Genomic DNA, 57,671 nt, shown 5'->3' with positions numbered 1-57,671 from the left:
GGTTCGACTGGCGCAACCGGCTCTACCGGCGCCACAGGTGCAACCGGTAATACCGGAGCAACTGGCTCGACCGGATCGACAGGTTCGACCGGCTCTACTGGGGCAACAGGTTCGACCGGATCGACTGGAGCAACAGGCTCTACAGGTTCGACAGGTGCAACCGGTGATACCGGAGCAACTGGCTCGACCGGATCGACAGGTTCGACCGGCTCTACTGGGGCAACAGGTTCGACCGGAGCAACCGGCTCGACCGGCGCCACAGGAGCAACCGGTAATACCGGAGCAACTGGCTCGACCGGATCGACAGGTTCGACCGGCTCTACTGGGGCAACAGGTTCGACCGGATCGACTGGAGCAACAGGCTCTACAGGTTCGACAGGTGCAACCGGTAATACCGGAGCAACTGGCGCCACCGGATCGACAGGTTCGACCGGCTCTACTGGTGCGACCGGTTCGACTGGAGCAACCGGCTCGACCGGCGCCACAGGAGCAACCGGTGATACCGGAGCAACTGGCTCGACCGGATCGACAGGTTCGACCGGCTCTACTGGGGCAACAGGTTCGACCGGCGCCACAGGTGCAACCGGTGATACCGGAGCAACTGGCTCGACCGGATCGACAGGTTCGACCGGCTCTACAGGTTCGACCGGTTCGACTGGAGCAACAGGCTCTACAGGTTCGACTGGCTCAACCGGAGCCACCGGTTCGACAGGTCCGACAGGTGCGACTGGCTCGGGCGGCGGGACCGGTGACCGCGACCATGGCAACAACGGTGGCGGCAACGATCCTGATGGAAGCGACAGCAGCAACCCAGGCAAGGGGCATGGCAATGACGGGTCCGACAACGATGGTTCGCCAGGTAACGGCAACCACGTCAAGGTCTCGGCCGATACGATCGGACTCAAGGACTCCAAGCAGTTCTTGCAATCGGGCCCGGCCGCCAGCAGCGACACCGATAGCCAAGCCTCGTTCCGGCAGCTCGTTGGCCTGGCTGGGGGTTCGGTGACGAGCGATCTCTTGAACGTTCTCAATACGATCAAGGGCCTTAGTCCGAACCAGAACAAGACATCCGGTGCAACGTCCGACTTGACTTCTGACAAGGGCAAGCAAGGCGCCGGATACACTAACACCGACGACACGCTGAAGAAGGCAATGAAGGATATTCTGAAACCTAATGACTGAGTCCAGGTTGAAGAAAGAACGCGCGGCCCTTGCGGGAACGCAAGTGCCGCGCGTTCACCATTTCCAGGCGGGCAAAGGGCCCGTGCGGCTGGCCTATTTGGAATATAGTGGGTTTTGTCAGCAGTCCCGGCTGGGACGGCTTGCCCGGAGCATCCTTGAACCCTCGCTTGTGGGCCGGAGGGGAAGTGCATGGTGAGCATACCTCTGAACGCCGATGCACGGCCAACCTCGATCCGCGTGGACGCGGAGGCGACTGGCAAGGTTGGCAGCCAGAGCGAGGCGGGGAGGGCACCCGGCGGACCCGCCGAGTTCGACCGGATTGCCCCGCGCCTCAAGGCGGTGCTACGGGTCGCCCGCTACCATGGCGTCGAACTCGACCCGAACGAGTTCAAGGTGGCGAGCGCAAGCCCGGTTCCAAACGCGACCGATCTCTCGCAATGGGCCCAGAACGGCGGCATGTGGTCGCGTGCGCTTCGCATCCGCTGGTCGCATCTTCTGCGCTTCGAGCACACGGGACCGGTCGTCCTGCTGTTCAATGACGGTGGCGCAGGTCTCCTCACCGGGGCCAGTCCAGAGCGAAATGTCGTCTTCCTCAAAAGTGCGGATGCGCCCGAGGATGCCGAAGCCATCGCCATCGACGAGTTGCGGCTGTCGCAGGTGTGGGCGGGTGAGGCCGTGCTGTTGCGTCCAGCGCGATCCTATATCGCGGCCGATGCGCCTTTCACCCTCGGTTGGTTGATCGACCTGGTACGGTTCGAAAGCCGTTCTATGCGTGACATCGGTATCGCCTCGTTCACGCTCAGCCTCCTTACCGTTCTGCCGCCTCTCATGGTCATGACACTGGTCAACAAGGTGCTGCAGTTCAACAGCGTTTCAACCCTCGTGCTCCTGTCGGCCACAATTGCCGTCCTGTTCGTTTACGAGACGCTCCTCGGTCACGCCCGACGGCTGATCATCAACGTCGTCGGCGCCCGCCTGGATACCAAACTGAACTTGCATGTTTTCAGCAGGCTCCTGCGTCTGCCGCTTGATTATTTCGAGCGTCATCCGGCCGGCGAGACGATGTACCATCTCGCGCAGATCTATCGCATCCGCGAATTCCTCACCGGAAAACTCCTCAGCACGTTCCTGGATCTGATCACGCTCTGCGTGCTGATCCCGGTGATGTTCTATATCAACGCCACGCTGGGCTGGATGGTGCTTGCCTGCGCGGGCGTGATTATGTTGATCATCTTCGCCTTTCTCGCGCCGTTGCGCCGCCGCTACCAGCAAGTGGTCGATGCCGAGACCTGGAAGGCGGCGGCGCTCGGCGAAACCGTCGTCGGCATCAAGACGGTGAAGGCGCTCGGTCTCGAACCGCAACGCAGGGCGCTTTGGGACGAGCGGGTGGCGGAAGCGGGCAGGGCGCGCCTTGCCTTCGGGCAGCTTGCCAACTGGCCGCAGACGCTTGTCACGCCAATCGAGCGTGCGATGGTCCTCGGCACCATGCTGATCGGAGCTTATCTCGCGATGAGCGACACGTCTGGCTACATGGTCGGCAGCTTGTTCGCATTCATGATGATCGCCCAACGCGTCGCACAGCCTCTCGTCGGTCTTGCTCGACTGGTCGAGGACTTCGAGGAGGTAGGGGCGGCAATCAGCGAGGCAGGATCCGTCCTCAACCGGCCCCTGGAAAGCAGTTCGAATTCCACAGGTCTGAGACCGAAGCTCGTTGGCGAGATCAGTTTCCGTGATCTGACCTTCACCTACATCGGCACCAACACGCCAGCGCTTGACCGGGTCAACTTCGACATTCCAGCAGGGACGATGTTCGGCATCGTCGGGCGCAGCGGTTCGGGGAAATCGACAATTGCGCGGCTTCTGCAGGGGATCAATCGCGATTACAGCGGTTTTCTCAAGCTGGATGGCGTCGACCTCAAGGAGATCAACCTGCGTCACCTTCGCCAGGGGCTCGGCGTGGTCCTCCAGGACAATTTCCTTTTCCGCGGGTCGATTCGAGACAACATCATCGCCGGGCGCCCCGGCCTGACCCTTTCCGACGCCATGCGAGCCGCTCACCTTGCCGGCGCCGAAGAATTCATCGAACGCATGCCCAACGGCTATGACACCTATATTGAGGAAGGTTCGCCCAACCTGTCGGGTGGTCAAAAGCAGCGGCTGGCGATTGCGCGCGCGCTCATCCACGATCCGACCGTCATGATCCTTGACGAGGCGACCAGCGCGCTTGATCCGGAGAGCGAGGCGGTGGTCAGCGCCAATCTCATGCGCATCGCCAGGGGCCGCACGATGATTATTGTTTCGCACCGGCTTTCCTCGCTGACCGAATGCGACCAGATCCTGGTCATGGATCAGGGCCAGGTCCTCGATGTCGCGCCGCATGCGACCCTGCTCGAACGATGCGCGCTCTACCGCCAGCTTTGGATGCAGCAGAACCGGCATCTTGACAATCGCCAAGCTCGTCTGGCCGCTGTGCCGCCGAGACTTGTGTGAGCATCGGCTTCGGGGCGCCCATGAGCAGCATCACCCATTCCAGTCTTCCCGTCCGGCGCCGGACAGAGCCGAGCGATCCGACGATGCCCGTCATCCTGGAATTCCAATGGCCGTCGACGGCCATCGCCAATGCGCCCGTCCCACGAATGGCGCGCGGCATGGTCTGGATCATCTCAAGCATGGTCGTTGCCCTGATAACACTCTCAGGGCTCATACCGGTCGATCAGGTCGTCTCCACCAGAGGGCTCGTGGTGTCGCAATCGCCGAATATTCTGGTGCAGCCGCTCGAGACGGCGATCGTCCGCTCGATCGAGGTGCGCGAAGGACAGCGCGTGCGAGCCGGTCAAACGCTTGCTCGCCTCGACGCGACCTTCGCCTCCGCTGACCTTGCTGCGCTGACGACACAGGTCTCGACACTTGAAGCCGAAGTGGCCCGTTTGAAAGCGGAAGCCGACGGAAAGCCCTTCAGCTATGACGGTCTGGACCCGAGTTGGACCCTGCAGGCATCAATCTTCGATCGTCGAAAAGCCGTCTACGACGCCAAGCTGTCGAGTTTTGACCGGCAGAGCGATGAACTCAGTTCCGTGATCTCGCGTTCCCAGTCCGATGCTGACGGCTACCGCCAGCGACTGGCCGTCGCGGCTTCGATCGAACGGATGCGCAAGCAACTGGAAGCAAGACAGGTGGGCAGCCGCCTCAATACGCTTCTGGCCGAGGACAACTGGGCAGAGATGTCCCGGGCGCTCGGCAACGCCGAGCAGACATCGGAAGCTGCCAAGCGACAACAGGCGACGGTGGCCGCCGACCGCGATGGCTACATCCAGAGCTGGCGCGCGGAAGTCTCGCAAGGCCTGTCGGAGGCGGGCTCGCGTATGTCCGATGCCCGTGAGCTTCTCAACAAGGCAAAGCTGCGTAAGCAGTTGGTCGAGCTGAAAAGCGATGCAAACGCCATCGTTCAGTCAGTGGCGAAGGTTTCCGTCGGGTCTATCCTGCAATCGGGTGACCGGCTGATGACCCTGGTGCCGGACGACGCGGTGCTTGAAATCGAAACGAACATTGTCGGCCGTAGCAGTGGGTTCGTCCACGTCGGTGACCCCGTGGCCATCAAGTTCGACACCTTTCCATATTCGCAATATGGCCTCGCGCATGGCACTGTGCGCACGGTGAGCCCGGATTCCTTCTCGGCCCGGGAACAGGCGCGCGACCCGAACAGCTCGTTGGCCATGCTGCCCCCGGACGCTGACCTGTTTTACCGCACGCAGATTTCCATCGACGAGGTCGCCCTCCATGGCGTGCCCGCAAGTTTCACGATCGTCCCCGGCATGCCGGTAACCGCTGACGTCAAGGTCGGCCGCCGTACCGTGCTCAAGTATATTCTCGGCGCCATACTCCCCCTAGGCCAAGAAGCGATGAGGGAGCCATAGGCTCGGGCGCCGTGCGCGACAAACGGAGGTATGCGTTCTCGCATCGATGGCAATCCTTGACCGCCTGACTGCTTACGGTCCACCAGCGCTGGTATTGCGCCGGGCGATCCAGCTTTCTGACAGCGGCAAGCCTTTAGAAGCCTTTCCGCTGCTGGCAATTGCGGCACGCGCCGGGATTGTCGAGGCCGAATACCGCGTCGCTCGTTGCTATCTCGAAGGTTTGGGTGTGCCGCCAAGCCGGTCGGAAGGCGCGCGTTGGCTGCGGCGAGCGGCCGATCACGGCAGCCCCGATGCCCAGTCGCTCCTCGCCGCGCTTTACGTGGCTGGACTGGCGGCGCAGGAGCCCGACGGCAATGGCTTGGAATCGCAAAGCTTGTTCGAACGGGATTCCTCGCGGGAGCCGGAATTCGCGGCAGCGTTCGGGCTCGCGAAAAAGGCAGCCGAAGCTGGCTCCGCAACCGGGCAGGCAATTCTCGCCTATATCCTTAGCAGAGGCCCCGAAGCGATGCGGGACCTGGATGCGGCGCATGGCTGGTATGAGAAGTCTGCGGCAGCCGGCTGCCCTGAGGGATGCCTGGGCCTTGCTCTTTCCCTCGCCCGGCGCGGGCAGCCTGCGCAGACGGCCAAAGTTGCCGCCGAGGTTCGACGCGCTGCCGACGCCGGTCTGCCAACCGCAATCTACCTTCTTGGGGTCCTGACTGAGCATGGACGCGGCATGCCAGCTGATCGACCGGCAGCCGCGCGACTGTATCAGCTTGCCGCGGAGAAAGGCTTGCCCTCAGCCCAGTTCCGGTTGGGATTGGCGCTCATCGATGGTGGCCTTGCAGGGCAAGATATCGCCGCCGGCGAGGCGTGGATGCGGCGGGCCGCATTGGCAGGAAATATTGAGGCAGCCTATCGTCTGGGCGATCGGCATGTGAAGAGTTCGCCGCCAGACTATGCGGACGCCGCAACATGGTACCGACGGGCGGCAAATGCCGGCCATCAGGCTGCCGCCCGTGCGTTGGCATCGCTTTATCTTTCCGGAAACGGAGTCGTACAGGACGTCGAAGAGGGAGCGCGCTGGCTGCGTACGTCCGCAAATGCGGGAAATCAGCAAGCGCAGGTCGACTTTGCCAATCTGGTTATCGAAGGTGCAGGCGAGCCTGCCGACCGCGCCAGCATTGCTGGATGGTTCGAGGCGACCGCCTCATCGGGCGATCTGATTGCAGCGTTCAACCTCGGCCTCTGCTTTGCCGAGGGCGTCGGCGTGCGAAAGGACGAGGAGCAAGCTGCGCGATGGGTGAGGCGGGCGGCCGAAGGCGTGGCCGATGCGCAATATGCCTACGCGCGCATGCTTCAGGACGGGCGCGGCGTGGCTGCCGATCTGAAACAAGCCCGTTGCTGGTTTGAGCGGGCGGCCAATGCTGGCATGGTCGACGCGCAGGTGGCGTTTGCCGAAATGCTTCTCAACGGACGTGGCGGCGCCTGTTTGCCTCAGGCTGCCGCGCAGTGGTTCAAGCGGGCAGCCGCAGCCGGGCACGCCGGGGCTATGTTTGCGATCGGTGCCCAGTACGCGAATGGCCAAGGTCTGTCCTTCGACCCGGTCGCAGCGCAGAAATGGTTCGCCGCCGCCGCCGAGCGGGGACATGGCTATGCCCAGCTCATGCTCGGGGGCTATCTCTGCAATGGTCGTGCCGGGGAACACAACCCGGTAGCAGGCCGCCTTTGGCTCGAGCGAGCATTTGCGCAGGGTGTTCAGGAAGCCGCGAATGAACTCTCATATTTTGCCTCGAAGGCTGGCTCTGCGGGGGCCATAGGTCTGGTGGAAGAGCTACGCTCTGTTTAGGATCCGAGCAGCGAGCACCAATTCTCGCTCCTGATTGTGGTCCTCAAATTGGGCCGAGCGGACTCGCCGCTGCAGCGGAACGCCAAGGACGGTGTCGCTTAGGCAACCGCGAAGAGATCGCGCCAAGAAACCGAGATTGAATTGGCCGGCGCCTGGCCGGCGGACGCCAGTCGGGATAGGGAGCGGGCCAGACGGAACAGATCCGCCGCCGGAAAGTGGATGCTTGCCCGGGAAAGCCCGTCCTCGATCTTGCCCGATGGCCGCTACCGGGGAGCAAGATTGCTTGCCATCGCATGCCGGGACGTCTCAACCGTCGACATATTCCTGCTCGAATCCAGCAAACTTAGTCAGGCCCTGCTGATCGAGCACACGAACGTGGCCCTGCCGAAATTCGAGAAACTTGCGCTCGCGCAGTTCCCGCAGCATCCGATTGACATGAATGGGAGTGAGTCCCAGTGCGTCCGCCAGATCGTACTGGGTGAGAGGGCATTCATAGCTGTTGCGCGTGACAGAGCCGATTCGTTCCAGACGCGTCATCAGTTCGAGGAAGAGATGCGCCGTCCGCGCCAAGGCGCTGCGTCGTCCCACATTGGTGAGATGTTGAGCGACAACCGCTGCATTGTGCACGAGGGTTTCGAGAACAAGGGAGAACAGATGGGGCGACTGCATGGCCGCAGCGGTAAATGTCTTGGTCGAAGCCACCAGAACTGAAATTTCGGTTTGAGCCACAAACGTTTCAAGAGCCCTGCCCGAGTAGGACTGAGGTAGGACGATGTCGCCTTTCAGTGCAAAATCTAGGATCTGTCGCTGCCCGCCGGCAAGTTCATGAGAAAGGCACCCCCAGCCCGACTCGACAATGAACATGCGATCGCAATCCTCGCCCTGATTGACGATGACCGTCTCCGCCAGATAGCGCTTCGGCGTGAATCCCAGCCTTTTTATTAGCGCCGTATCGTCCTCATACGACAGGCTTTTTTCATTCACGCGCAAAAATGGATGTGGCATCATTCAGAAGCAACCCCGCCCAACTACTGCCCGAACTACCTCCCTCCCATACACCGTACATTAAAATTGATGTGAAGAGTATCCTCCAATGCACTATCGATGACGTGGCAATTTCGGTTGAAGATAACAGGTTTCCCGGTCGGCCGATGGGCGACCGGTTTAAGTCTTATTTCTCTTGAAATTTTCCCGCATGGAATCAACTATTTCGCTGGCGATGAGGCAGCTACGATTGTCCACTTGCTCGGCGGCATTTCGTAACGTCATCGACGCGTCCTTAAGTAGCCCTCTAATCTCTGCTGCTGACAACAGCTCGGATGCTTCGAGTTCCAGCAGCATGGATTCACTCACGTGCAGCGCGGCAAGCGCCACCGCTCTTGGCCTTGTGGCAAGCAGCTTCAGAAGGTCACTGCTGGGTCTGGCACGGACTTTTTTTTTGCCCATCGCTGGTCTCAACCGTTCGGACAAGATGGTTCATGTCTCAAGTTACATGCCTTGACGAATTAACCGCATTTCCATGATCGGGAGAGGTCGTTCAATGTCGCGACAGGCATCTTCCCAAAGCATACTATCCCGCTTTGCGGCAGCGACACAGAGGCAAGGGCTACCGAATTTGCCGTAGCTACCACGTCCCTATCACCTTGGGTACCTTGCTGATAAGCGGCGCAGGAAGAAGCATGTCTATGACCGAACCGTGGGGGGCATGATGGCAGGAATGCGCATGCGGGGGTTGTGTGCGGGCAATTTGCTTCGGTGGTAAGCCGGCCTGGCTACTCCCTAAGGCTGTATGGAGATTGGTGCACCCTCAGGTGATACTGCGACGATGAACCGGACGTTCTACGCCAAGCTCTATCACATTGACGGCCTCGCGCGCGCTATCGGCTGGAGGAAACTGGTCTCAGTATTGCTTCGCCGCGCACTCGGGATCGGCTCGGCGATGAAAGTTCGCTGTGGCGATCATGAATTGCTGATCAGGCCTACCGACAGCGACTTGTTTGTCATGTCACAAATTTTTGGGCACGGCGAATATGAAATTGGAAAGGGTGGGCAGAGCGCGCTCAACCGGCTCGCGGCAGGATGGAGACGGAGCGGGATCATACCCGTTATCGTGGATGCCGGCGCTAACGTTGGCTACTCGTCTATTTTCCTCAGAGACCAGTATCCTGATGCTGTGGTGATGGCCATCGAACCGGATCGCCAAACGCATGAAGTCTTACTCTCGAACTGCGCCGGTCTAGAGCGGATCATGTCTGTTTACGGCGCACTCTGGTGCCACGAGGGCGAAGTTGCACTCGTCAACAGCGAGCGCCCATCGTGGGCACGGGGCGTGTCAGACGGAGAAGGCGTGCCGTCGGTCACCTTACGGGGCCTTCTTGCCAGACTGCCCAAGGCGAAATTGCTGATGCTTAAGATGGACATTGAAGGCGCGGAGCTGGAGGCAACGCGAGACTGCGGCAAGGTCCTCAAGGATGTGCCGTGCATCATCGTGGAACCACACGACTTTATGTTTCCCGGCCGAGGCTGCCTCACTTTCGTCTACTCGCTTTTGAGCGGAAGGAAGATCGACAGCCTCGTCAACGGCGAGAACCTGATATTCATTGCCTCGGAACTCCTGGCAGCACCGGCAGCCTCACGGCGGCCAACGACCGAGGGAAAGCGAGCGTTGCCGGTGCGCGCGGCCAAGGCTGTGCCTTAGCGGCCACGCCACGAGCCGATATCTGCGGTCGTCAAGGTTCGGTGCAGACGACCTTCGCCAACCACGGTTCGGCACGAACACCGTATCTCAGGATCGTCGCGTCAGGAGCGACCCAGTACCTGCCTCAAACCCGTCTTGCTCACGTCCGAAGCAGGAAGCGGGAAAGGTTCGACTTGGCCTGCGGTCTTGTCCAGATACTGCATCAAGGCCGTCACCAGATGGTAGAAGATGCTCGCCGGCACCTCCGTTGCCAGTGACCTTCCGCGTTCGTCAATCCTGTCGATCCACAAGCCAAGCGGCGCGGGATCGATGTGCCATCTGAACAGGCGCGCGACACGGGCTTCGATCTCAGCTTTCAGGTCAGGCCCGCCAATGCCATCCAAGGCTACGGCTGCCTTGACGGCTTCGCATTGCGGCCAGCTGCGGGAGAGCCGGTCGAGAGGGATTCCCTGCCGCGATACGGCAGCAAAAGCCAGACCTGTTGCCCGGTTCAATCCACTGGCGACTGCCGATGAATAGAGCTTCCTTGCGTAGGCGACCAAGTCTTTCTGGCCGCTCGCTCGTGCGAAATCGACAAGGAGCGAAGCCCATTCGAAGTGATGCCCCGGTTCGGTCCACTGTCCTTCATCTCCCTGCAACGGCAACCAATCGGCGTCGAAATGTTCCCCAACCGTCCAGCTTTCCTGGTCGAAGAAATGGCTCCTGAAGAGATCGATGATGCGTGCTGCCCGACGCAGATATTCACGGTCGCCCGTGGCGCCATACCAGGCAAGAAATGATTCCAGCATGTGCATGTGTGGGTTCGAAGACCGCGCACCGTTCCAGCCGGGGCTCTCGAGGAACCCGGTCAGACTGTCGTGCTCGAGGTGGGCGTCGATGAAACGAAACGTCTGTTGTGCCAGTTCCAGGGCATCGTGGTGTCCGCATCGGTGAGCTTGAGCCAGCGCCAGGAGCACGCAGGCATGGTCGTAGGCGTCCTCGGTCGGGTCGGCCACGCTGCCGTTGGCATTGAGAGTTCGCACCCACCCGCCGCGGTTCGTGCGGCCGAATCTTGCGATGAAGTCGATACCGTGTTTGATGAGTTTGTCCGCCGGACCAGTCCAGCCACGTTCCTTGGCGACTGCGAAAGCGTAAATCTGGCGAGCCGCAGTGCGCATGCGCTTGGGTTTGCCCAATGGCCTCGCATCGAAGCCCAGGGCCTCATGGAAGCCGCCGTAAACATCGTCGACGCCAGCGGTGGACCACAGCGGCAGGGTTTCTTCGAAGAGCCAGTGCTCCACGCGCTTGCGCCATGAGCCACTGATGATGATCCGGTCTTCGGAGGCAGTAAATTTCGTTTCGAGGCGTCCGCTCTTCTCCAGCTGTTCGACGATTTTTTTCACGTTCTGGCTGTGGCTGACGGGTGCGACGAATACCGCATCTGGCGTCGCCACGATCGCAACATCCTTTATCCCGACGACGGTCAGCAGTCTGCCCTGGCTTCTGAAGTAAGAGCCCTGGCAATCGATGGCGACGATATCGCCCATTGTGACATTGCCGTTGCTGTCCGTGGGGCTGGCCTCCATTAGGGATTGCCATGAGCCAAGGTCGGTCCAGCGGAACGAGGCCGTAACCATTGCGATGTCGCGCGCATGCTCCATGACCGCGTAGTCGATCGAGGTCGAGGGGACAGCCAGGTAGAAGCCTTGTGTCAGGTATAGGCCCGAGACGTCGGTCCGCGCGCCCTTGTAGGCCCGTTCCGCGGTGTCCCAGATGTCGGGCTGGAAATCGAGAAAAGCCTCCCGCATGGTGTCGGCACGAAAGAGGAAGATGCCGGCGTTCCAGTAGAATTGTCCCGAAGACATGTATTTGCGCGCTGTCTTGGCGTTTGGCTTTTCGACAAAGCGCGAAACCGAGGCTACTCCGTCAGCATTTGCCGTGGCCTCGATGTAGCCGTATCCGGTTTCGGGATGCGTCGGCTTGATGCCGAACACGATGATCTTTCCTGAATCGGCGGCAGGCACGCCGGCCTTGACGGTTTCCCAGAATTGCGTTGTCGTCGATATCTGATGATCGGAGGGGACCACGAGCACAAGCGCGTCGGCCCCATATTCGGAGATCGTCTGCAGGGTGGCTAGGGCAACGGCGGCCGCGGTATTGCGGCCGACCGGCTCGAAGATCGGTCTGCCGCCGTTCAGGCCGAGCGGTACTATGTCCGAGATAACGCGCTCGGCATGCCGTTCGGAGGCTATCAGGTAGATCGGCGTCTCTCCGTCCGGCCGCGCCTTGAGGCGACGAACAGTGTTGGCAAGCATAGAACCATCACCCGAAAGATCGTGGAATTGCTTGGGGTTGTCTTCGCGCGAGAGCGGCCACAGCCGCGAGCCGACGCCCCCGCTCATGACAAAACTTACGATCCGGTCAGACATGGTCCAATTCCTCTCTGCGGAAATCATGGCCTGTGACGATGTCGGGGCCTACACCCATTCGTCGGATCAAGGTGCCGAGCCCCATACCGATCGCCTGAACGCCCATCAGATTGAGTTCTGGTTCTTTCTCCGAGTCTGGCTGCCCGAACCACCAGCGCGCGTCATATTCTCGAAAGCCTGTGGCTTGATCAGGGCACTTGTTTCGAAGGCGAATGTGTTTGGACTGGCTTGTCCGACTATGTTCACGGTCACGATTTCCGCTCCGCAGTTAGCGCCAACAGTCGTAACACGCGCCGCAGGCGGCCGCCTTCATGAATTCGAGTAGCCCTAACGCCCTGGTTCGCACCCCCTCATCCAATAGGAGCATGCCCGCCGACGGCCGAAAGGATGTCTCGTCCTGGCATGGGGGTCTTGTATTCTGGAATGTGCGTCCTGCTCGGGCGTTGACGAGAAAGGTGGGCTGCAACATGCCGCTGACCGCATTCAGGTTCCCGTTCCGCGAGGATGTCGACGAAAGGCGGTTCCGTCGCCTGGCTCGCCTTCTCAAGGTCATTCAAGTGGATATCGAGAGGGAATCTGCGGCACTCCGTCCGTCCGTGGAAAGGGTGACGGACTGCGCCGCGTTCGCTATGGAGGCGATGGAAAATGGCGAGAGCCCCGAACGCGTGTCGGCGCGGATCGATACCCTTGCGCGGAACCTGGCACTCAACCGCGGACGGCAGGTCTTGCTGGAACAGCAGATGTCTTTTGTCGACAGGACGAGAGCAGGGCTGCCGCGCATTCTCCCTTCCCATAGGGCGTAGGGCTCGTACGCCAATTGGCGGCGTTTACCTTCCGGGGCGCAGGCGTAACCTTTCGCGGCAGTCTGAGATCGCGGGGCCGCGGCTTTCAATGAAAACATCGGCCGAATGTCATCGACCGCCTGCATGGGGACGGCGTGCGCGCAGGATTTTCCCGCACGCCTGCAGGAGAAGCTGAATGAACCGTATGTTCCCCAATCAATGGCCTTCGGCAACGGACCAGCAGGCGTCCGCCGGCCAGGAGTTCATTGGCCTCTCTGACATAACTGCATTTCTGCGGCACTATATTGGAACCGTCATCGCCTGCCTTGCCGCGGCTCTCTTGGTGGTCGGGTTCTACATTTTGACCACCGACCCAACTTTCACCGCCAGCGCGCGGATCCTGATCGAGCCCAAATTGCCGCAACACCTGCAGGAGGGCGGCGAAGTAAATCTGTCGTTGGACACCGCCCAGGTGGAAAGCCAGATCGCAGTGATGCAGTCGGAAAAGATCGCTGCGATGGTCCTCGACCAGTTGAAACTTGCCGACGACCCCAAGTTCAACCGTTCGCAGGCTCCGATTTTGGCCGAGCGATTCAGGAGGATAGGAGCAGTCCTGCTTGACGCTTCCGGGCTCCGCAAAAGCGCCCGGTTCACCTCGCTTTGGGAGTATTTCGGCATAGGCGTGCCTGAAACGCCTGCGACGCTGACCGATTACCAAAAGGCCCGGCGCACCATATTGATCTTCAGCAACGGCCTCGACATCCGCAGAGTCGGCGTTTCCTACGCGATAGACATATCCTTCACCTCTCTCGATCCCGAGGGTGCAGCCAGGATCGCGAACGCCACGGCCGATGCCTTCGTGCGTGAGCAGATCGAAACCAAGGCCGAAGCGGCAAAGGAAGGCGGCGCGTGGCTCGAGATGCGCCTTCAGCAACTGCGCACCCAGATGAACGAAGCCATGGCGAAAGCGCAGGAATTCCGTTCACGGCACGACTACAGTGTCGGGGATGAAGCCAAAGGGGAAGATGGGGCGGGCGCTGTGCCAACGCTCGAAGAGCTTGAGGTGACTGCCGAAACCTACCAGAAGATGTACGAGAGCTTCCTGCAGGCATACACCAACTCGGTAAGCCAGCAGTCGTACCCGGTCGCCGACGCAAGAGTGATCACGGTTGCGACGGCACCGCTCTATCCGAGCGCTCCAAAGCCGAAGTTGATGCTGGCCTTCGGGGCGGTTGCCGGGCTCATTCTCGGCATTGGACTTTCGTTTGCGAGGCATACGTTCGACTGGACCATAAGGTCGCCAAGACACATCCGGGACAACCTGGGTGTCGAATGCGTCGGAGAACTGCCGCACACCAGCAGGAGAAGGGAATCCGGCCGCGTCGACGAAGTGGCAAAATATCCGCACTCCCGATACAGCGACAGCCTCAGGAAAGCGCGAACCGAAATCAGCCTTGCGGAAACCAGCCGCCCCATCAAGTTACTTGGGTTGACCGCTGTATCCAACGACAGTTCGAAGAGTTCGGTCGCCAGCAATCTTGCCACGCTTTACGCGAGGTCCGGCCTGAAGACGTTGGTGATTGACGCCGACGTCCGGCGACCGACCATGACCACGCGGCTGCTCGGCCCATCGGGCGCCCTCGACAAACCGTGCCAGGACCCTGTCCGGCTCAACATCGTCCGCGCTCCTGGGCGGCCGTTCGACGTGCTTCCAAGTTCGGTCGTGGACGCCAGGCGCCTGCTGTCACCAAGCAATATGGAGGCGTTCCTCTTGGAGCTGACCACTCGCGACCTTGCCGCTTCCGAACTTGCCGCCTACGACATCGTCATCCTGGACCTGCCGACGCTTGCCTCGGGAGCTGACGAACTGATTGTCGGATCCGTCCTGGACGGCGTCGTAGTCGTTGCCGAGTGGGGCAAGACACATGTCGAAACGCTGCGGGAACTTGTCAGGACGTTGCAGGCCGGCAGAACGCCCATCCTTGGCGTGCTGCTGACGAAGGCCCGCGCGATGAAGTCCAAGCACCGCAGAGCATGAAACTGGTGGCGAGATATTCCTCCTTCGGAAGTCGCAAAAGCGTGTAGGGGATCATTCCTTGGGATTAGGGGAATAGCCCCGGAGCGTCACGCTACCTCCTTTGCCTTTCTTGCCGACAAGCCCCGACCTTGGAAGAGTGTCGAGAACAATTCGAACAGCAATCGTCCCATGACAACAAACGCCTTCGAGTCGCATCAGGGAACGCCGATCTGGGTTCAGCCATCTCTACCCGTGGCGGCTGACAGCCGGACGGCAGTCCTGCACGTTGTTTCCGCGCCCGACCATAATAGTGCCGGGGCGGTGTTGACAGACCTGTCGCCCGCCATCAGGGCGGGAATGACGATCCCTCCTATCGGAGGTCTCCTGAAGCGGATCATGGATCTTGCCATAGCGGGCACGGCGCTTATCATGGCTGCGCCAGTGATGATCGTCGTTGCCCTGCTGATCAGGATGACGGCAGGAGGCCCGGCAGTGTTCTCGCACAGCCGTATCGGGTTCGGTGGAAAGCCGTTCGATTGCTACAAGTTCCGCTCGATGGTTGCCAATTCAGAAGAAGTTCTGAAAGCATATCTCGATGCCAACCCTCATGTCTGCAAGGAGTGGGAGGAAACCCACAAGATCAGGAACGACCCCCGCGTCACGCTCCTGGGAGGGATGCTTCGTAAGTCTAGCCTCGACGAACTCCCCCAGCTCTTCAACATCATCCGCGGCGACATGAGCTGCGTGGGCCCGAGGCCCATCGTAAAGGACGAACTCAAACGTTACGGCGACCACTTGGGGGAATACCTTCGGACAAGGCCGGGACTCACCGGTCTGTGGCAGGTGAGCGGAAGAAGCAGCATGGACTACGCCAACCGCGTGGCATTGGACAGCCAGTATGTGCGGAACTGGTCGGTCTGGCTCGACATCGTGATCTTGTTCAGGACCGTTTTCGCAGTGATGCGCTTCGACAGGGCTTCCTGAAGTCCCGACCGGTCACCCTGCCGTCCGCTTCCAGTGAATGGACAGGGACAGGCCGATGATGTAGGCGCAAGCCATTACGAATGCGAGGATCAGGAATTTGGTGACGGTCACATGGCCGGGCATCTCAAGGCCATTCCAGGCAAAGCTTCCGATCGCAAGCAGCGCAGTCGCCGCGATCAGGGCGGGAGCCTTGAACCGCAGTCCCATCAGAACGCCCGCCGCCGACACAGCCACTACACTCATGAGCACCGAAATCTCCAGTGATACCCGCAGGACTGATTGCCTCACTGCGGCAGGGAAGGTTTCGTCAGCGTGTGCTCACTGATATGCGGCCTCAAAGTGCATGGCAAGTGCCAGGGTATTGCGCAGATGATGCGGTTAAGCATCGCCCCCAGTTTTCTTGCGCCCTTGTGTTCTTCGTGCTTCCAGGCGACTTCCGGCCGCAATTCAGCTTCCAAAGCCCACGCCAATGGGTGCGGCGAGTTGCGGACCTCACTGAATCATCCAAGCTTGATCAATTGGTGCGCTGAATCGGGAGCGTCTCTGTCTGCACGCTGCCGCCTGTAGGTAGGGCAGCCAAGCCGGACGGCGGGGGGGGGATATCGATCTTCACGGTATCGCCTGGCTCGATCGGCGTCGTTTCCTCAGCCGTGAGTTCTTGCGAGCCGCTGTCCGTCGTCCTCACGATCTTGAAGATCGGCTTGGCCCTTTCGGCGCGCTCTCTAAGGGCGAGCAGAGCAGGGGCCGTGACCTCGGTATCGTGCAACAACTGCACCGCGGTGTTGGCCTTGCTGGTCACTTCATTGAGCTGCAGTTGCGTCTCGCGCAAGGCAGCAGCGACTTCGCTGGCTTGGCTATTGCCGAGGTTGAGGATCTCGATGTCGGTCTTGCTTATCTCCTGCCTGACTCGCAAGAGCGAGGTCTCGGCAACCAACCTGTCGCTCTGCATCTGTGCGACCGTTCCCTGTAGAGAGAGTTCCCGCGGTGCAACCGCCAGCCCCTTCTGGACAAGGGCCGAAACACCCGCGAGTTCCTTCTGGATAAGTTCGATCTGTTGGTCGTGGAAGGCCATCTGCTGGCCGAGCGAGGTCAGTTCCTTTTCGAGGAAATCCTTGAGTTCGCGCAAGGCACGGAGTTGCGTCGCCATGGCGTCCTTGCGGACGGCGAAGATCTTGCGCTCCTGCTCCATCGCCACCGCGACCGTCTCGTTCGAAGCTCTGTCCTTCAGTTGCGCAGGGAAGGCGATGTCGTCGCTGCCAGCTAGTTCTGATTCCAGCCGTGCTTTGCGGGCGAGCAGACTGACGTTGCTCAGCGCCAACAAACCCACATCGCCCTGACCCACGATGACTTCACGCTCGAGCCTCGACATGTCTTCCTCGCGTGTTCGCAGGCCGCCGGCGATTCCCAGCGCCTGCAGCACCGTCAGCCCGGGCCTGTAGGGGAACTCGCCTGGCTGCGTGACGTAGCCGACAATGTAGAACGGCCTGTACTGGACAATCTCGACAGCGACATCCGGCTGGCGGCCGAGGCCCATGTGCTGCATCAGGCGGTCGCCGATCGCGCGGGCGAGGTCGCCGGGGGCGGTGCCCTGCGCGCGTATCTGGCCGACAAATGGAAGGAAGAGCGTGCCGTCGGCACCGACGACGAAACTGTCGTTGAGAGCCGTCCATTCGAAGATCACGTCGCGTGATGCGCGCCATTCGTAGACCTTGAGCCTGACCTTGTCCTGAGGTCCGAAGAGGTACTCGGCAGCCACCGTCGGCAAGGGGCAGGCAGCCGCCGCCAATGAAGCCGCCGCCACTGTCACAAGCCATTTCCGCATTGTCTTCCCACCTTCAGATTTTCAGGATGTATTCGGGTTCGATTCGTCCCATGGCGATGTGCCGGATCGCCAGCATGTTACCCCTGAGCCTGCCCCTGCGATCGATATACGGCTCAGGCCGCAGGCTCTTTGCGAGATTCGCGGCGATATTCCTGAACATCAGCGGAAGAGCGAAAGAGGCCGGAACGGAGCCCTTCCTGATCAGATAGATCGCATTCGCAACCTGGGAGTAGCCGAACCGCTCGCCGCTGACCCGCCCTGTCTTGATACCGAGATGGACGCCCGTGATCGCGGTCACGCAGACCACGCGGCCTTTGGATCTCATTTGGCTGGTGAAGTCGATGTCTTCCTGCCAGCCGTACAAGACGAGGCGCTCGTCGAAGCGCAAATCGCCCACAAGCGAGGAACGCAAGGACATGTTGCATCCGTATGCTCCGACATGGTCGACCACCGGCGGTCCATCATGTTTTTTGCCCTCGTTTTCCCGCAAGGCGGCTTCGGCATTTTCCCAGGTGAGGCCAGCATTCGTGGCACCGTCCCTGACGACCGTGCCCATCACCACCGCCCATCCGTCATTTTCCACGAAAGCTTTCTCGACCTGCTGCAGATATTCGGCGGACGGAACGAAATCATCGTCGAAGAATGTGATGATGTCGAAGCGCCCCAGGGAAGGTACGAGAGCCCTGTTCCGCTGGGCAGCCAGTCCTTTCGGTCCGAAAACGAGTGACACCTGGAAAGGACAGCTTTCCGGCAGGTCGACATGCGAGGCGTCGGGCGCCGACACTATGACCTCATCAGGAAGCCTCGTCTGGCCGCCCAAATATCCAAGCAAACGCCCGACCTGTCCGCTGCGGCCAAGCGTCGGGATGATCACTATGAGTCTCATGCTCGATCCAGCTTCGGTTCCGCCGAAACCTAGACCGACGAGTGGACCGACACAGCCTGCATAAAAGGAGACGGGAGGAGCCTGGCCTACCGCCGGACACAGGCTTTCGGAGTATCCCGGTGACGGACCACATCCGCAAGTATTAGATGGCCATGCGCCCGTAGCGGTGTGTAGCCGATCGGACAGCTTGCCGGAGCAACGACATGGAATGGAGACTGCCAGCCTTATGAGGCTAGGGGGAACCATGCTCCACGAACGCTCTTCCGATTTGGCCGTCGCTGCCAAGATCGATGTATCCATCGAAGAATTGCCGGCCGCGCCGGGGCCCGGCTTCGACAGCAATGCCAGGATAGCGATCGTTCATGACTGGTGCCCGAATTTCCGGGGAGGGGAAAGGGTTCTTGCGCAAATCTGCAAGCAGTTCCCCAACGCCGAGGTCTTCACGCTTTTCGATTTCCTGCCACAAGAGGTGAAGGAGCAATATTTCCACGACGTGGAATTCCATACGTCTGCGGCCAACCGGATACCGATGGTCCATAAATTCTATCGATCCCTCTTCTTTTTCTGTCCCTTTCTGATCGAGCAATTCGACGTGACGGGCTACGACGCGGTGATCTCGTCGTCGGCCGCCTTCTCGCGCGGCGTCATCACCAGGCCGGACCAGCCGCATCTGTGTTATGTGCACAGTCCCGTCCGCTACGCCTGGGATGAACAATTTTCCTATCTTCAGCAGGGACGGCTTGGTTTCGGCCCCAAGGGAATGCTCTATCGCTACATGCTCCATCGCCTGAGGACATGGGATACGAGAACCGCGCACGGTCCGGACCTGATGCTGGCGAACTCGAATTATGTCCGCTCCCGTATCCAGCACATTTACGGGCGACAGGCGCGCGTCGTTTTCCCCCCGGTCACACTGGGCGAATTGCCTTGTGTGGAGGATAAGGACGATTACTACGTTTCAGCGTCCTTCCTCGCCCCCTACAAGCGCACCGACCTTGTCATCCGGGCCTTCAACGAAATGCCGTCGCGGCGACTGGTCATCGTTGGCGAAGGGCAGCAATCAGCCTGCTTGCGGGCGCTTGCCGGTCCCAACGTCACCTTCTCGGGCTACCTGCCCCGGAAAGACTATGTGGACACGCTGGCGCGGGCGAAGGCGATGGTGTTTGCGGGCTGCGAGGATTTCGGCATAGCGCTGGCCGAGGCACAGGCCTGCGGGACGCCGCTGGTCGCGTTCGGTCGCGGCGGCGCCGTCGACATCGTACAGCGGCTAGGATCATCCTCCGAGCCGACAGGAGTGCTGTTCAAGGCTCAAACGGTCGATCACCTCAAGCAGGCAGTGGAACGGTTCGAAGAGAATAGCCATGCCATTGCGCCGCGCGCTTGCGCCAGAAATGCAGGACGTTTTTCAGAAGAGAACTTCGACCGCGCGATCCTGGAATCGCTGGACGCCGTCCAGGCACTTCACGAGATCATGTGAATTCGGGAGCCCTGACGATCTTCGTTTCCGTATCGACGCCGTCTGCGGCCGCCATCGCCTGGAGATAACGCAGGCCCGTCGCCCTCCAGCTGTATTCCGCGGCTCTCGCCTTTCCCTTGCCCATCATCTGAGCGCGCAGGGCCTGAGAAGTGCGAAGCTGCACGAAACTGTCGAACCATGCGTCCTGGTCGTCTGGGGATGCAAACAGCGCTGCATTGCCGCAGACTTCAGGCAGGCTGGCGCGGTCTGAAACCACGACAGGACAGCCGACGGCCATCGCCTCGAGGGCTGGGAGACCGAAGCCCTCCGTGAGCGAGGGGAAAGCCAGGCATAGCGAGTCCCCGAGGAGGGCCGCCAACTCGCCATCCGAAATGCGGCCGAGCCAGTGGATGTTTCGCGCTTCGGTCCTGGCGGATCCTGACCTAAAGACGCGCGAATCCGACATGCCGACAATCGCGATTCTGAGTCCGGCTTCGCCAAGACGATCAGCCATGTTCAGGAGGAGATCCAGATTCTTGTGAGGTGCGGCACTGCCGATCAGGACAACGGTTTCCCGCGAGGCCGCCAGCCGCGTCTGTGCTGAGTGTTCAGGCTCCCACCGCAAGGCATGCTCATGGCCGTTCGGCGCCACGAAAGCCCGCTCTGCCGGGATGACGTCGCGGCGAACCAGTTCATCCAAGGAGTAGTTGGAAACGGTCGAAATACCGCACGCCGTCTTGCCGAGGGCGGGCAACAGATTCCTGTAAAGAAGTCTAAAGGCAAATGAATAGCTCTGCGGGGCATTCCAGACGTTTGCATCATGGACGCAGACGATATGCTTGCGGGAAAGCAGCGGCCCTGTGTTGCAGAGGCTGAGCAGTCCGCTGCCATCCAGGGATGAGGGGAGCTGCACCTGTTCCCAGGCATGCCCGTTCATGCCGCCGATCTCCCGACGCTCGATGCAAGCCAGGGGGAAGTCTCCGGACCCTGGAGGGTGGAGCAGTGCAAGCTCGAGGCCGCGGGTCAGCGGGTTCTGCTCGGCCAACAAGGTGTCGAGAGCGCGCACGACCTCGCGCGCGTAACGCTGAACGCCTGTTGTCGGCTGCGAAAGAAACCGCCCATTGATCGTCCAACGTCGCGCCATGTCGTCCCCCCTTGGAACTTTCAGTGTGGAACCGTCAAGACGCCAGGTCACCATGGCCATCGGGTCATTCGGCTAAGTGGCAATCATCCGGATTGGCGACGTCGGACAGCGTACCTACCTCGAACGGTTAAGGGCCTTGGTGTTCCTGGGAATGCTAGTCTGCCTAGGGTGCCGGAAGGTCGGGGAAGCTGGACATGGCCAAGCTCGGGTTCGATACGAGGGAGTCGCCGCAACCAAGATCGGCCTGGCCGGCGAACAGACACCGTGCCGACACGCCCTTGGCCAGATCCGCTGTCGCCGGCGCCGACTTCCTGATCGGCCATCCCGCTGCGGTGTGCGCGGACCGGGAAGCGCCGAGACGGCGCTGGACGATAAATGGAGACTTCACGACGCTTCGGCCAACCGGTGTGGCCCGTTACGCCCGCGAGGTCACCTTGGCTCTCGACGCCCTCATTTCAGAAGGGCATCCGCTCGGTCGCGACCTGGAGATTGATCTCGTGGTGCCGCGTCCGCTTTCGGAACCTTTGCGCCTCGATGCCATCCCCGTCCGGGTCGTTCCTGAATTCAGCAGGCCGCGACTGCCGCAATTTTGGGTGCAGGCGCAGTTGCCCTGGCATGTGCCTGGAGGATTGCTGAGCTTCTGCAATCTCGCTCCCGTCGCACTGAGGCGCCAGATCGCGTGTATCCATGACATGCACACAAGGCTCATGCCGTCGAGCTACGCGCGAGGATTCCGCTGGGCGCACCGCTTGATCCTGCCGGCACTTGGCAGGCAGGCCGCCCGCATCACGACCGTCTCGCAACTCTCACGCAGCCATCTGATCAAGTTCGGAATCGCGCCAGAAGAAAACATCGTCGTCACCTACAACGGCAGCGACCATGCGAACCGGTGGGATGCGGCGAGATCAACTCTGGCCGTCGACCGGAGCAGGCCGTATGTCCTCTGCTTGGGGAGGCGGGACCAGGAATATAAGAACATGGGGCTTCTCGCCAGGCTGGCCCCACACCTCGACGCGATGGGTCTTGACCTGTGGATGCCAGGCGATGTCGACGAGGCCACGCTCCTGAGGTACATCCCGCAAATGCCCGGAAACATCGTCCTTCCTGGCCGCATAGGGGACGACGACTTCAAGAAGGCGCTCGAAGGCGCCCTGTGCTTCCTGTTCCCGTCACGGATCGAGGGCTTCGGGCTGCCGGCGGTCGAGGCGATGGCTTCGGGCTGCCCGGTCGTGGCCTCGACCTCGCCATGTCTTCCCGAAATCTGCGAGGATTCGGCTCTCTATGCCGATCCCGACGACGTCCAGTCGTGGGCTGAAGCCGTCCGCCTGCTGATGCTCGCCCCAGACTTGCGGCAGCGGTTGGTTACTAAGGGGCACGCGAGGGCGAGCAGCTATTCCTGGCGGTGGATAGCGTGGAAATACCTCGAACTCATGATTCAGGTCGACGCCGATTTCGGGGAGTTCGACAGTTGAGCGGCAACCGGTCTGCGGCAGGAACCCTATGAAGGGACCGACCTTGCTCTTCGAAGCCGTCGCTGGAAGCTTCGACAAACCTGACTTAGGGAGGCCTCCCAAAGCGCTGCCTCAGCCAAAAAGGTGTGTTGTCCTGCCCATAAGGTGAAGCGAGGAAACGAGTACTGGGTTCTATACTAGGGGTCATTAGCATTCATTCAATGACGGGTGTGTTGGCACCTCATCCGAGAATGGGTGTGGATTTCTGTTCACTGAAATCGAGAGCGAACGGTTCGCTATGCAATCCCAAAATGCGCAAGTTGAAACCTTGCTTGGACGTCATGTCCAAGAGCAACGACGGACCAAGGGCTCCGACCTTGCGCGTGTGGCGCGGAGCACAAGGCGACTTCGGATTGGCCTGATAGGGCAGTTCGGCGTCGGTAACTTCGGCAATGACGGTTCGCTTGAGGCAATGATCGACACTCTGAGGCGCATCTGCCCAGAGGCCGAGCTTGCCGTGATTTGCACACGACCCGAGACCGTCGAGAGGGTCTTCGGCTTGAAGACCATCAAATTGACGCGGCCGGGCATCCAGTCGCATTGGCTTGACCGGGCGAACCGCATGCTCGGTCGTGTCCCATACAGGATATGGGGACTAATTCGGGCCTTCCTCAAACTTCGTGGTTTTCATGCTGTCGTAGTGCCCGGAACCGGCGCGTTCGATGATTTCAGCGACACACCATTGGGAATGCCTTACGGCTTTCTCAAATGGTTGGCGATGGCGAGGTTGCGCGGCTGCGTCGTCGCATTTGCGAGCGTCGGGGCTGGGCCTGCTTACCACCCCCTCTCTCGTCTGTTCTTCGCCTGGGCAGCCCGTTGCGCCTCATACCGTTCGTATCGTGACGGAATTTCGCGCGATTTCATCCGATCCCTCGGAGTCAATGTTGCCAGCGACCGGATTTTCCCCGACCTTGCTTTTGGTCTTCCAATTCCAACAGTCGAGCGTGAGATTTCGGAGGCCACCGTCGTTGGCGTGGGCGTCATGAACTACCGTGGCCGCACGGGTGGAAGTGAAGCAATTTATAACGCGTACATTTCCAAGCTCGCGGAGTTTGTCGCACGCATTGTGATGCGAGGCTTCGCCGTTCGACTGATCCTGGGCCAGGACAATGACGAGGCCGCGGTCGTCGATATCATCGAGCGGCTCCGCGGCATGGTTTCTGAGGCTGACTTGGCCCGGGTCATCTATAGTCGGTCTGCATCGCTCCACGACGTCATGGCCCAAATGCAGACCACTGACGTCGTCATCGCGACCCGATTTCACAATGTTGTTTGCGCCCTGCGGGTGGGTCTGCCTGTCATATCTCTTGGATACCTCGAAAAGCATGACGTGCTTGCCGCAGACATGGGCCTATCGGCCTTTTGCGCCAACGTCGAAACGTTCAGCGTCGAATGGCTTGAGTCGCGGCTCGACTCGCTCCTTGCAGAGCGGGAAGCGCGAGCGCAGCAAGTTCGCGAAAGCGTTCTGCAGTACAGGCGACAACTTATGAACCAAGAAGATCTCTTCCGAACGCAAGTTTTCGACGTGCGGTGTCTTGGCCGCTCTCGTTAAAGCGAAATCTGGGGAGGCTGACATGGACGACGAAAAGATCCGTGAAGGCAACACCCGAAGTTAGGATTGACAGACAAACAGAAATTCTTCCACTCTCAACAAATTTGGAGGGCTGATAAATGCCGATGGTCGACATTCTGATTCCAAACTACTGCTACGGGCGTTACTTGCCTCAGGCCGTCGAAAGCATCGTTCGGCAGCAGGTAGAAGATATCAGGATTTTGATCATAGATAATGCTTCAACAGACGATAGCGTCGATGTTGCAAAAAAACTGGCAAGGCAGGACAAGCGCATAACGCTTGTGGCGCGTGAAAAAAATCTCGGGCTGCACGCTTCGTGGAATGAGGGTCTAGACTGGGCCAGTTCCAAGTACGTTGTGATTCTTTGCGCCGACGATTTGCTCGTCGATGGCTGTTTTCACCGCGCCCTGTCGGTTCTTGAACGGGTACCCGATGTTTCTTTCGCATGCGGAGCCGAACTGGCATGGCATGAGGACCGGCCCTTTCCAATAGTGGAAAATTCGGACGTAGGGGATTGGCGATTTCTGTCAATGGAATCGTACGCTTTGGCGCGGTCGCTCCCGAGTAGGGTTATTTTTGGGTTCGGCGCGTCGCTGATCAGAACCTCCGACCTCAAACGGGTCGGCCATTTCCGGTCGGAGATATCCTACAACGAAGACGTGGAAATGTTTTTGCGGCTCTCGCTGCATCGCAGAGTGGCGGTGACGAACGCGATCCATGGAATAAGGCGGGAACACGGCGCGAATATATCTGCGGTATTCTGGCAAGATCCCAAGCGCGACATGGTCGAAAAGAAGATCGCCTTCGACAGTTTCTTTTCGAACGATGCAGCAGGCGTACCCGGGGTGGAACAACTGCGGCGGAATGTGTATCGAAACCTTGGAAAGCGTGCGTACTGGTCCGGCCTGTCACACATCGCCCGCGGCCAGCGGGCCGCCGGCTTTGATCTCCTCAGGTTTGCGGCTGAACTCTCGCCCAGCCTGGCCTACATTCCGCCGATTGACTACCTGGCCCATGTTCCCAACCCGCTAAGCCACATCCGCTCACGCCTGGCGGAGGCCTGGGGCCAGCATTGACAACGACGTCTGGCATGTGGCCGCCGATGTGGATCCGTTGTCTCGGATCGGATGCCGTCTTTCATCCGCGCAAAGGATAGCCCATGACCGAAAGGCGCATCGGTGTCGTTTATCTGACTGACGGCAGGCGCGATGACCTGACTTATGCTAGCGCCGTGGCGTTGGGATTGAGCCATTCGCGGGAAATAGACATCCATATCGTTCAATCCGGATTCCGCTCGGCGCCCCCGCCGGCGGTGCTCAGGGTCATCCAGGCAAAGGGCCATCGGCTGGCGACCCACACCCTGTCGACGGTCGACCGGGGCCTATCCGGGCACGGCCATATAACCTCGACGGCATATGAAAAAGCCGAGGCGATCGCCACGGTTTCGGGCGAACACGATGTCGTCTGTTACCTCGACAATGATACGCTTGCCATGTCGCCTCTTGATCTGGCGCTTGCTGCCCCGAAGACACAACCTCTCGCCGCCGTGCCCGACCTCTCCATATCCACAGGTTTCGACAATCCCGCATTCTTCGAAAACTGCGACAGACACGGCCTCGAACGGCGCTACTTCAATTCCGGCTTTATGGCCATCAATGTGTCTCGATGGATTGGGTCGGGAATTCCCGAACGGTACGATTTCGCCGTCAAGGAACATGCGGACTTTTGTCCCTATTGGGACGGGTCATGCATCCATATCGACCAATGCGCCTTCAACATCGCCGCCAATGGGGCATGGGAGACGCTTCCTTTGGAATTCAACGTGCAGAAGTCCGCATTCCAGACAGCCTATTGGGATCGGGCATTGATCCGCCACTATACGGGGCCGGAGAAGTTCCTGCCGGCGGTGGCACATCGCATCGACAGCAAGGAACGGTCTGTACTCGGCCGCATATCGTGCAACTGCGGAGAGCTCGGTCTGAATATTCCTCCTGCGTATCTGGGGTTGCCCTACAGGGTCAACAGATTGCGCAGGAGAGCGGATCGGACCAAAATTTCGAGACTATTGGACGGCTTTCTTGCGGTTTGAGGTCCTCCGTCTGAGCATGTCCTCCCGTTGATTTGCCGCGAGTTGGTGGTGCGGGATCTCGGACAAGTTTCGATATCAACCTACCGAAACCCGTGCCCGCCGGAGTGCCGGGAAAATCTTGATGATCTCATCAAGCAGGGGATGCCGGGTGATGATCAATCCGGCGGACCACCCCCCGAACGCCGACAATGCCGCTGCAGCGGCTTCCATGTTGGAGAGGCCGAAGCCGGAACTGGAGATCCCGATGGCTGCGAGGGGAGGAGCCGCGCTCGCGAAGGCGACGACAGCACTTTTCCATAGCGCTGCGGCGATGTCCCTGCGTTTCAGTCCCAGCCTGCGCCGGACGAAGCTCAGGGCAATACATGCCTGGAAGGGAACGGTCACCAGCATGCACCAGGCGGCTGCCTGCAAGCCGCCGAAGACGACGGCTACGGAGAGCAGAATACCGGAAAACGGGAAGACGATCAGTGCTCGGATGAACAAGTCGCGGATCGCTCCAAGTGCAACCATCACGGGGTAATTCAGTTCGAAGCTGAACGAAAAGAGCAGCGCGATTGCGACGACCTGCACCAGGGGTGCGGCTTCGGTCCACTGGTGACCGAGCACGATGTCCACGATCGGGTACGCCAGAACCGACAGCACGAGGAGCGCGGGCCAGTGGAGCGCGGTTATGAGGGAAAGGGCGGCTAGATAGGGACGCTTCAAATCCCTGCCTTGCCTGACCTCGGCTGAAAAGGCGGGCAGCACGACCGCCACGGCACCTCCGATGACCAGTTTGTCGGGTATCTGGCCGATCCAGAGCGTCCTGCTGAACAAGGCTGCCGCATTCGGCGACACGACACGGCCCAACAGGAGTAGGGGCAGGGCGTCAAAGATGCGGAAAAGCATGGTGATAACGCCGTTGTATCCACCGAATGAGATCATTCCGCGCCAATTGGCCAGGGACGGCCTGAACATCCAGAAATGGGGGCATAGGGCGAGGGCGAGGCCCGCGGCAAGACCACTGCCGATCAACCAGCCCCAGGCGAAGCTCATATAGCTGAAGCCCGCCAATGCCAGCGCAATTGTTGCTGCAGAGTTCGCCACAGCTCCCGTTATGTCGATGGCCGCGATCTTGCCGAAGGACATCTCCCTCCGCAGGAGAGCGTTTATCAAGGTGAAAGAGGTGTCAAGGAAGAGACACACCGAGATGACCCTGAAGTAGGGAACGAGGTTCGGCTCGCTGTAGAACGAAGCCAGCAAAGGGGAAGCGACGACGAGAGTGGCGGCGATGACCCCGGTGAGGATGAACATCACCGTAAAGGCACTGCGTATATCCTCGCGACTGAGTTCCTCGCGCTGGATGAGGAAGCTCGAACTGGAGAACTCCCTTAGAGACAGGGCAGTCGCCATGATAGCCATGCCGATCACTGACACCCCGATCTCCTGGGGTGTCAATATACGGGAGACCAAGGCCGCAGTGGCAAAATTCGTCACGAGCAGGACGTAGCGTTCACCCACGCTCATCAAGAGTGCGCGTTTTACCGAAAGCATGAGTGTCCTTTCCAGGTGGCCCGGCCGCCTGCGTGCCGACGGATAGTCCGACAAACCGGGTTGAAGGTCAGGACGTCCAATAGGCTAGGGAATGACCACCGACTAAAGCGGTAGCAGGGAGGCGACTACCCGCGTGATCGGACCACTTCCTGGCCAGTTCAGGATTGATCGGACTGGATAAGATAGGACGCAAAAAGCACCAACCCCATCCACCGGAGGGATGAATTGTATTACCGCAGGGGGCACTTAGGGTGGGCACCCCTCTTCTCATATGGTGGAATGGGATGAACCGGCAAAATCGCGATCTAAGTGGGCTTCAAATACTTCGCGCTATCGCCGCCTTTGGCGTCATAGTTCGCCATACCCTCGAGATGTCGAATGGATCGGAAGCTGGGCGGTTCAGTCCCGACTGGATAACAGCATCTGGCGCCGCAGGAGTAGATCTGTTCTTTGTAATTAGCGGGTTTATTATGGTGTACGTGAGTTTTCCGCCCGGTCAGGCCGCGGACACGCCGAAGCGTTTCATTATCAAGCGGGCAACGCGCATATTCCCATTGTACTGGATTTGCAGTGCAGCCATTGTTGCAATCTCTGCGATAGGTTTCTTAAAGAACAAAAATATAGATTTATATACCATATTGAACTCCGCCCTGATACTCCCTGGAGATAAATTAGTTTATGTCGCATGGACACTTTCTTATGAACTATATTTTTATATAATTTTTTCGATATGTCTTAATGTTGGAAAAATGTTTTCGACATCGATCTCTGTGATATTGCTGATGATCGGTGGAATTGTGTTAGGAAGAGAAATTCAGAATTCGACATACTCTGATTTCTTCTCTAGCCCCCTCGTTCTGGAGTTTTGTTTCGGCATCGCTTTGGCACTGTTTTTTTCCGCTGGCAAGAAATGGAAAGCCCCGTTGGCTCTCGGCGCGCTCGGGTTTCTTATAATAATCGTGTCCCCGATTTTCCTACCCCATCCCGCTGCTTTGCCCGGTTCGCGGGTCATCGTATGGGGCCTTCCAGCAACTTTGATAGTGGCTGCATTTCTCGAGGTTAAGCGACCGCAATCAATAGCCGGCCGCGCAACTGTCCTGCTCGGCGATGCATCTTATGCCCTCTACTTAACGCACGTCTTCGCCATGATGGCATATGGCTGGGTAATTAAGTCGACATTTGTGGGAGGAATGTCACAAGCTGTCTTCGCTCCTGTAATTATATTCTTATGCCTTATTGTTGGTGTGCTGACACACGTATTTGTGGAAAGGCCAGCTCTCGACCTCGTTCGGAGGGTCACAAGACGCCAGTCGGGACGGCGGCCACTGGAAGCCAGAAGCTAGAAGCCTATCCGAGGTGATCCGGCGCGCCAGCGTCATGAACTTGCAGAACCGAGGAGCGGCCCGAAGGGGTTGGTCCGGCTTTCGTCCCTCGGCTGCACAATGGTGCGTGCTCCGGGCCTGCCAGGGTAGACGCGGACCAGAGGTGTGCTTCCCAATGGTGGTAGCGCGACCGCCGAAAGGGGTAGCGCGAGCACTCCGTTCACCCGTATGGGCAGATTGCTTCCAGCGGCCGCAGTCCCGACTATCCAGCCTGAATCTGAAACCCGACAGGGAGGCTCGTCCATGTCCTTTCGTTTCGCAACCATCGCGGCCTGCCTGCTGGCGACAGTCGTGCCTACTTCCGCCGCCGATCTGCTCTGGGGCGTCAACGGCCATCCAATAACTGCCTATCCGGGCAGCCCGCTCGAAAGGCAGCTCGATTTCATTAGGGATCTCGGCCTGAAATCGTACCGGGTCAACGTTACAAGCGAGGACAACGCAGAAACGCTTGCCAACCTCGTCGACGCCGGGAAGGCGCGAGGAATCGAGATCCTGCCCGTCATCACGCCTGCGGCCATCGATCTGGACAAGGATAGTCCGGAAGAGCTCTACGAGAAGACCCGGAAACTGGCGGTCACCCTCGGCACCAGGTTCAAGAACGACATCCGCGTTTGGGAACTCGGCAACGAGATGGAGAACTACGCCATCATCAAGCCATGCGAGAAACGCGACGACGGCTCGCAATATCCATGTGGATGGGGGCCGGCAGGAGGAACGGGAGCACTCGACTACTACGGTCCGCGCTGGGTGAAGGTGAGCGCCGTCCTCAAGGGCCTGTCCGACGGCATGACCGAGGTCGATCCGGGCATCAGGAAGGCGATCGGCACCGCCGGATGGGGCCACACCGGAGCGTTCGCGCGGATGAAGCGGGACGGGATCGCCTGGGACATCTCTGTGTGGCACATGTACGGCGACGACCCGGAATGGGCTTTCCGCGAAATCGCGGGCTACGGCAAGCCGATCTGGGTCACCGAATTCAACAATCCTTATGGAAGTCAACGCAGCGAGCGGCAGCAGGCCGACGGCATCAAGCAGACAATGACGCGACTTCGCGAACTCACCCAGAAGTACAAGGTCGAGGCTGCGCACATCTACGAACTGATCGACGAGACCTACTGGGCTCCCGGCTTCGAAGCCAATATGGGATTGGTGAGGCTCGCCGCAGCATCTGATGGCAAATGGAGGATCGGCGAGCCGAAGCCTGCCTACAAGACGGTGCGTGACTTCACCCGCGGACCGCAGCCGCTGCCCAAGCCGCATCGGGACTGCGACCCCGAGACCACCGCCGCAGACAAGTCCATATATGTGCGGCAGGCAAGCTTCGCCTACTGCCTCGTGCTTGGCCACGAGGGCGACACGTCCAGCGTCGATCATTGGTCGGCGGCGCTTGAAAGCGGAGACAGCAAACTCGCCGGCACGATCATGGAAATGATGCGCACCGACGATTTCGAAACCAGATATGCCACGATCGGCCTGACGGACCGCAGCTATATCAGTTTCCTTTATTTGCTGCTTCTTGACCGTCCCGCGGACGATTACGGGATTGAAACCTATGCCCGGCAGCTGCGCGCGGGAACCATGACCCGCGAGGACGTGGCCTTCGGCATCGTCGATTCATCGGAGTTCAGATCCGGGCACGCTGCCACCCGCGAAGTTTCCGCGGTGCCGGCCCCCGGCTGAGCAGGAACGCTGGCAGCAGTGAGCCTCGCGTCTGTTTTCATGGCCGGCGCCCTTTTGGCGGCCATGTCGACGGGAACCCTGGCCTGCGAGCGCAACGGCGGGACAAAGTTCCCGCTGCGGATCGAATCCGGAAAGAATTATCCTGTCGACAGCGAGGGCCATCCGTTCTTCATGCACGGCGACTCGGCCTGGTCACTGATCGCCGACCTGAAGGACGAGGAAGCAGACCTCTACCTGGAGGACCGCAAGGCTCGCGGGTTCAACACCGTCCTGGTCAACCTTCTCGAGCACCGGTTCTCCCGAAACGCGCCGGCAAACGCTTATGGCGAGAGGCCATTCGCCGACAACGGAGATTTCGTCGTTCCGAACGAGGCGTATTTTGCCCATGCCGACCGCATCCTGCAGAAGGCTTGCGAGCTTGGTTTCCTTGTGCTGCTCGCCCCGGCATATCTCGGATATGGCGGTGGCGATGAAGGTTGGTATCAGGAAATGGCGGCAGCAGGAGCAGAAAGGCTCGACGCCTATGGTCGCTTTGTTGGACGCCGCTACCGGCGCTTCGACAACATCATCTGGGTCAACGGCGGCGATTACAATCCTGCGGATAAGGATCTGGTTAGGGCCGTCGCCAAGGGTATTCTGGAAGAGGATCCCGATGCTCTTGGCACCGTCCACGGCGCTCCCGAAACGGCACCGCTCGAATTCTGGGGTCACGAACCCTGGCTGAAGGTGAACAACGTCTACACACACGGCCCCGTCTATGCGAGCGCGCTCAGGGAGCACGATATCGGCAGGGGCATGCCCTTCTTCCTGATCGAGAGCGTCTACGAATTCGAACATGGTGCCGACGAGTACCGGGTCCGCATTCAGGCGTGCCAGGCGATCCTCTCGGGCGCTTTCGGGCATCTCTATGGCAACAACCCGATATGGCATTTCGGGGGGCCCGGTGTCCAGCGGCAGACTATGCAGTGGAAGGAGGCCCTCAACAGTCCCGGCGCAAAGAGCATGGAGGTGCTTATAGCCTTCATATCGTCGATAAAATGGTGGCTGCTCGAGCCCGACAGCAAGAACAGATTGCTTGTCGATGGCATGGGCAAGGAGATGGGGAGGGCGGTCGCCGCGATGGCCAAGGACGGCTCCTACGCCGTCGTCTACATGCCCGGCAACGATGGCGTCACCGTCGACCTCGCGCAGCTTTCGGCGACTTCCGTCCACGCCCGCTGGCGCGATCCCACAAGCGGGGAATTAACGGATGTTGAAGGTTCCCCTTTCAAGGCGGAGCGCACAGCCTTCAAGCCGCCAGAGCTCAACAGCCGGGGATACCCGGACTGGATTCTGGAACTCACGCCTCAAGACCCTGTGGAGCAAAGCCAATGAACGCCGCAGACTTGCTTCTGGACTGACGTTCTGACGACAAACGAACCGGTTCCGATTGGCTTGTGCGGCATCGACAATGTCTCTGCAAGTTGTTGTCCAGTGACAAGGCTAGTGTGGATTGCGCCGCCAACAGCCGCTGGGACAGACACGGACTCGGTTCCTCCCAGATGAACTGGCCCCCGTAGGCAAGAGCCACGCAGGTTTTGGCTTCCAACACCGACAGAGCCCGCCCAAGGCAGCCCGGAGCGAGGAGATCGTCGGCACAAAGGATCATGAAATACTCACTTTCCGCCCAATCGATCCCTGAATTGAATGAAGCGTGGGAACCCATGTTCCGTTCCCGCAGGAGCAACTCGACACGGCTATCCTCAGTTGCGATGCGGCGCGCGGTCTCTTCGCTTCCGTCCGTTGACGCGTTGTCGATGATGAGGACGCGCATCTCCGCTCCCTGGCCGAGCACATTGGCAACGCATTGCCGGAGGAATCGCCCGTGATTGTAGCAGGGGATGGCTATGTCGATCTTAGGCATTCGCGTAGTGACCGGTGCCCGACGGGACGATCTTGGTGTGCCTTGAATCAGGGGTAGCCGGAACCCGCCATTTTCGGATGACCGAACCCCCAAACGAGTTACGTCCGATCTCGTGCGCTTACTTCCTTCTGCCAGCTTTTGCCTGCCCGGGCGAAATGCGATCAATGGACGGACGATCAATGGACGGACAATGAAAAGAAGCCAGCTCCATGTTGATCCATGCGAACGCTGCTTCGCCAGGGCCGTCCCGGACAAGGATTGCTGCCGCCTACCTTTGCGATTCGAACTATCATGACATAACCCTCTATTCCCTGGCCTCCTTTGCCCGCAGCCACAGCCGCCCGCTGGATTTTCACTTCTTCCAGGTCGGCTACCGCAAAGACGTGCCCGCCCGTTTCAAGGATTTCCTGGCGTCGCGCAACCACACGATCCACGTGATAGACGCCCCCTTTGCGCGACCTGCCTTCGAGATCAGGGAACGGCCGGGCAAGCATCGGCACATCACCGAAACGGCCCTTCTCAAGGAGCGTGCGATCGGGGAGCTATCTGAAGCCTACGACTATGTGCTCTATCTGGACGGAGACATGCTCGCGTTCGGCGACGTTCATTGCGAACAGGTTGCCGGGTTCAATGAGATCGCCGCTGCCTGCCTCGACCTTTCGATCGGCACGGGCATCGACGACCCCCTGATTTTCGATCGGTGCAACGTATACGGCCTGTCCCCCCGCTACTTCAATTCCGGCCTGATGCTGATCAACTCCCGCAAGTGGCGGGAGACGGAAGCCGAAAGGCGATTTTCAGAAAACCTCGAACAACACCTCGATCACTGCCCGTACATGAGTGCGTGCCCGACGCACGACCAATGCGTCTTCAACATGACTTTCGATTCCGACACCCTTCTGCTGCCCATATCGCTCAACGTGCAGAAGTGCGCCCTCCACACGCACGCTTGGCGGACGGCCACGGTTAGGCACTACACCGGGCCTAGAAAATTCCTTCCCGTGCGCGCCCGCACTTGCGATCCAAGGGAACACGCGTTGCTGCGCGCGATCAGCAGAGAAACAGGCCTCCCCGGCCCCGGATGGGTTTACGACCACGGCATCTCCTATCTCGTCAACAAGGTGAGGCGGCGCAAGGAGATCGCGGTGTACGAGCACGCTCTGGCCCAGCAGCGAATTGCCGACGTGGGAACCCTGGAATTCGACGGCGGGACGGTCGATTCATTGCTGGGTGAAGCGCACCGCGCGCACAGAGGCTCAGGACGAATTCCTGCTCTCGACGGTTCTCTGAAGAAAGTCCTCCGAAAGGATTAGGCGCGGACCACCCGAAAGCGGTAGCGGGCGGCAAGGCTTCGTCCAACGGGGCACCCTGATCGCCTATTGGCGTTCTCCCTCACTGTTTTCAGCCCAAGTAGCCTCTGCGCGATCATATCCGCTGGGGAAAAGGTGTGCGATGAAAGTCATGGTAACCGGCCATCAAGGCTATATCGGCTCGGTGATGGTGCCGATGCTGCTGCGCGCAGGGCATTCGGTGACGGGTTACGACAGCGATCTCTACCGGCGCTGCACCTTTGCCTCGGGCGGAGAGCGGGCTTCCGTTCCGTCCATCCAAAAGGACGTCAGGGACGTGCATGCGCGCGACCTCGAAGGGTTCGATGCCGTCATCCACCTAGCGGCCCTTTCCAACGACCCGCTGTCCGATCTCGATCCGGACATCACCTACGAGATTAACCACAAGGGCAGCGTCCGTTTCGCGAAGGCGGCCAAGGAGGCCGGCGTGTCGCGCTTCCTCTTCGCCTCGTCGTGCAGCAATTACGGACAGGCGGGCGAGGGGATGGTCGACGAAACGGGCGAGTTGAACCCGGTCACGCCCTACGGCTGGTCCAAGGTGCTTTCGGAGCGGGACATTTCCGAACTGGCCGACAGCAGCTTCTCTCCCACCTATTTCCGGCCCGCCACGGCCTATGGCCTGTCGCCCCGGCTCCGCTTCGACATCGTGCTGAACAATCTGGTTGCCTGGGCCGTTACAAAAGGTGTGATCCTCCTGAAGTCGGATGGGACACCGTGGCGGCCGATCGTCCACATCGAGGACATTTCCAGGGCGTTCATCGCCGGACTGGAAGCGCCGCGCGAGATCATCCACAACGAAGCCTTCAATGTGGGACGGACGGATCACAACTACAGGATCCGCGACATCGCCGAGATTGTCGCCGAGGTCGTGCCGGGCTGCCGGCTTGAATTCGCGTCCGATGCCGGGCCCGACAAGCGGTCCTATCGCGTCAGCTTCGACAAGATCGCGCGCTCCCTTCCTGCCTTCAAGCCGCAATGGGATGCGCGCAGGGGCGCCGAGCAGCTTTACCAAGCCTACGGCAAGTCGAATGTCACTCTCGAGGAATTCGAGGGGCCACGCTTCCAGCGCATCGGCCACATCAGGTATCTTTTGGCCAACGGACTTCTAGACCAGCGGATGCGGGTCGCCGAAGCCTCGAGAACACTGGAGGCAGCGGCGGGATAACCGGTATGGAACACGTGAACCCCGGCGGACTCGGCTCGCCGCCGGCGTCCATCAGCGTCGGCCAAGAAATCTATGCCTTGGCCGAACGTCTCTTTCCGATCTGCAGGAGCATCACCGGAGACGGCGTGCGACGAACGCTGGATATCCTGTCGGGGCACATTGACCTGGAGCGGCATGAGGTGCCCACCGGCACGCAGGTGCTCGACTGGACTGTTCCCAGGGAATGGAACATCCGCTCGGCCAGCATCACAGGCCCGGACGGGCAAACGGTCGTGGATTTTGCCGACTCCAACCTGCACATCGTCAACTACAGCGTACCCTTCACGGGGATCCTGCCGCTCAACGAGTTGAAGGCGCATATCCACACCTTGCCTGAACAGCCGCAAGTGATCCCCTACCGCACCTGCTACTATGCCCCGACATGGGGCTTCTGCATGGCCTACGACCGTGTGGCCAAAATGCCTGACGGTCTCTATCGGGTGGAGATCGATGCCGAGCTCAAGGACGGCAGCCTCACTTACGGCGAATACCTGCACTGCGGCCGGACCGAGCGGGAATTCCTTCTTTCGGCGCACATCTGCCATCCGTCACTGGCCAACGACAACTGTTCAGGCCTGGCCCTGCTGGCAACCCTTGCCAAAAGCCTGAAGGCAAGAAAAACACGATACAGCTACCGCTTCCTGTTCGCTCCGGGCACGATCGGTTCGATCACGTGGCTGACTCGCAACGAGGATCGGACACATCTCATCGACCACGGTCTGGTGCTGTCATGCGTGGGGGACGCGGGAAGCCCTGCATACAAGCGCAGCCGCCGTGGCGAAGCCTTCATCGATCGCGCCATGGCTCACGTGCTGAGGCGTGAAGCCGGGGCAAAGTTGATGGATTTCTCCCCTTTCGGCTATGACGAGAGGCAATATTGTTCGCCGGGCTTCAATCTTCCGGTCGGCATGTTCCAGCGGAGCGTCCACGGCACCTTCCCCGAATACCACACGTCGGCTGACAATCTCGACTTCATCAAGCCTGAGTACCTGGAGGATTCCTTCCGCATCCTGACGGACGTGATCGACATCGTCGAAGACGACTGGACGCCTTTGAGCCTCTGTCCCAAGGGCGAACCACAACTCGGCAGGCGCGGCCTCTACCCCGCCCTGGGCGGGCAGGCGTCTTCGGGAGCAACCTCGATGTCCCTGCTTTGGGTGCTCAATCTCGCCGACGGCCAGCATTCGCTGCTCTCGATGGCAGAGCGCTCGGGTCTGCCATTCAGGGAACTGGCTGCCGCCGCGAGATTGCTGTCGGATCACGGTCTCCTGGCCGCGGCTTCATAAGGCTCCAGCGGCCGTTCGCTGCATGAGCAACGGCCACGTCCTGTCCCTTTCCGACATCGCCGTCGGCATCAAAGGCCAGGCTATCGAAAAGGCAGGGTCGTTGTAGCGGGCGCCCGTCGACGCATGGGGCGTATAGAACTGCGATATGAGATACGAGACCTCGGCATCGTCCGTAAGGGTCTGGAGCCCGTGGGCGAACCCGGCAGGGATGTAGACCTGCCTCATGTTCTCGGGCGTCAGTTCGAAGCCCAGCCAGCGGTGGCGTGTCGGCGAGTTCGGGCGCAGATCCACCACGACATCGAAAATCGCGCCGCGGACACAGGAGACGAGCTTCACCTCGGCGTACGGGTCGTCCTGGAAATGCAACCCCCGCAGTGTTCCCTTTTTGACCGAATGCGCGCGGCTGTGCTGGACAAAGCGCGTCGCCAGCCCGCAATCGGCCATCTCCTTTTCACAGAATAGGCGGGTGAAGGAACCGCGATCGTCAACCACCGGTGTCGGCTCGATCAGCCAGACACCCTTCAGCTCCGTTTCGGTAAACTGCATGTCTCCCTAAATCCCCAGCAGCCGGGCTAAGGACCGGCGGTCCGATTGTCGGCACCGCGCGCCCGGGCTGGAAGAGCTACCTAAGCCTTAAGTGGCCTCTCCGATCGCGGTAAGCTAGGCCGACCGCAGTACCCCGTTCGGAGGTCTTTGCTGAGTCATTGCCCCCGCCGTTTCCCTATAAGGATTAAGGCACCCGACGGATTGGCAAATCGAACTCGGGGGGCGTCCCGTCCTAACCTGCGTTGAAAAGGAAGAACTCCCTACGGAGCGCGGCGGGCACAGGTTCATCGTCAGGCCACCGCGTCTCCGTTTTTCCAAACCAGCGCGACAGGAGTACGGAATGAATATTCAGGCTGTCGAAATCGTTCGCGACCAGAACACGGCACGCCGGAATGTCAGCTGCAGGCTGTGCGGGTCGCGCCTGCGCCACACTCTGGTCGACCTTGGCATGTCGCCTCCTTGCGAGAGCTTCCTGCGGGCCGAGCAGCTTGACCAGATGGAACTCTATTATCCGCTCAATGTCCTGGTCTGTGACCGCTGCTACCTGGTTCAGCTCAAGGAGTATGTGAGCCCCGAGACCATCTTCAGCGAATACGCCTACTTCTCTTCCTTCTCGACAAGTTGGGTGGCCCACGCGAAAGCCTATTGCGGGGCGATCACGGAGCGACTTGGGCTTGGCGCCGACAGCTTCGCGGTAGAACTCGCAAGCAATGACGGTTACCTGCTGCAGCACTTCCTGCCGCTCGGCGTTCCCGTGCTTGGCGTCGAGCCGGCGGCCAACGTTGCGCGCGCTGCGGTCGAGAAGGGCGTGCCAACCCGGGTCGACTTCTTCGGGGTGCGGCTGGCACTTCAAATGGTGGCCGAAGGACTCCGCGCCGATCTCATCATTGGCAACAACGTCCTGGCGCAGGTGCCCGACCTCAACGACTTCGTCGCGGGAATAAAAATCCTGCTCAAGCCGGAGGGCGTGGTCACTCTTGAGTTCCCGCATGTCGAGCGGCTGATGACGGAGAACCAGTTCGACACCATCTACCACGAGCATTTTTCATATTTCTCGCTGCTGACGATCGACCTGATGGCGGCCCGCCACGGGCTGCGGTTGATCGACGTCGAGGAACTGCCCACCCATGGCGGCTCGCTGCGTGTCTATCTCGCCAACGAGGGCAGCAGCTGGGCTACGGATGACAGTATCGCCGAACTCCTCGACCGCGAAAAGCGGCATGGGCTTACGGAAATGACGACCTACACCTCTTTCGGCTACAAGGCGCAGCGCGCGAAGCGCGATCTCCTCGCGTTCCTGATTTCGGCCAAAGACGAGGGCAAGACGATTTGCGGTTACGGCGCGCCTGGCAAGGGCAACACGCTGCTCAATTACTGCGCCATCGGCACCGACTTCCTCGACTTCACGGTCGACCGCAATCCCTACAAGCACGGCCGCTTCACGCCGGGCATGCACATCCCGATCAAGTCCATCGAGGCGATCGAGCAGGCCAAGCCAGACTACATCCTGGTCCTTCCATGGAACCTGAAGGACGAGATCATCCAGCAGATGCACCATGTCGCCGCCTGGGGTGCGAAATTCGTGGTGCCAATTCCTTTCGTGACAGTGATCGATCCATCGGAGTTACGGAGATGAAAGTCGTCCTTTTCTGCGGCGGTCGCGGGACCCGCATCCGCGACTATTCCGACAGCATACCGAAGCCGATGATTCCGCTCGGCCACCAGCCGATCCTGCGCCACGTCATGCAGTGGTACAGCGACTACGGGCACGACGAATTCGTCTTGTGTCTGGGCTACAAGGCCAACGTCATCAAGGATTTCTTCCTGAACACCCGGCCGCAGACCTTTTCCGATTGCGTCGTCACGCAAGGAGGCCAGGACGTGAAGCTGCTCGGCGACACGGTCAAGGACTGGAGCATCACCCTGCTCGATACGGGCATCTGGCGCAACATCGGAGAACGCCTCTGGGCTGCGAAGGACCACGTCAGGAACGAGAAGATGTTTCTGGCCAACTACTCCGATGGCCTGACCAACGTCGACCTCGACGATGTGATCGCGAAGTTCGAGGCCAGCGACAAGATCGGCTGCTTCCTCGCCGTGCGCGCGCCGCTGACATACCATTTGGCCGACATCGCCGAAGATGGTCGCGTGCGCGAGTTCCGCACGACGGAGACGTCCGAGATCTGGATCAACGGCGGGTACTTCGTGTTCCGTCCCGAAATCTTCGACTACATGCGTGACGGCGAGGAACTCGTTGTCGAACCTTTCAAGCGATTGATCGATGACAACATGCTGATGGCGTACAAGCACGAGGGGTTCTGGCGTTCGATGGACACGCTGCGTGATTGGCAATCGCTCGAAGACATGGTCGAAAAGGGTGACATGCCCTGGAATAGAAGGGTCACCGCAGAGAAAATCAGGCGCAGCATGGTAATGGCTGCATCATGAGGGGACTTGGCCTCGCACGTCGCGGCGAGGAACTCTCGATCCTCTGCCTTGGTGCCCATTCCGACGACATAGAGATCGGTGCGGGAGGTACGATACTCGGACTGATTGCGTCGGGGGTCAAACTGCATGTCGACTGGTGCGTACTGAGCGCCGGCGGCCAGCGGTCGGCCGAGGCCAGGGCTTCGGCCGAGGCCTTCCTCGAAGGATCGCGCTCGTCCACGGTCGACGTTGCGGATTTCGAAGACAGCTACTTTCCGGCTCATAGCCGATCTATAAAGAAGTGGCTGATGGATTTAAGATCGCGGGTTCATCCCGATGTGGTGCTAACCCACGCCAGGTTCGATGCCCATCAAGACCACCGGGAGGTCAACCAACTGACCTGGAACGTCTTCCGCGATCATCTTGTGCTCGAATACGAGATTCCGAAATGGGACGGCGATCTCTGCCAACCCAATACCTACGTGCCGCTTACGGCCGAGGTGCTGGAACGCAAGATCGAACTCCTTCACGAGCACTTCGGGACGCAGCGCTCAAAGGACTGGTTCGACCGCGAGACATTCGCCGGGCTTGCGCGGTTGCGCGGGATGGAATGCCGGGCGCCCGAGCATTTTGCCGAGGCGTTCACGCTTCGAAAGGCCAAGATTCTGTAGCGGTTTGCACACATTTTCTGGCGAAGAAACGAGCGGTGGATGACCGAATGAATCGGGTGAAAGGGGGGGTGAACTGACCCGGCGATCTGTTACTAAATTCGCTGTCGCGGGGTGAAAACACCGACAGAGCGGGCCATCAATCCTAAGGTTTTCCTTTCTGCCTTTTCTGCCATCCATTTTGAAGTTGAAGGGATTTTTTGTCAAAATGGGCAATGAAACATTGCGCCTGGATATTCTTTCAGCGAAGCTCGGATCGGAACGGTCGAGGGCGGAGAATCCGGGGTTCTTGTGTGGAAATCCGACCAACTGGTCGCCGTCCTTACCCAGATCGACGAGGAAGCCTACTGCACGAAAGGCAAATGGTTCCTCGAGACAGGCTTCGGGCTGCTGAGCGGGCTGCACAAGAACTTCGATACGATCGAAGAAGCCGTAAGATGGGTGGGCAACCACACTTTCCCCGAGCCTGTTGCCACTGCAGATTGATCAGCGGATTCCGCGGCAGCAAGGCGCCTGTGCAAGCCAGCGATGCCTTTCGGCTCGCGTCCTGTATCTCCCTCGCCTGAGGGGCCTTGACAGCCTGCACCTTGCTGTTTCCGCAACCGAAGTGAGATCCTGTCCCATGGCCTCATGCGGAAACAATGCGGGATTGCCGTATACGGTCCTTCTTGGGTCCATGAGACCGAGAAAGCAACGCTTTCGTGGCGTCAAGAAGTCGCCGCGAGCTGGGTTTCAGATTGCCCCATGGTCGCAATATTCGCAGCTTGAGGGTTCTCTGGAGTCGTCATTATTTCAGCTCGGCCATCACCATTGTTAAAACGGCGGAAGACAACCTGCGTGGGGCGGCCTACCAAGAAACGGCTCGTTCCCGATTCCAGGGCCTGCGCATACACCGCCAGTGCACCGTCGACGGCCTCTATCGTCTTCATGACGGCCGCGTCGTCGTGGGTGTAGCTGACGACGAGAGACGGTATAAGCACTCCACGCCTGATCGTCTCCTGCAGGAACAGCGAGCGGTATGCCTGCGACGCCTTGCCGTTGGGGTCGAGCGTGGCATATGCCAGACAGCAGGAACGGCCGACAACCTTGAAGTGCCCATCCACCCCATGCCGTCTGGCAGCCTCTGCGATCCCCTTCCTCAGTTTCGTCCCTTGACGGTGCAGGTGTTCGATCACGGACTCGTTCTGGTAAGTCCGCATGGTCGCGATCGCCGCCGCAAGCGCATGGGTCTCCGCGCCGTGCGTGGTCGACAGCAGAAACACCCTTGGGCGGTCCGTATGCTCGAGGCCGCCGAGCCGCATGTATTCGCGTTTGCCCGCGAGGGCCGAGACCGAAAACCCGTTACCGAGCGCCTTGCCGAATGTCGACAAGTCCGGTTCTATGCCATAGAGCTTCTGCGCCCCGGCCGCATGCCATCTGAACCCGGTGATCATCTCGTCGAGAATGAGCAGTGCGCCCTTTTCCCTGCAGAGACGCTGGACTTCATGCAGGAACCCGTCCACCGGATCGTCGCCGCGGGAAGGCTCGAGGATCAGGGCTGCCAGCTTGCCGGGGTGCCTGTCGAACAAATCCTTTACGCTGGCGATGTCGTTGTACCGGAAAGTGACGGTGAGCTTTCGGACCGCCTCCGGAATTCCGGCATTCATCGGTGTGGTCCCGATGAACCAATCGTCTGTCGAAAAGAAAGGATGGTCGGCGCAGCAGGCAACGAGATCGCGACCCGTGTAGGCGCGGGCAAGGCGAACGGCCCCCGAAGTCGCATCCGATCCGTCCTTGCAGAACTTCACCATCTGCGCGCCGATGAGCTCCAGGAACGTCTCGGCGCAGTCGACCTCGATCCTGGCTGGCCTCGTGAAATTGGACCCACCTTGGAGGGCCGTCTCCACCGCTCTGACCACGGTCGGGTAGGCGTGCCCCAGCCCGACGGAGCGGTTGCCCATGCCGTATTCGATGTACTCGTTCCCGTCGACGTCCCAGACATGGCATCCCAAACCACGCTCGATGAAGCCGGGCGCCAGGACGGGATACTGGTCCTCGCCTTTCGCGTAGGTGTGGCTACCGCCCGGGATCAGTTCACGACCGCGTTCCTGCAGGCGGACGGATTTGCGAAAACGAAGGCTTTGCTTAGACATGCCAACCACTCCATTCCGGCAGCAAGTCTACATGCTCGGCTCAGGATTTCGCGTTCTCCATAAGGTCATCGGTTAGCACTTATGGTGGATACCCAGGCGGGCACCGACTTTGATACCGCGCAATGGAACAGCTTTTCAGGGAACTACAGGACCAGATCATCGCGACGAATCCGGGCGTTTCGGAGCACTCCGAAAATATCCACCTGCAGCACACTGTCAGGAGTTCGGCGCAACGAACCGCATCGGAGCGGGGTCATCTATCTCGGGCGGCTTCCGGTGCCATTCGCGGCAACGGAGATCCATCGACCTTCACTGAATGAGTCTGTAGTACGATACAAATACGACCCGCCAGGATTCACCCAGGGCGGGCCGTCTTATTGTTTGCGATTACTCTTCGGCAAGAGCTCCCTCTGCGAAGAGATCGTTGACCTTGTAGGCGACTTCCGTCCGGTTGGTCGCCTTCAGCTTCTTCATGATGTTTCGGATGTGGACCTTCACGGTGCTTTCGCGCAGGTTCAGTTCGTAGGCGATGATCTTGTTCGCCTTGCCACGCCGCAGCGCCTGGGCGACCTCAGCCTGCCTGAGCGTGAACATGCCCGTCAAAGGCCGTGTGTCGCAACTGCCTGAATTTATCAGGTGCCGCATGGAAAGGACACTGCTCGCCGGAACGAAGATGCCTCCCGCTGCCGCCAGGTTGATCGCCTCGACACACACATCGATCCCGACCGAAGTCGGAATGTAGCCGCGTGCGCCGCATTCGAGAGCCGTCAGTATCTGTGCAAGGTCTTCCGTGTCGGCCAGGATGACCACAGGGGCTGCCTTGAACTCGGACGAAATATGCCTGATCTCGTCTGCGATGCCATGATCGGTGACCTTCCGGCCACCAAGGTTGAAGAGTATGGCTGCAAGGGGAGGGGCCGAACCCTTCCTCAGGCGCCATTCTTCGATCGAACCCATGGCGACGACCGCCATGCCCAGTTCATGATCCTCAAGGGCCGATGCGAGACACTCGCGGTCTAAGGCCCTTCCATCCAGCATGAGGAGGTATTGCTTGCCTGCTTGTTCGTGGACATTTTCAGTTCCGCTGGACGGAACTCCTGATTGACTTGTCGAAACGTGATTATGCAGTCCTACTGTGGAACCCATACTTATACCCACCCTTCCCCAACAAGGGCCGCCTTGCGGCGCCCAACAGAGCCCCTCATTCTCTAGAATTGAAAGTTTGATACCCAACCCATTTCAAAGCTCAAAGCTGGATTGCCCCAACCTGGAGCCTTGAGCAGTTCTTGGCTGCTGACATGTAGAGCAGCACTGGCAGTGTATGGCCTATTTATAAGCGGTTTCTAACTTAAGTTAATTTTCGGTAAATTTTTAAGTCGCTATAAGGACCGCACACAAATGGCCCCAAGCGCTGCGAGACGCAGGAACGGCAAGGCTCGGCCATCCGGCGTCTGCTCAAGGCTTACGCGGCCTGTCCGCGGAGAAAACGTGGAGACAGGATAGGGGAGTCACTGCCCGCCCAACCCGCCGTCAGGCCAGTTCCCAAAGAAGTTGATTTTGGAGCGGCAAGCAGGATCCGCCTGCAGGGCAAGGCTAACGTCGGCAGAAATGAAGCCGTTCACCGTAAGGCTTTCGCAGACGCCAGATGAAGGCATGGTCTCAGGCGGTTCCCTGGGGATTTGCCTCGCTTAGCCACTGCACATCCAGAACCGTCCCGTCAGCCTGGATCACGGCTTCGAAGGCCTCTATCAGCCTTTTGGCGGCTTTGCTGGCAATGTGGGACTCGGGATAATTTGCCTCCACTACCCGGGCACGCTCGTAAACTTCCTTGAGTTGCCTAACCCGCCTGGGACCGAATACGCCATGTACAACCTGAGTGGTCATACCGCTTCTCCTCCTGGTGCTGGAACTCAAACAACCCCCCCCGTTGCCCAGCGCTCCCACGATTTCAACATTAACACAGGGTTCTGCAATTGAAAGCCAAAACAAGCCTGCACCCGTACTATAAGATTACTATTTTCCTTGGTCGAGGCGTTCTTTAGTAGGCGTTCGCGGATTGAGGGTTAGCCGTTTGCAGGAGGGCCGGCTTGCGAAAAGACCGCCATCGCGAAACGGCTCAAGAAGCCCACCGGCCCGCAGGTCACCCCTCGCTCGCAAACGAAAAGGCTTCATATCCTCTGATCATTCCGCCGTGCATTTTACAACGCAACGGCCGTGACCGGGTCCTGCGGATGTGGGTGTCAGGCTACGTCCTTTGGCTCTCTTGCCCGGGATATCCATCTGCCGAAAGATGAGCCGTCGGACAGCTTCCTGCGTCCGCACAGTCCGGGGCCAAACCAAGCGGGAGGCTCGATCAACAATGCAGGTCTCTTTGGCGGGGCTGCTGGTGTGCGCGGCTATTTTGGTCGTTGCCCGCTATTCCAGGGGAATGCTGATCATCGGCCTGATCGCTTCCCAGGCGTTCGGTGCGACGGCCATCGTGACGCTGACCTTTTTAGGTGGGTCGTCTCCGCTGATCTACACCATGTTTGCGGCCTTGCTCGTCATGGCCGTCACAGTCAGGCGTCGCATCTGGCTCGACCTTGGAAGTGTGTTCGGGAGCATCCGCCCCGTCTGGGTTCTCACAAGCCTCATGGCTTACGCAATCATCGGGGCATGGCTATTTCCAAGACTGTTCGCAGGACAGACCGCCGTCTTCGTGCAGTCGAAAACCCGAGGCGCCGTCGTAGAAGCGTCCTTGGCCCCGGTTTCGGCCAACACTTCACAGACGGGCTACTTCATTCTTGGCGGGCTCACCGCCATCGCGCTTTGTGTGCTGCTGCTGCACTCCAACAGGATCGACCAGGTCCGCCGCGGCTTCTTCTTGTCGTGCGGTCTGCATGCGGGCATGGGGCTGGTCGATTTTATCGGCAAGAATGCAGGAGCGGGAGACTTGCTGGGCCCGATCAAAACCGCCAATTACGCACTCATAACGGAAGCGGTCGAGGCAGGATTCGTACGGATCACGGGACCTTTTTCGGAAGCCTCTTCGTTCGCCAGCGCTTCCCTCGCCTGCCTGGCATTCTGCTACACGTATTGGAGAAAGACCAAGTCACGCCTTGCCCAGTGGCTGGCGGGCATCCTGCTCTTCCTGACCATTCTGTCGACTTCATCGACGGCTTACGTCGGGCTGACACTGCTATGCATCCCCGTTGCTTTGTCCATGCTATACTCGGTCATCAGGGGAAAAGTTGCGCGCGAAGAGATACTGATAATAGCTCTCATGGTGGTGGGCGGGACCGCCATACTGGGCGTTAGTCTTTACAAAGCCGAGGCGTTGGACCCGTTCGTCAGACTGATCAACAGCACCATCATTAACAAAGCGGATTCCGGGTCGGGCCATGAGCGCACTTATTGGAATGTAAAGAGCCTGCAGTCGTTTCTCGATACGAGCGGACTGGGCGTTGGTTTCGGCAGTTCAAGGGCATCGAGTTGGCCGATCGCTGTCCTGTCGCAGTTGGGTTTCTTTGGATCGCTGATGATAGCTGTCCTGCTCTATGTCGTGACCAGAGGCCTGGGCGCGGTTCGGGTATGGGTGGATCCAGAGACAGATGCAGTCGTAGCGAGCGTCAGGAATGCTGCCCTTGCAAGCATAATTGCAATGTCGGTGTCGGGTGGCAGCGCTGATCCAGGCCTCCTCTTCTTCATCGCACTTGCAGTTGTTTGCGCCACGAGAGCCCGTGCTCGGCGCGGCGTAGCCGCCTTGGAACGAAGCACTCCGGCGTCGGGCCACGCCACCGTCAACGTCGTTTAATCCAGTTCCGCCGAATTGGCTTCGCGGTGGCAAAGGTTCCTAGCGATGTGCCAGGCGCCCCTGTCCTGTTCAATATCGGCAGCGATGTCGAATAACGGACGGTCGTCGCGATCGAGCGTACGACGGGTATCGCGGCGAACGCTTGCGAACGAGTAGAAGGGCTGCCGGCAAAGTGCATTCGAAGCTTGCATGGCCGTATCGAGGAGGTGCATCAGCATAGTGTGACCATCTTCGCTTACGATGGTCTCTCTTTGCCAAAGAAAGGCGGGGTATAAAAGTGATCACAGGCCGCTGCCGTAAGCAAAGTGCGGACAAGACAGCTGCACAAAACTTGCGGCCATCCCGACGGAGCCAACTAGGTCCAGGGCTATCGGGAATTTTTCAAAAGACTTTTATGCTGCAATCGATATTTGCTTCCATAACGGGCCGACGGCTTTCGTCAGAAACAGTCACCGAAAGGTTGCTTTGTAACCCGCCTTGAACTTCATCCTGTGCCATGGCGACCAGCATTTTAACCGCGTCTACCCGGGCCTCGAGCGCACCAACGTAGTGGGTGCCCTCTGTATCGGGAGAATGGGATTTGCCGTCTCGGATATCGAAAAAAAACAGCGGCATTTTTACGTCCGTGCTTAAAACTGTGCGTTCATCAGAGCAGAAGATTTGCATCTTGCTCGCGGCTGCTTATGGCATTCTCCTGGGGGATTCTAGCAACCGCAGATGGTCAATCGGACGCGGCTGTGGAGAACTCGAATGGCGGCGATCACAAAATATTACAAGGGTTATTGGCCGCCAGAAAAACGCACCTTATGGATGGTCCGTGGGGGGTTAGCAATCCAGCCTTCAGATCGCGGCAACGCGAAATTCAACCGCAATGTCGGCGTCTTCGCGGGCGTCAAGGCTTGCAGGGCACTGCGGAAATAGCCCGACAACGATGCTCGCCGGTTCTCCCTGTCGTGAAAGGGATCAACCAAACTGATAGATAGGCCAGAAGAACGGTTCTGGTAAGCTACCGCCTCGACAACCGCATTTGTGTCGTTCGGAGTGTCCTGTCTTGTCGCTGAATTTCGTTGACGAAGCCCGGCCCAACACGTTCGAGTTTGAAACCTCGGCGCTGATAAAGGCGTCCGGGTTTAGGGAATATGATGCGCGCTGGTGGTTTGGCCAGGTCGCGCCCGAACTTAACCTGATCGGCGTCCAGGCGCTCGGCATGGGGCTCGGCACGCTGATACGCCGTCTTGGCGTTGGACCCGAGGTCATCACCGGGCATGACTTCCGTTCCTATTCGCTGTCTATCAAGCTGGCGCTGGTCACTGGGCTGATGGCCGCTGGAGCCAAGGTCAGGGACATCGGTCTGGCCTTGTCGCCTATGGCCTATTTCGCCCAGTTTGCGCTCGACACGCCGTCGGTCGCCATGGTCACCGCCTCGCACAACCAAAACGGCTGGACCGGCGTCAAGATGGGTGCGGCGCGGCCGCTGACCTTCGGTCCCGAAGAGATGACCGCGCTCAAGACAATTGTGCTGGCCGGCGACTTCGATCTTATCGGCGGCGGCTCTTATGATTTCGTTCCCAATTTCCGCGAAACCTATCTCGACGATCTGACCCGGGGCAAGCGCATCTCGAAAAAGCTCAAGGTCGTGGCCGCTTGCGGCAATGGCACTGCCGGCGCCTTTGCGCCTGAAGCGCTAGAACGGATCGGCTGCGAAGTGATCCCACTCGATGTCGAGCTTGATCATAACTTTCCAAACTACAATCCAAACCCCGAGGACATGCAGATGCTGCACGCCATCAGGGACAAGGTGCTGAAGAGCGGCGCTGATCTCGGGCTGGGCTTCGACGGCGATGGCGACCGCTGCGGCGTTGTCGACAATGAGGGCAACGTTATCTTCGCGGACAAGGTTGGTGTGGTGTTCGCGCGGGATATCTCTCAGCTCTATCCCGGGTCGACCTTCGTCGTCGACGTCAAGTCGACCGGCCTGTTCCAAACCGATAGCGTGCTGCTAGCCAACGGCGCGGTGACCGATTACTGGAAGACTGGGCACTCCTATATCAAGCGCCGTGTCGCCGAGCTTGGCGCCGTCGCCGGTTTCGAAAAGTCGGGCCATTTCTTCTTCAACCCGCCGATCGGGCGGGGTTATGACGATGGGCTGATCACCGCCATCGCCATCTGCCAGATGCTGGATCGCACCCCGGGCAGTTCGATGGCCGACCTCTATCGGGCGCTGCCGCTGACCTTCGGCACGCCGACGATGTCGCCGCACTGCCCGGACGAGGTGAAGTATGACGTCGTCGACCGGGTGGTTTGTGACTTCCTGGCCATGAAGCGGGATGGTGCTGACTTCGCCGGCCAGAACATCGCTGATCTGATCACCGTTAACGGCGTGCGCGTGGTCGCCGAGGACGGGACCTGGGGGTTGGTGCGCGCCTCGTCGAACAAGCCTGAGCTTGTCGTAGTCGTGGAAAGCCCGGTGTCATCGGTGCGCCGCCTTGAGATGTTCGAGGCGGTCAACGCCGTGCTACGCCGCAATCCGGAAGTGGGCGCCTACAACCAGACTTTCTGAGTATCCGTAAGCCGCCGGCTGCCGTGCCGTCGAGTCTTACGCTCTTCTCGTCAACAGGCGGATGCCATCCTCATCCTTGATGAGCTGAGTGCGATACCCGTCGAACTTGATCTCGTGACTCCAGTCGTCCCCTTGGGCGGGGTGTGGACAAGCTCCGGCTCCATAGTTGTGATGAACTTCAAACGCATGAACTGCCTCGCAAGACTGCGATTCAATTTAGCGTGCGCTAAAATGGCTCCGGAAGATTTTAGACGAATTGAATGTTTGATAGCCATGGCGAAGCTATCCGACCTTGGACCATCAATCCCCGGCAAGCTGCACGGCGGCGAGCCAGCCCACGAGGACGACAATTTCTATACCTGCCCGATTTGCGGTCAGCAGGTCGACATGCGCGACTTGCGCCAGGTCATTTGGCACGAACGGGCCGAGGCACAGGCCGCTGCTGCTGTTGGTTGATCAGGCGAAGATGCCGCTCGAACGGGGCGGCGTTTCGTTGCCCCGGACCCCTCTGACAGCCTCCCTTCAAAAGCTGTTCCATTGCGCGGCAGCAAAGTCACGATCAGAAGGGCCATTTGTCTCGCGTGGCACCGGTCGTGCGGCAACGCGAAATCCATCGACCCTCACTGAAATGTTCCGTTGACGAAAAAACACGACCCGCCAGGACTGATCCAGGACGGGCCGTCTTGTTGATGCGATTACTCTTGGCCCAGAGGTCCTTCTGCGAAGAGATCGTTGACCTTGTAGGCGACCTCCGTGCGGTTGGTCGCCTTCAATTTCTTCATGATGTTTCGAATGTGAACCTTCACAGTGCTTTCGCGAAGGTTCAGTTCGTGGGCGATGATCTTGTTCGCCTTGCCGCGTCGCAGTGCCTGGGCGACCTCTGCCTGCCTGAGCGTGAACATGCCCGTCAAGGGCCGGGGGTCGCAGTTGCCTGATTTCATCAGGTGCCGCATGGAAAGGACACTACTGGCCGGAACGAAGATGCCTCCGGCTGCAGCCAAGTTGATCGCCTCGACACACACATCGATCCCGACCGAAGTCGGAATATAGCCGCGTGCGCCGCATTCGAGAGCCGTCAGCACCTGTGCAAGATCTTCGGTGTCGGCCAGGATGACCAACGGTACGGTCTTGAACTCGGACGAAATATGCCTGATTTCTTCTGCAATGCCATGATCGGTGATCTTCCGGCCGCCGAGGTTGAAGAGTATGGTTGAAAGGGGAGAAGCCGAACCCTTCCTTATGCGCCATTCTTCGATCGAACCCATGGCGACGACCACCATGCCCAATTCATGATCCTCAAGCGCCGAAGCGAGACACTCGCGGTCTAAGGCCCTCCCGTCCAGCATGAGCAGGTATTGCTTACCTGCTTCTTGGTGGAGATCTTCTGTGCCGCTGGACGGAACTCTTGATTGATTTGTCGAACCGTAACTGTGCAGTCCTGCTGTAGAACCCATACCTATACTCACCCTTCCCCAACGAAGGTACCTGTGGCGCCCCGATAAGCGCTCATTTCTTAGAATTGGAAGTTTTTGGTACCCGACCCATTTTCCGCGCTCAGGGCTGATTGCGAACCTCAAGCAACGTGGCTGCTGACATCTAAAGCAGCCTCGGGAGTGTAAGGGTTATTTATTAGCATTCTCTAACATAAGTTAATTTTTTCGGTAAATTTTTACGTTGAGAAGACGGGCCTCCAAACCGGTTTGACCCGCGCGAGCGGCCCGAACTAAGGCGCATGCCCGTGCTGCATCTGGCTATAGATATCCTCGGTTACCGCGCACTGTGTTGGTTGCACGATTGACCCACCTGAACGGTCTGGTAAATCACCGATCTTGCGATTAATTCGGCTGGTCTCATACGATAGGCGGTGGTTGGTTTGCTTCGCACCTCCTGACAACGCTGCATCATACCTCCAAAAGCTTCGTTGACGACGAATACGCCACGCTGAACACTGGATTGCCGGCGTCTGCTCGAGCTTACGCCGCCTGTCTGCGAACAAAATGCGGAGACAGGATAGGGGAGCCACCGCCGCCCAAAACCCCATGGCTCCCCTATCGCTCCGCATGGCGACCCACTTCCGAAATTTGATTTTTGAACGGCAAGCACGATCCGCCTGCAGGGCATGGCTGACGTCGGCAGATGAAGCGGTTCATCGTGAGCCTTCGCCAGACAACGTCCGGGTCTCAGGCGGTCCCCAGGGGGTTTGCTTCGCATAGCTGCTGAAAATCCAGAACCGTCCCGTCAGTCTGGATCTCGGCTTCGAATGCCTCGATCAGCCGTTTGGCGGCTTTGCTGGCAATGTGCGAATCGGGGTAAGTTGCCTCCACAACGCGCGCGCGCTCGTAGACTTCCCTGAATTGCCTGACCTGCTTGGGACCGAATACGCGATGTACAACCTGAGTGGTCATACCGCTTCTCCTCCTGGTGGCGGAACTTGAATTAACCTGCCCGTTGTCAAGCGCGCGCATGATTTCATCATCGGCACAGGATTACAACTGAAAGCCCAACAAGCCTGCGCCGGTATTGTAAGATACCAATTTCCTTGGTCGAGGCGTTCTTTAGTAGCGTTCGCTCGATTGCGAGTTAGCCGTTTGCAGGAGGCAAGGTCGCATGGTGAAGATTGCCAGAACCGCTGACCAGCCTTCGTGACGCCTTGCTCGAAACAAAAAAGCCAGGAGGCTTTTGCCTACTCATCCCGATGCCGCCCAGGGACTACGCGAAGCTGGCGTCGTCATTGGCCATTCGGTGCTGATCGTGGTTGACATCGACCGGGAAGGAGATCTCAGCGGTTACGGCATCGCTCGCCCCCTGTCGCAAGCAATCCTCATAATGATGGGTGGTTGCTGGGCTACAGAGGGGGCCCGTATCCTTCAGAAAAGAGGGGCGAGCAACGATTTCGGGGTCGGGGGCGCCGGTCACCCGTAGCACGAGGCCCATGGTTGCTACTCGATGCTCAGGCCTGCCACACGATTCATTTATGATCTTTCAAGGGGAACCAAGAGTGCTTGGGCAGAGCGATGTCCAATCGGCTGGGGGCTCAACGAAGACCGGACGAAGCGACTGGCACTGTAGGTCGCGGATTTACGATTTTGGTAATCGATGGAGGCCATCAGAGGGAAGGGGAGGCGGTGTTGGTCATCGAACGACACTACATCGCACCGGGCAAGTCGATGTGTTGAAAGCTTCGGCCCGCCTGCGTCGGCGCCGAACAACGGAGGCTCGGTCGAAATGGGAAATAACCCATCCGCGCATCCCGTTGATACGCAATGCAATCATACCGTCAAAAGGGCTAACTCCGAAATGCGGTGGGGAGAACCCGCCACCTTAATCATAATGGAGGAGCCGACACTATCGACATGGCTGTGGTATTTTGTCTGCCGGGTCACGTAAAGGAGCGGTGAGTGGAACAGGTCACGACTTGCTGGGCCAGTCAGCTGGCGGAAGGACGCCTCAATGGTTTCGTGCCAATCCAACAACAGCGCTCAACGATGGCTGGACTTGAATCCGAGCGCGCCGAGAGGCATGCCAAGGCTTGTGGGTTGAGACGGCTTCGGTCCTACGCCCAGTGGCTCGTGCCAGATGATCTGGCCGTGTTCATTGAAGAGATCGATTGTTCCGCAGTCTTCGGGCGTGACGGCAAGTTGCTGGGGAAGAGGCATCCATGGTCTCGGACGGACTAAGGGCTAACGCCGCACGAGCGGCCGAATTTCTGGAGGTGCTGGGCAATGCGCGGCGGCTGCACATTTTGAGCTTGCTGCTCGACTATGAATTGCCGGATCGCAAAATTCGCGAACGGCTTAATATTAGCCGGACAGCCTCGTGGCACCACATAGCCAAGCTCCGGGAAGTTGGGCTCGTAAAAATCCGCCGGGACGGCCGGAATGTATATTTTTCCTCTGAAAATCGAGCGGTACGCGATCTGCTTTGCAAATGGAATGTCGTGGTTGCTGTCCAGCAGTCTGGGCAAGCGGTTCCGCCCGGTGGCGGTGCCTTGGCGGTGACATGCCAGGATCTTGTGCACTCGGCCCCCGGTCTGGAAAACCGAGTTTGTCAAAGCGCCAGCGAGTCCCGGAGGGACGAGTGATTATCCCCAGGAATCTCGGTTAGACACCGTTGGATCGAGAAGATCACCCGAGCGATTGTTGCCACCCGCGGGTTTTCTCTGCGGCGTCAGCCCCCGGATCGCGAAACGGCTGACGCATACCCTGTGGATTGGCGAATGCCGCCGACTATGGTCGCGCTGTCGACGCGCCCGATTGAACCTCGGTACTCCGACTTGCGCTATAAACACTCGGTATCCTGCTACTGCCTCAAGCCGGCATTGAATAAATCCTGCGGTCAGTCAGTTGCCAGCGGGTAGGTCAGGTGCGGTGCCACCCCTTTAAAATATAGACAGGTTTCTTCGCGTGGAGCCCCATCCATGATCTGTGGGCCGTTGCACGTTGTAAAGTTCCTCAATAGAGACAAAGCCAATCAAATGGGAAACTCGAAATATGCAGAATGACGCTGAAGCACCGCAGCTCCAGTTGTTGCAGCTCACCGCCGACATAGTGGCGGCATATGTCCAGAAGAACGCCATTCCGGCGGCCGGTCTTCCCGAATTGATCGCCAGCGTCAATTCTGCCTTGTCGGGATTGGGTCGGCCGGTGGAAGCGACGCCGCCCGCGCTTGTTCCGGCAGTCAATCCAAAAAAGTCCGTGTTTCCCGATTACATCGTCAGCCTGGAGGACGGACGCAAGTTCAAGTCTATGAAGCGCCACCTTGGGTTGCTGGGAATGACACCCGACGAGTACAGAGCCAGGTGGGGGCTCGCCAAGGACTATCCCATGGTTGCACCGAGCTACGCGGCCCAGCGGTCAGCCCTCGCGAAATCCAGCGGACTCGGCCGCAAGCCAACTGCAAAAACGCCGTTGAGGAAAACACCAGCGAATCGGAAAGCTAAGGCCTAACAACAGGTGTCTATCAAAGGCGGCGGGGCAAACTGGATCACAAGGCAAGCATCACAATATCGCTCGGCTCCAAAAATCGGCCTGGATAACAAATACCGTCCTCTGTTGAAAGCGACCGTGAGCCATCAGCAGCTCTGACGAATGGCTGCAACCGATGGATGGTGAGACCACCGGACACTCATTGGGAGACCCCCAGGGCGCAGCGTCCAATCTCATATGGTGCGGGGATGGCGGTAGGCTGCGGCGGCTGATCGGCCTCGCAGCTGTTCAGAGACAGGAAACTGCTCCATCCTTTTACCAGTTGCTCCGTTACGGCCGCAGCAATCTAGTGCGTGGTGCCTCCGCGCTCGGCATGTAGACAAGTTCTTCACCTGGAGACGCATTCATGATCGGCGGGCGTGTTGCCGTATCTCTTGGTACGTTCGATTTGTGCAAACAATCCATAATTACGATAACACGTTTCACTATCTCCGTTTCGAGGTCCAATGTCTGAAGTGGACTGGCTGAGCCATCTCCTGCAAATCATCACCGTGACCGGCCAGCTCGAGGTCCGCTGCGCCTATGGTGCACCGTGGCGCGTTGCCTGGAACAAGGCTGCCGCGAACGAAATTCCCTACCACGTCATAGTCAAGGGCCGGGCCATTCTCGAGGATCCGAAGACGAGAGCGGCGCGGGAGCTGCTGAGCGGAGATATTGTGCTGCTGCCTCACGGCGCGGCGCATGTACTGCACGACGGTAGCGGGCAAACACCAATTCCTACCCAGCAACGCCGGGGGTCAGCCGGATGGATGCTGAGCGAGAATGATGGCGAGGGCGAGCAACTGGATCTGCTGTGTGGGCGATTTTTTATCGCGCCACCCCATGATCGACTGATCCGCAACTACCTGCCCGCCAACCTGGTGACACGCGCTGTGGACAGCCATGGAGAAGACGGCATGGGGTCCGCATCCAACCAACTTGCCGGTCTTGTCGGGCTGATGCGGATGGAGTCCGCCGGTGACAGGGCGGGAGGGCGCGCCATTCTCAACGCGCTTTCCTCGGCGCTGTTCACACTGGTACTGCGCGCGGCGAGCCAATCCGGGAAAGCCCCCGAAGGCTTGTTGGCCCTGGCTGGCCATCCGCGGCTGGCACCAGCAATTGCGGCAATGTTCGCCGATGCGGCACGGCCTTGGAAGCTGCCCGATCTGGCCGATTTGTGCGGGATGTCGCGCGCTACGTTCATGCGCCAGTTTCAGGGCAAGCTGGGTCGCTCCGCCCTCGATTTTTTGACTGATCTGCGCATGAGCCTGGCCGCCAACGAGTTGAAGAAGCCAGCCATCAGCGCCGAGGCCGTGGCCGAGACCGTCGGGTATCAATCCGTTTCGGCATTCCGGCATGTCTTCGCCGAAAGGATGGGGATGACGCCGGGGGAGTGGCGGCGACTGGCGCACAAGGGCGAGTAACGCACACGGTCTGGGATCGCGAAGGCGCAGTTTGATCCTTTCGCGCATCATACTGAGCTGAATCAGTCTCGAAATAATCACTCGTCCTCGTAAATTGGGCTCCGCAATCACTTGATAAGGGAGCCATCCAATGAACTGCATCGCCACCACCGGACCCGCAACCCGCGTAGCCGCCGAGATCTTCGGGGAGACCGGGAAGAGCGAAAACGCTTTCGCTACGAACGCCGTCATCGAAACGATCCTGAGCCGCAGTGCCGCCAAGTACTACGACCCTGCTGCCACCTTGAGCGACGACCAGATCCGCGACCTGGTGCGTATCGGCACGTCCGCGCCAACCTCCTTCCACCTGCAGAACTGGCGTTTCATCGCCGTACGCTCGCCGGAAGCCAAGGCCCGGCTGCGTCCGATCGCCTGGAATCAGCCCGCGATCACCGACGCGGCCGTGACCTTCATCATCATCGGCCAGCTGGCCGATGCCAGCACCGTTCCAGCCCGCCTGGCACCCGTGGTGAAAGCCGGCATCATGCCGGCGCACCTGGTGCCGGAGTGGGAAATCCCCGCTCGCGGTCTGTATGACGATCAGCCGCAGCGCCAGCGCGACGAAGCAGTGCGCTCCGCGACCTTTGGCGCCGCGGCGATCATCTACATGGCCCGGTCGCTGGGCCTGGGTTCGACGCCGATGATTGGTTTCGACGCTGAAGCCGTGCACCGCGAGTTCGGCCTGGCCGAAGACGAAGTGCCGGTCATGCTGTTGACCGTCGGACCGGAGCGAGCTGGCAACTGGCCGCAGAAGCCGCGCATGCCGGTGGCCGATGTGCTGGACTTCGCATAACGAAAATCCTGGAATCGTGGGCGCGCGAGAGCTCCGAGGAACCCAGGCAGGGACCTCAAGGTCGTCGTGGAGGACGCGAAGCCGACGCGTGAAAGCTCGAAAGAGCTGCCACGCCCGCTAATTACCCCAACACAAATGTCTGAGGAGACAATTCCCATGAAAGCGATCGTAGTGACGGACCAGGCTGCAGGAGAGGCCGGGATGAAGCTGGTACAGCGGCCCGAGCCGCGGGCGGCAATAAACGATGTTGTTGTGGAGGTTCATGCGGCGGGATTCGTCAACACCGAACTGGAGTGGCCTTCGACCTGGGCTGATCGAACCTTTCGTGACCGCACGCCGTCGATCCTCGGCCATGAGCTGGCCGGTGTGGTCACTGCGCTTGGCTACGGCACTACCGGGCTGTCAATCGGCCAGCGCGTATTCGGCCTCGCAGACTGGCATCGCGATGGCACGCTCGCCGAGCATGTCGCCATGGAAGCTCGCAATCTCGCGCCGCTGCCCGGCGACGTTGACTTCACGGTGGGTGCGAGCCTGCCGATCTCCGGCCTGACCGCGTGGCAGGGGCTGTTCCAGCATGGCCGCCTACAGGCGGGGCAAAGCGTGCTCGCGCATGGTGCGGCCGGTGCCGTCGGTTCGATGGTGACGCAGCTTGCAAGGGAGGCCGGGGCTTACGTCATCGGCACCGGACGCACTGCAGACCGCCAGAAGGCGCTCGACTTCGGCGCAAATGAATTCGTCGATCTTGAGAACGACGCTCTGGAAGACGTCGGCGGCGTCGATCTGGTGTTCGATGTCATCGGCGGCGGCATTCAGAAGCGGTCTGCAGCCCTGATCCGGGCCGGAGGCACGCTGGTGACCGTCGTCGGTCCTACCGACGTGCGGCCAGCGGATGGCCTGGCGATTGACTTTGTCGTCGAGACCGATCGCACCCAGCTATCCGAGATAATTCAGCGAGTGCGGGACGGAACACTGCGGACGAACATCGGCAAAGTCGCGGCCCTCGACGATGCCGTTGCAACTTTCAACTCGAAAGAGCGACGTTCGGGAAAGACGATCATCCGCGTTCGGCCGCGAGGACTCGGGGGAGAGAGGGCAGTTCCTCTTTCTCCTTGAAAGCCTAAGGTCCGCGGCAAATGCCGCAGCGTCAGATGTGATTGCGTCTTGGGAGTTCGAGTTCGGGGGCGTCTGCCTGCAGCAATCCCGGTAGCTGGCGAGATTTTGATCCAATACTGCGTTGTTTGTTGAATCTGAAGCCTGGAGGCAAAGACCCAGGCTTGGCGGCGAGAGACGATTAAACATTGATCGATAGCTTTAGACCTTGCTTTGCCGTCGCGTGGTATATGCGCGTAGGCTAATGTCCGTCGGGAGTAGAAACATGCTGAGAATTGTTGGGCGGTTCGCGCGTTCCCATGACGGTTCGATGGCCCCGTTGTTTGTTTTCATGCTGGCGCCCATCATCACCGCCATCGGGTTCTCGGTCGACTATACCAGGGCGGTCCAGACCCGGTCCAAGGAGCAGCAGGCGCTGGATGCCGCGGTCCTATCGATCACCGGTATGGACACAACTTCAACGTTGGCGCAGCGCCAGACTATGCTGCAGAATACCTTCATCGCCAACCATGGCCTGGGTACCCCGACACTGAACAGCTTTGTGGTTTCCGCCAATGGCACCGCCACCGCGCAGGCCATGGCAA

Annotated in this window: 51 protein-coding genes and 1 pseudogene (1 of these 52 running past the window's edge); 32 read left to right on the top strand and 20 right to left on the bottom strand. The window is 59.5% G+C overall.

Annotated elements, in window-relative coordinates:
- Nucleotides 1-701, bottom strand: part of the annotated coding region (locus P3C39_RS31835; RefSeq protein WP_275955461.1) for a DUF4573 domain-containing protein (this coding region is incomplete at its 3' end). The annotated region extends 521 nt beyond the left edge of the window; 701 of its 1,222 annotated nt are in view.
- 220 nt (nt 702-921) lie between these two features.
- Here P3C39_RS31835 and P3C39_RS31830 point away from each other — a divergent pair.
- From P3C39_RS31830 to P3C39_RS31815, 4 genes are all read left to right on the top strand, one after another.
- Nucleotides 922-1,182, top strand: coding sequence for a hypothetical protein (locus tag P3C39_RS31830; RefSeq protein WP_063170858.1), 261 nt, complete (start codon nt 922-924; stop codon nt 1,180-1,182).
- Nucleotides 1,183-1,371: 189 nt separating this feature from the next.
- Nucleotides 1,372-3,672, top strand: a complete 2,301-nt coding sequence (locus P3C39_RS31825; RefSeq protein ID WP_063170857.1) for a peptidase domain-containing ABC transporter — start codon at nt 1,372-1,374, stop codon at nt 3,670-3,672.
- Between the two features lie 20 nt (nt 3,673-3,692).
- Nucleotides 3,693-5,096, top strand: coding sequence for an HlyD family type I secretion periplasmic adaptor subunit (locus tag P3C39_RS31820; RefSeq protein WP_064994815.1), 1,404 nt, complete (start codon nt 3,693-3,695; stop codon nt 5,094-5,096).
- A 46-nt stretch (nt 5,097-5,142) separates the two neighbouring features.
- Entirely contained in the window at nt 5,143-6,924 is a 1,782-nt protein-coding gene (locus tag P3C39_RS31815; protein WP_275954956.1) for a tetratricopeptide repeat protein, read from the top strand.
- A gap of 306 nt (nt 6,925-7,230) precedes the next feature.
- Here the strand turns inward: P3C39_RS31815 and P3C39_RS31810 are convergent, their stop codons facing one another.
- Entirely contained in the window at nt 7,231-7,932 is a 702-nt protein-coding gene (locus tag P3C39_RS31810; protein WP_224675679.1) for a Crp/Fnr family transcriptional regulator, read from the bottom strand.
- A 156-nt stretch (nt 7,933-8,088) separates the two neighbouring features.
- Nucleotides 8,089-8,370 (bottom strand): hypothetical protein, encoded by a 282-nt coding sequence (locus P3C39_RS31805; RefSeq protein WP_275954957.1) that lies wholly within the window; start codon nt 8,368-8,370, stop codon nt 8,089-8,091.
- A 379-nt stretch (nt 8,371-8,749) separates the two neighbouring features.
- Here P3C39_RS31805 and P3C39_RS31800 point away from each other — a divergent pair, with 379 nt between their 5' ends.
- Nucleotides 8,750-9,622 carry an FkbM family methyltransferase gene (locus P3C39_RS31800; RefSeq protein ID WP_275954958.1) on the top strand — a complete coding sequence of 291 codons (873 nt, stop codon included), beginning with the start codon at nt 8,750-8,752 and terminating at the stop codon, nt 9,620-9,622.
- A 101-nt stretch (nt 9,623-9,723) separates the two neighbouring features.
- On the opposite strand, the gene P3C39_RS31795 is transcribed toward P3C39_RS31800, so the two are convergent.
- Nucleotides 9,724-12,030, bottom strand: coding sequence for a mannose-1-phosphate guanylyltransferase/mannose-6-phosphate isomerase (locus P3C39_RS31795; protein WP_275954959.1), 2,307 nt, complete (start codon nt 12,028-12,030; stop codon nt 9,724-9,726).
- A gap of 16 nt (nt 12,031-12,046) precedes the next feature.
- Nucleotides 12,047-12,282: pseudogene (locus tag P3C39_RS31790) on the bottom strand (phosphomannomutase/phosphoglucomutase); the annotation flags it as partial.
- Between the two features lie 215 nt (nt 12,283-12,497).
- On the opposite strand from P3C39_RS31790, the gene P3C39_RS31785 reads away from it, so the two are divergent.
- The 3 genes from P3C39_RS31785 (at nt 12,498) to P3C39_RS31775 (ending at nt 15,813) form a co-directional block, all read left to right on the top strand.
- A complete protein-coding gene (locus P3C39_RS31785; RefSeq protein ID WP_275954960.1) occupies nt 12,498-12,833 on the top strand; it encodes a hypothetical protein in 336 nt (111 codons plus the stop codon).
- Nucleotides 12,834-13,008: 175 nt separating this feature from the next.
- Complete coding sequence (locus P3C39_RS31780; protein ID WP_275954961.1) at nt 13,009-14,850, top strand: polysaccharide biosynthesis tyrosine autokinase; 1,842 nt, start codon at nt 13,009-13,011, stop codon at nt 14,848-14,850.
- Nucleotides 14,851-15,018: 168 nt separating this feature from the next.
- Nucleotides 15,019-15,813, top strand: coding sequence for a sugar transferase (locus P3C39_RS31775; protein ID WP_275954962.1), 795 nt, complete (start codon nt 15,019-15,021; stop codon nt 15,811-15,813).
- A gap of 12 nt (nt 15,814-15,825) precedes the next feature.
- Here the strand turns inward: P3C39_RS31775 and P3C39_RS31770 are convergent, their stop codons facing one another.
- The 3 genes from P3C39_RS31770 to P3C39_RS31760 all read right to left on the bottom strand — a co-directional run bounded on the left by P3C39_RS31770 (nt 15,826) and on the right by P3C39_RS31760 (nt 18,521).
- Nucleotides 15,826-16,056: a hypothetical protein gene (locus P3C39_RS31770; RefSeq protein WP_275954963.1), complete on the bottom strand. Its 231-nt coding sequence runs from the start codon at nt 16,054-16,056 to the stop codon at nt 15,826-15,828.
- A gap of 271 nt (nt 16,057-16,327) precedes the next feature.
- The gene (locus P3C39_RS31765) at nt 16,328-17,635 is read right to left on the bottom strand and encodes a polysaccharide biosynthesis/export family protein (protein WP_275954964.1); all 1,308 of its coding nucleotides are present in this window, start codon (nt 17,633-17,635) and stop codon (nt 16,328-16,330) included.
- Nucleotides 17,636-17,648: 13 nt separating this feature from the next.
- Nucleotides 17,649-18,521, bottom strand: coding sequence for a glycosyltransferase family A protein (locus P3C39_RS31760; RefSeq protein WP_063170851.1), 873 nt, complete (start codon nt 18,519-18,521; stop codon nt 17,649-17,651).
- 244 nt (nt 18,522-18,765) lie between these two features.
- On the opposite strand from P3C39_RS31760, the gene P3C39_RS31755 reads away from it, so the two are divergent.
- A complete protein-coding gene (locus tag P3C39_RS31755; RefSeq protein ID WP_024505416.1) occupies nt 18,766-19,998 on the top strand; it encodes a glycosyltransferase in 1,233 nt (410 codons plus the stop codon).
- On the opposite strand, the gene P3C39_RS31750 is transcribed toward P3C39_RS31755, so the two are convergent.
- Nucleotides 19,991-21,181, bottom strand: a complete 1,191-nt coding sequence (locus P3C39_RS31750; RefSeq protein WP_337123980.1) for a glycosyltransferase family 1 protein — start codon at nt 21,179-21,181, stop codon at nt 19,991-19,993. The two genes, P3C39_RS31755 and P3C39_RS31750, sit on opposite strands and share 8 nt — an antisense overlap.
- Nucleotides 21,182-21,315: 134 nt before the next feature.
- On the opposite strand from P3C39_RS31750, the gene P3C39_RS31745 reads away from it, so the two are divergent.
- The 4 genes from P3C39_RS31745 (at nt 21,316) to P3C39_RS31730 (ending at nt 26,294) form a co-directional block, all read left to right on the top strand.
- Nucleotides 21,316-22,593, top strand: a complete 1,278-nt coding sequence (locus tag P3C39_RS31745) for a glycosyltransferase family 1 protein (protein WP_275954965.1) — start codon at nt 21,316-21,318, stop codon at nt 22,591-22,593.
- A 277-nt stretch (nt 22,594-22,870) separates the two neighbouring features.
- Complete coding sequence (locus P3C39_RS31740; RefSeq protein WP_275954966.1) at nt 22,871-24,184, top strand: polysaccharide pyruvyl transferase family protein; 1,314 nt, start codon at nt 22,871-22,873, stop codon at nt 24,182-24,184.
- A gap of 119 nt (nt 24,185-24,303) precedes the next feature.
- Complete coding sequence (locus tag P3C39_RS31735; protein WP_111542419.1) at nt 24,304-25,281, top strand: glycosyltransferase family 2 protein; 978 nt, start codon at nt 24,304-24,306, stop codon at nt 25,279-25,281.
- A gap of 83 nt (nt 25,282-25,364) precedes the next feature.
- A complete protein-coding gene (locus tag P3C39_RS31730; RefSeq protein ID WP_275954967.1) occupies nt 25,365-26,294 on the top strand; it encodes a glycosyltransferase in 930 nt (309 codons plus the stop codon).
- Between the two features lie 75 nt (nt 26,295-26,369).
- On the opposite strand, the gene P3C39_RS31725 is transcribed toward P3C39_RS31730, so the two are convergent.
- A complete protein-coding gene (locus tag P3C39_RS31725; protein WP_275954968.1) occupies nt 26,370-27,827 on the bottom strand; it encodes an oligosaccharide flippase family protein in 1,458 nt (485 codons plus the stop codon).
- 284 nt (nt 27,828-28,111) lie between these two features.
- Between P3C39_RS31725 and P3C39_RS31720 the strand changes: the two genes are divergently transcribed.
- The 3 genes from P3C39_RS31720 to P3C39_RS31710 all read left to right on the top strand — a co-directional run bounded on the left by P3C39_RS31720 (nt 28,112) and on the right by P3C39_RS31710 (nt 32,263).
- Complete coding sequence (locus tag P3C39_RS31720; protein ID WP_275954969.1) at nt 28,112-29,170, top strand: acyltransferase; 1,059 nt, start codon at nt 28,112-28,114, stop codon at nt 29,168-29,170.
- 282 nt (nt 29,171-29,452) lie between these two features.
- Nucleotides 29,453-30,889, top strand: a complete 1,437-nt coding sequence (locus P3C39_RS31715; RefSeq protein WP_275954970.1) for a DUF4214 domain-containing protein — start codon at nt 29,453-29,455, stop codon at nt 30,887-30,889.
- A 39-nt stretch (nt 30,890-30,928) separates the two neighbouring features.
- Complete coding sequence (locus P3C39_RS31710; protein WP_275954971.1) at nt 30,929-32,263, top strand: DUF4038 domain-containing protein; 1,335 nt, start codon at nt 30,929-30,931, stop codon at nt 32,261-32,263.
- Here P3C39_RS31710 and P3C39_RS31705 read toward each other — a convergent pair.
- Nucleotides 32,229-32,792 (bottom strand): glycosyltransferase family A protein, encoded by a 564-nt coding sequence (locus P3C39_RS31705; protein ID WP_275954972.1) that lies wholly within the window; start codon nt 32,790-32,792, stop codon nt 32,229-32,231. The two genes, P3C39_RS31710 and P3C39_RS31705, sit on opposite strands and share 35 nt — an antisense overlap.
- Nucleotides 32,793-33,001: 209 nt before the next feature.
- Between P3C39_RS31705 and P3C39_RS31700 the strand changes: the two genes are divergently transcribed.
- From P3C39_RS31700 to P3C39_RS31690, 3 genes are all read left to right on the top strand, one after another.
- The gene (locus P3C39_RS31700) at nt 33,002-34,105 is read left to right on the top strand and encodes a glycosyltransferase (RefSeq protein WP_275954973.1); all 1,104 of its coding nucleotides are present in this window, start codon (nt 33,002-33,004) and stop codon (nt 34,103-34,105) included.
- A 139-nt stretch (nt 34,106-34,244) separates the two neighbouring features.
- Entirely contained in the window at nt 34,245-35,306 is a 1,062-nt protein-coding gene (locus P3C39_RS31695; protein WP_275954974.1) for an NAD(P)-dependent oxidoreductase, read from the top strand.
- Between the two features lie 5 nt (nt 35,307-35,311).
- Complete coding sequence (locus P3C39_RS31690) at nt 35,312-36,631, top strand: DUF4910 domain-containing protein (protein WP_275954975.1); 1,320 nt, start codon at nt 35,312-35,314, stop codon at nt 36,629-36,631.
- On the opposite strand, the gene rfbC is transcribed toward P3C39_RS31690, so the two are convergent.
- A complete protein-coding gene (gene rfbC, locus P3C39_RS31685; protein WP_111547178.1) occupies nt 36,626-37,177 on the bottom strand; it encodes a dTDP-4-dehydrorhamnose 3,5-epimerase in 552 nt (183 codons plus the stop codon). The two genes, P3C39_RS31690 and rfbC, sit on opposite strands and share 6 nt — an antisense overlap.
- Nucleotides 37,178-37,517: 340 nt before the next feature.
- On the opposite strand from rfbC, the gene P3C39_RS31680 reads away from it, so the two are divergent.
- The 4 genes from P3C39_RS31680 to P3C39_RS31665 all read left to right on the top strand — a co-directional run bounded on the left by P3C39_RS31680 (nt 37,518) and on the right by P3C39_RS31665 (nt 40,758).
- Entirely contained in the window at nt 37,518-38,813 is a 1,296-nt protein-coding gene (locus P3C39_RS31680; RefSeq protein WP_275954976.1) for a class I SAM-dependent methyltransferase, read from the top strand.
- Entirely contained in the window at nt 38,810-39,625 is an 816-nt protein-coding gene (locus P3C39_RS31675) for a sugar phosphate nucleotidyltransferase (protein WP_275954977.1), read from the top strand. The genes P3C39_RS31680 and P3C39_RS31675 overlap by 4 nt, the downstream gene beginning before the upstream one ends.
- Nucleotides 39,622-40,275: a PIG-L deacetylase family protein gene (locus P3C39_RS31670; protein WP_275954978.1), complete on the top strand. Its 654-nt coding sequence runs from the start codon at nt 39,622-39,624 to the stop codon at nt 40,273-40,275. Before P3C39_RS31675 ends, P3C39_RS31670 begins: the two co-directional genes overlap by 4 nt.
- A 288-nt stretch (nt 40,276-40,563) precedes the next feature.
- Nucleotides 40,564-40,758 (top strand): hypothetical protein, encoded by a 195-nt coding sequence (locus tag P3C39_RS31665; protein ID WP_275954979.1) that lies wholly within the window; start codon nt 40,564-40,566, stop codon nt 40,756-40,758.
- A 221-nt stretch (nt 40,759-40,979) separates the two neighbouring features.
- Here P3C39_RS31665 and P3C39_RS31660 read toward each other — a convergent pair whose 3' ends face one another.
- The 3 genes from P3C39_RS31660 to P3C39_RS31650 all read right to left on the bottom strand — a co-directional run bounded on the left by P3C39_RS31660 (nt 40,980) and on the right by P3C39_RS31650 (nt 44,288).
- Nucleotides 40,980-42,404: a glutamate-1-semialdehyde 2,1-aminomutase gene (locus P3C39_RS31660; RefSeq protein WP_275954980.1), complete on the bottom strand. Its 1,425-nt coding sequence runs from the start codon at nt 42,402-42,404 to the stop codon at nt 40,980-40,982.
- Between the two features lie 387 nt (nt 42,405-42,791).
- The gene (locus tag P3C39_RS31655) at nt 42,792-43,442 is read right to left on the bottom strand and encodes a response regulator transcription factor (protein ID WP_275954992.1); all 651 of its coding nucleotides are present in this window, start codon (nt 43,440-43,442) and stop codon (nt 42,792-42,794) included.
- Nucleotides 43,443-44,063: 621 nt separating this feature from the next.
- Complete coding sequence (locus P3C39_RS31650) at nt 44,064-44,288, bottom strand: hypothetical protein (protein WP_275954981.1); 225 nt, start codon at nt 44,286-44,288, stop codon at nt 44,064-44,066.
- A gap of 475 nt (nt 44,289-44,763) precedes the next feature.
- Between P3C39_RS31650 and P3C39_RS31645 the strand changes: the two genes are divergently transcribed.
- Nucleotides 44,764-46,197 (top strand): hypothetical protein, encoded by a 1,434-nt coding sequence (locus P3C39_RS31645; RefSeq protein WP_275954982.1) that lies wholly within the window; start codon nt 44,764-44,766, stop codon nt 46,195-46,197.
- Here P3C39_RS31645 and P3C39_RS31640 read toward each other — a convergent pair.
- Nucleotides 46,194-46,415: a hypothetical protein gene (locus P3C39_RS31640; RefSeq protein WP_275954983.1), complete on the bottom strand. Its 222-nt coding sequence runs from the start codon at nt 46,413-46,415 to the stop codon at nt 46,194-46,196. The genes P3C39_RS31645 and P3C39_RS31640 overlap by 4 nt on opposite strands.
- A gap of 163 nt (nt 46,416-46,578) precedes the next feature.
- On the bottom strand, nt 46,579-46,812 hold the full coding sequence (locus P3C39_RS31635) for a hypothetical protein (RefSeq protein WP_024505397.1): 234 nt from the start codon (nt 46,810-46,812) through the stop codon (nt 46,579-46,581).
- Nucleotides 46,813-46,947: 135 nt separating this feature from the next.
- Here P3C39_RS31635 and P3C39_RS31630 point away from each other — a divergent pair, with 135 nt between their 5' ends.
- From P3C39_RS31630 to P3C39_RS31620, 3 genes are all read left to right on the top strand, one after another.
- Entirely contained in the window at nt 46,948-47,118 is a 171-nt protein-coding gene (locus P3C39_RS31630) for a hypothetical protein (RefSeq protein ID WP_275954984.1), read from the top strand.
- 130 nt (nt 47,119-47,248) lie between these two features.
- Nucleotides 47,249-48,757 (top strand): phosphomannomutase/phosphoglucomutase, encoded by a 1,509-nt coding sequence (locus P3C39_RS31625; protein ID WP_275954985.1) that lies wholly within the window; start codon nt 47,249-47,251, stop codon nt 48,755-48,757.
- A gap of 171 nt (nt 48,758-48,928) precedes the next feature.
- Complete coding sequence (locus P3C39_RS31620; protein ID WP_275954986.1) at nt 48,929-49,213, top strand: hypothetical protein; 285 nt, start codon at nt 48,929-48,931, stop codon at nt 49,211-49,213.
- 239 nt (nt 49,214-49,452) lie between these two features.
- On the opposite strand, the gene P3C39_RS31615 is transcribed toward P3C39_RS31620, so the two are convergent.
- From P3C39_RS31615 to P3C39_RS31605, 3 genes are all read right to left on the bottom strand, one after another.
- Complete coding sequence (locus P3C39_RS31615; protein WP_275954993.1) at nt 49,453-50,103, bottom strand: response regulator transcription factor; 651 nt, start codon at nt 50,101-50,103, stop codon at nt 49,453-49,455.
- A gap of 834 nt (nt 50,104-50,937) precedes the next feature.
- Nucleotides 50,938-51,162: a hypothetical protein gene (locus P3C39_RS31610; protein ID WP_024505842.1), complete on the bottom strand. Its 225-nt coding sequence runs from the start codon at nt 51,160-51,162 to the stop codon at nt 50,938-50,940.
- Between the two features lie 1,268 nt (nt 51,163-52,430).
- Nucleotides 52,431-52,775, bottom strand: a complete 345-nt coding sequence (locus P3C39_RS31605; protein ID WP_275954987.1) for a hypothetical protein — start codon at nt 52,773-52,775, stop codon at nt 52,431-52,433.
- Between the two features lie 472 nt (nt 52,776-53,247).
- On the opposite strand from P3C39_RS31605, the gene P3C39_RS31600 reads away from it, so the two are divergent.
- The 5 genes from P3C39_RS31600 to P3C39_RS31580 form a co-directional block, all read left to right on the top strand.
- Nucleotides 53,248-53,703 carry a MucR family transcriptional regulator gene (locus tag P3C39_RS31600; protein ID WP_275954988.1) on the top strand — a complete coding sequence of 152 codons (456 nt, stop codon included), beginning with the start codon at nt 53,248-53,250 and terminating at the stop codon, nt 53,701-53,703.
- A 485-nt stretch (nt 53,704-54,188) separates the two neighbouring features.
- The gene (locus tag P3C39_RS31595; protein WP_275954989.1) at nt 54,189-55,145 is read left to right on the top strand and encodes an AraC family transcriptional regulator; all 957 of its coding nucleotides are present in this window, start codon (nt 54,189-54,191) and stop codon (nt 55,143-55,145) included.
- 130 nt (nt 55,146-55,275) lie between these two features.
- A complete protein-coding gene (locus P3C39_RS31590) occupies nt 55,276-55,977 on the top strand; it encodes a nitroreductase family protein (protein WP_245485341.1) in 702 nt (233 codons plus the stop codon).
- 156 nt (nt 55,978-56,133) lie between these two features.
- A complete protein-coding gene (locus tag P3C39_RS31585; protein ID WP_275954990.1) occupies nt 56,134-57,090 on the top strand; it encodes an NADP-dependent oxidoreductase in 957 nt (318 codons plus the stop codon).
- A gap of 262 nt (nt 57,091-57,352) precedes the next feature.
- On the top strand, nt 57,353-57,671 hold a 319-nt coding region (locus P3C39_RS31580; protein ID WP_275954991.1), incomplete at its 3' end, for a pilus assembly protein TadG-related protein.

The sequence above is a fragment of the Mesorhizobium sp. XAP4 genome (assembly GCF_029269325.1).
Classification (GTDB): Bacteria; Pseudomonadota; Alphaproteobacteria; order Rhizobiales; family Rhizobiaceae; genus Mesorhizobium; species Mesorhizobium ciceri.
This window is presented reverse-complemented; position numbering and strand designations above follow the sequence as displayed.

Coding starts and splice junctions, on each gene's coding strand:
- P3C39_RS31825 (WP_063170857.1), top strand. CDS start 1,372: ATGGTGAGCATACCTCTGAACGCCGATGCACGGCCAACCTCGATCCGC.
- P3C39_RS31820 (WP_064994815.1), top strand. CDS start 3,693: ATGAGCAGCATCACCCATTCCAGTCTTCCCGTCCGGCGCCGGACAGAG.
- P3C39_RS31815 (WP_275954956.1), top strand. CDS start 5,143: ATGGCAATCCTTGACCGCCTGACTGCTTACGGTCCACCAGCGCTGGTA.
- P3C39_RS31810 (WP_224675679.1), bottom strand. CDS start 7,932: ATGATGCCACATCCATTTTTGCGCGTGAATGAAAAAAGCCTGTCGTAT.
- P3C39_RS31805 (WP_275954957.1), bottom strand. CDS start 8,370: ATGGGCAAAAAAAAAGTCCGTGCCAGACCCAGCAGTGACCTTCTGAAG.
- P3C39_RS31800 (WP_275954958.1), top strand. CDS start 8,750: ATGAACCGGACGTTCTACGCCAAGCTCTATCACATTGACGGCCTCGCG.
- P3C39_RS31795 (WP_275954959.1), bottom strand. CDS start 12,030: ATGTCTGACCGGATCGTAAGTTTTGTCATGAGCGGGGGCGTCGGCTCG.
- P3C39_RS31785 (WP_275954960.1), top strand. CDS start 12,498: ATGCCGCTGACCGCATTCAGGTTCCCGTTCCGCGAGGATGTCGACGAA.
- P3C39_RS31780 (WP_275954961.1), top strand. CDS start 13,009: ATGAACCGTATGTTCCCCAATCAATGGCCTTCGGCAACGGACCAGCAG.
- P3C39_RS31775 (WP_275954962.1), top strand. CDS start 15,019: ATGACAACAAACGCCTTCGAGTCGCATCAGGGAACGCCGATCTGGGTT.
- P3C39_RS31770 (WP_275954963.1), bottom strand. CDS start 16,056: ATGAGTGTAGTGGCTGTGTCGGCGGCGGGCGTTCTGATGGGACTGCGG.
- P3C39_RS31765 (WP_275954964.1), bottom strand. CDS start 17,635: ATGCGGAAATGGCTTGTGACAGTGGCGGCGGCTTCATTGGCGGCGGCT.
- P3C39_RS31760 (WP_063170851.1), bottom strand. CDS start 18,521: ATGAGACTCATAGTGATCATCCCGACGCTTGGCCGCAGCGGACAGGTC.
- P3C39_RS31755 (WP_024505416.1), top strand. CDS start 18,766: ATGCTCCACGAACGCTCTTCCGATTTGGCCGTCGCTGCCAAGATCGAT.
- P3C39_RS31750 (WP_337123980.1), bottom strand. CDS start 21,181: ATGGCCATGGTGACCTGGCGTCTTGACGGTTCCACACTGAAAGTTCCA.
- P3C39_RS31745 (WP_275954965.1), top strand. CDS start 21,316: ATGGCCAAGCTCGGGTTCGATACGAGGGAGTCGCCGCAACCAAGATCG.
- P3C39_RS31740 (WP_275954966.1), top strand. CDS start 22,871: ATGCAATCCCAAAATGCGCAAGTTGAAACCTTGCTTGGACGTCATGTC.
- P3C39_RS31735 (WP_111542419.1), top strand. CDS start 24,304: ATGCCGATGGTCGACATTCTGATTCCAAACTACTGCTACGGGCGTTAC.
- P3C39_RS31730 (WP_275954967.1), top strand. CDS start 25,365: ATGACCGAAAGGCGCATCGGTGTCGTTTATCTGACTGACGGCAGGCGC.
- P3C39_RS31725 (WP_275954968.1), bottom strand. CDS start 27,827: ATGCTTTCGGTAAAACGCGCACTCTTGATGAGCGTGGGTGAACGCTAC.
- P3C39_RS31720 (WP_275954969.1), top strand. CDS start 28,112: ATGAACCGGCAAAATCGCGATCTAAGTGGGCTTCAAATACTTCGCGCT.
- P3C39_RS31715 (WP_275954970.1), top strand. CDS start 29,453: ATGTCCTTTCGTTTCGCAACCATCGCGGCCTGCCTGCTGGCGACAGTC.
- P3C39_RS31710 (WP_275954971.1), top strand. CDS start 30,929: ATGGCCGGCGCCCTTTTGGCGGCCATGTCGACGGGAACCCTGGCCTGC.
- P3C39_RS31705 (WP_275954972.1), bottom strand. CDS start 32,792: ATGCCTAAGATCGACATAGCCATCCCCTGCTACAATCACGGGCGATTC.
- P3C39_RS31700 (WP_275954973.1), top strand. CDS start 33,002: ATGTTGATCCATGCGAACGCTGCTTCGCCAGGGCCGTCCCGGACAAGG.
- P3C39_RS31695 (WP_275954974.1), top strand. CDS start 34,245: ATGAAAGTCATGGTAACCGGCCATCAAGGCTATATCGGCTCGGTGATG.
- P3C39_RS31690 (WP_275954975.1), top strand. CDS start 35,312: ATGGAACACGTGAACCCCGGCGGACTCGGCTCGCCGCCGGCGTCCATC.
- rfbC (WP_111547178.1), bottom strand. CDS start 37,177: ATGCAGTTTACCGAAACGGAGCTGAAGGGTGTCTGGCTGATCGAGCCG.
- P3C39_RS31680 (WP_275954976.1), top strand. CDS start 37,518: ATGAATATTCAGGCTGTCGAAATCGTTCGCGACCAGAACACGGCACGC.
- P3C39_RS31675 (WP_275954977.1), top strand. CDS start 38,810: ATGAAAGTCGTCCTTTTCTGCGGCGGTCGCGGGACCCGCATCCGCGAC.
- P3C39_RS31670 (WP_275954978.1), top strand. CDS start 39,622: ATGAGGGGACTTGGCCTCGCACGTCGCGGCGAGGAACTCTCGATCCTC.
- P3C39_RS31660 (WP_275954980.1), bottom strand. CDS start 42,404: ATGTCTAAGCAAAGCCTTCGTTTTCGCAAATCCGTCCGCCTGCAGGAA.
- P3C39_RS31655 (WP_275954992.1), bottom strand. CDS start 43,442: ATGCTGGATGGAAGGGCCTTAGACCGCGAGTGTCTCGCATCGGCCCTT.
- P3C39_RS31650 (WP_275954981.1), bottom strand. CDS start 44,288: ATGACCACTCAGGTTGTACATGGCGTATTCGGTCCCAGGCGGGTTAGG.
- P3C39_RS31645 (WP_275954982.1), top strand. CDS start 44,764: ATGCAGGTCTCTTTGGCGGGGCTGCTGGTGTGCGCGGCTATTTTGGTC.
- P3C39_RS31640 (WP_275954983.1), bottom strand. CDS start 46,415: ATGCTGATGCACCTCCTCGATACGGCCATGCAAGCTTCGAATGCACTT.
- P3C39_RS31635 (WP_024505397.1), bottom strand. CDS start 46,812: ATGCCGCTGTTTTTTTTCGATATCCGAGACGGCAAATCCCATTCTCCC.
- P3C39_RS31630 (WP_275954984.1), top strand. CDS start 46,948: ATGGCGGCGATCACAAAATATTACAAGGGTTATTGGCCGCCAGAAAAA.
- P3C39_RS31620 (WP_275954986.1), top strand. CDS start 48,929: ATGAACTTCAAACGCATGAACTGCCTCGCAAGACTGCGATTCAATTTA.
- P3C39_RS31615 (WP_275954993.1), bottom strand. CDS start 50,103: ATGCTGGACGGGAGGGCCTTAGACCGCGAGTGTCTCGCTTCGGCGCTT.
- P3C39_RS31610 (WP_024505842.1), bottom strand. CDS start 51,162: ATGACCACTCAGGTTGTACATCGCGTATTCGGTCCCAAGCAGGTCAGG.
- P3C39_RS31600 (WP_275954988.1), top strand. CDS start 53,248: ATGCAGAATGACGCTGAAGCACCGCAGCTCCAGTTGTTGCAGCTCACC.
- P3C39_RS31595 (WP_275954989.1), top strand. CDS start 54,189: ATGTCTGAAGTGGACTGGCTGAGCCATCTCCTGCAAATCATCACCGTG.
- P3C39_RS31590 (WP_245485341.1), top strand. CDS start 55,276: ATGAACTGCATCGCCACCACCGGACCCGCAACCCGCGTAGCCGCCGAG.
- P3C39_RS31585 (WP_275954990.1), top strand. CDS start 56,134: ATGAAAGCGATCGTAGTGACGGACCAGGCTGCAGGAGAGGCCGGGATG.